Raw genomic sequence first — 57,671 nt, 5'->3', positions numbered from 1 at the left:
GTACAAGGCGTTCTACTGGCCCGCCAACTCCGTCTCGCACACCGTCGCACCGGTGCTGGCCTGCGCCGCCGTGATCCCGCTGCTGCGCGCCCGGACGCGGCGGGGGCGCGACTTCGCGCTCGTCGTCGCGTACCTGGCGGGGATCTTCATCGGCACCCTGTCGGAGGAGACGGCGATCGTCGCGTTCGTCGTGCTCGCCACCGTCCTTCTGATGAGCCGGTGGGCCCTTCCCGGGACCGGCCGGACCCGTACGCGCATCTGGTGCATCGTCGCCTTCGCCGGGGTTGCCGCGGGGACGGCCATCCTGTACCTGTCGCCCGGCGCGCGCAGCCGGCGTGCACGGTTCGGTGCCGACAGCACCTCCATGCTCGGCCCGGAGGCACTGACCGGGGCGCTGCGGGCGTTCGCACACGTCCTGGCGACGGTCTTCACGACCTGGCAGTACCTGGGAGCGGTCGCCGTCGGCGTGCTGCTGGGCCTGCTGGTGCGCGGTGGCGAGCAGGGAACGGACGTGCCGGACGGGTCCCTGCGCCGCAGGCCGCTTCTCCTGCTTCTCGCCGGATTCCTCGCCTTCCTGGTCTCCGGCTACCTCTGCGTCGTCATCGTCTACCCCGCCTTCGGGGCGAGCGCGGGCGGTGCGTCGCGCATCTGGGGCGACTTCCTCCTGCTGTTCCTGCTGCTCCTGGTCGGTGCCGGGGCCCTGCTGGGGCGGCGGCTGCGGGCCCGCCGGTGGGGGATCCGTACGGTGACGGCGGGTGTCGCCGCCGCCATGTGCGCCGCCGCCTGCGTCGGCCTCGCCGTCCCGCTGCTCCGGCTGGAACGGCAGATGGAGGTGCGTGCCCAGCGGTGGGACCGTCAGGACCGCGCCCTGCGGGAGGGGGCGGCGCGCGGCGCCCGGGTGCTCCCGTACACGCCGGTGTCGGTCAGCGGGATGCTGGAGCCCTTCGGCAATAAAGGCCGGCGGGCGTGGCCGGCGAAGTGCGTCGCCCAGTACTACCACCTGGAGAAGATCACGCACTCGACCCGGCTGCCCTGAGCGGCGGCCGGGTCCGGTCCGTCCGTCGTGCGGGACACCCGGCACACTGCGCATCCCTGACGGCACAATGGGTTCATGCCGATACCGAGCCGTGCCGCCCTCGTCGAACACCTCGTCCGTACGCGTATAGCCGGAGACGTCGCCACCCCGCGCGACAACAACCTCTCCCACTACCGCAAGCTCGCCAACGGCGACCGCCACTACTGGCTGGGGCTGGAGCTCGGGGACCGGTGGCGCGACGAGCAGGACGTGCTGGCGGTGATGGCCGAGCGCTGCGGGGTCAGCGACGACCCGGAGCACCGGTTCGGGCAGGACACCATCGACCCGGAGCTGACGGTCGACGCGCTGGAGCGGATGGCGGCGCGGCTGCGGAAGGCCGTGGCGGGGGCGGAGCGGGTGCTGTTCGCGACCGGGCACCCGGGCGGGCTCCTCGACGTGCACCGGCAGACCGCGGCCGCGCTGCGGTCCGCCGGATGCGAGATCGTGACGATTCCCTCGGGGCTGATCGCCGACGAGGGCATGGTGTTCCAGTTCGCGGACGTCGCGGTGCAGGAGCGCGGCGCGACGCTCTGGCACACGCACTCGCCCGCCCCGATGGCCGCGATCCTGGACGGCCTGGAGCGGGAGGGCCGCCCGCTGCCGGACCTGGTGGTCGCCGACCACGGCTGGGCGGGGTGCGCGGCGCAGCGCGGGCTGGACGCGGTGGGGTACGCGGACTGCAACGACCCGGCGCTCTTCCTCGGCGAGGCGGAGGGGACGCTCCAGGTCGCCGTCCCGCTGGACGACCATGTGCTGGACCCGCGGTTCTACGACCCGATGACGGAGTATCTGCTGGACGCGGCGGGGCTGGCACAGAGCTGACCGGGGCCGGTCCGGGACCGCGGCTCCCGGCCGTGCGGCCGGGTCAGACCGGACCGGTGCCGGTGCCGGGCCCGCCCGGCCGCTGTCTCAGGCCCGGGGTGGGGTCCAGGTACACCCGGCGGACCGATGGATAGCGCTCGCGCACCTGCTCCTCGGCCTCCTCGCACGCCCACTCGATCTGGTCGGCGGTCGAGGCGTCCCGGAAGTCGATCTTCGCGGCGATCAGGATCTCGGCCGGGCCCTGGATGAGCGTGGTGAGTTCCAGTACCTCGATGATGTGCGGGACGGAGAGCAGTTCCTCGCGGATGCCGGCGCGCATCTCCTTCGGCACCGGGCGGCCGATCAGCAGCTGCGCGTTGGAGCGGCCCAGCACCCAGGCGACGTACACCAGCAGCAGGCCGATCAGGATCGACGCGATGCCGTCCCAGACCCCGGAACCGGTCAGCTCGCCGCCGAGCAGTCCGCCCGCGGCGAGCAGCAGGCCCACCAGCGCCGCGGAGTCCTCCATCACCACGGCCTTGACCGCGGTGTCGGGGGTGTGACGGAAGTAGTGCCCGACCGGTGCCCGCAGTCGGGCGGCCTCGCCGCGGACCTGGCGGAGCCCGGTGCGCAGCGAGTAGCCCTCCAGCAGGAAGGCCACCGCGAGCACGATGTACGAGACCAGCGGATCGCCGAGTTCCTCGCCCGCCACGAGGGTGTGGATGCCGTCGTACACGGAGAAGACCGCGCCGCCGACGAACGTGGCGACGGAGGCGAGCATCGCCCAGATGTAGCGCTCGGGGCCGTAGCCCAGCGGGTGTTCCTCGTCCGCGGGCTTCTCGCTGCGCTTCAGCGCGGTGAGCAGCAGCAGTTCGGTGACCGTGTCGGCGACCGAGTGCGCCGCCTCGGAGAGCATCGCGCTCGACCCGCTGATCAGCCCGGCGACCACCTTCGCCACGGCGATGCCGAGATTGGCGGCCGCCGCGACGACGACCGTGAACGCGGACTCCCCACCGCCGGACTTCGCGTCACCCGCCGTCTCGTCCATGGTCTTGTCGCCCATGGTGGGGAGTATGTCCGAATCGGTGGACTGCGGCCTGTTCAGTGCCGGGGGACGCGGACCACGCCCTCCTGGATGACGGTGATCGCCAGCCGGCCGTCCTGGGTGTGGATCCGGGCCTGGCCGAGCCCGCGCCCGCCGGAGGCGGACGGCGACTCCTGGTCGTACAGCAGCCATTCGTCGGCCCGGAACGGCCGGTGGAACCACATCGCGTGGTCCAGGCTCGCGCCGACCACGTCGCCGACCGCCCAGCCACCGCGCCCATGGGCCAGGAGCACCGAGTCGAGCAGAGTCATGTCGGAGACGTACGTCGCCATGCAGACGTGGAGCAGCGGATCGTCCGCGAGCTTGCCGTTGGTGCGGAACCACACCTGGGAGCGGGGCTCGCGCGGTTCGCCGACGCTGCCGAAGGGAGGGGCGTCCACATACCGCAGGTCGACCGCGGCCCGTGCCTCGATCAGCCGGTCCACGACGCCCGGCCTGCTGAAGCGGTCCGCGTACCGGGGCAGCATCTGCGCCGCGGTGGGCAGCGTCTCCGGGTCCGGGGCGGGCGGCATGGCCGCCTGGTGCTCCAGGCCCTCCTCGTACGTCTGGAACGAGGCCGAGAGATGGAAGATCGGCTGGCCGTGCTGGACGGCGACGACCCGCCTGGTGGTGAACGAGCGGCCGTCGCGGATGCGGTCGACGCTGTAGACGATCGGTGCGCCCGGGTCGCCCATCCGCAGGAAGTAGGAGTGCAGGGAGTGGGCGGCCCGGTCGGCGGGGACGGTGCGGCCCGCGGCGACCAGGGCCTGGGCCGCGACCTGGCCGCCGAAGACGCGGGGCACGACCGCCGACCGGCTCGTACCCCGGAAGATGTCCCGCTCGATCTGCTCCAGGTCGAGCAGATCGAGCAGGGAGTCGAGTGCTGCGCTCATGGAACGAACGTAGCCGCTCTCACAGGCCCATGGACTTGGCGATGATCGACTTCATGACCTCGCTGGTGCCGCCGTAGATGCGGTTGACCCGGTTGTCCGCGTACAGGCGGGCGATCGGGTACTCGTTCATGTAGCCGTAGCCGCCGTGCAGCTGGAGGCAGCGGTCGATGACGCGGTGCGCGACCTCGGTGCAGAACAGCTTCGCGGAAGCGGCCTCGGCGGCGGTCAGCTCACCGGCGTCGTGGGCCTCGATGGCGCGGTCGCAGACGGCCTCGGCGGCGTCCACCTCGGCCTGGCAGGCGGCCAGTTCGAACTTGGTGTTCTGGAAGGACGCCACGGTCTTGCCGAAGACGGTGCGCTCGCTCACGTACTGCTGGGCGAACCGGACGGCGGCCTTGGCCTGGGCGTACGCGCCGACGGCGATGCCGAGGCGCTCCTGCGGCAGGTTCTGGCCGAGGTAGGAGAAGCCCTTGTTCTCCTCGCCGAGGAGGTCCTCGACCGGCACCTTGACGTCGACGAAGGCCAGCTCGGCGGTGTCGGAGGTGCGCAGGCCCAGCTTGTCGAGCTTGCGGCCGACCGAGTAGCCCTCGGCCTTGGTGTCGACGACGAGCAGGGAGATGCCGTGCCGGCGGTCGTCGGCCCTGGGCGCGTCGGTGCGGGCGCAGACGATGACCCGGTCGGCGTGGACGCCACCGGTGATGAACGTCTTGGCGCCGTTGAGGACGTAGTGGGTGCCGTCCTCGGAGAGCTTGGCGGTGGTCTTCATGCCGGCCAGGTCGGAACCGGTGCCCGGCTCGGTCATGGCGATGGCGTACATCGCCTTGCCGGTGACGAAGTCCGGCAGCCAGCGCTTCTTCTGCTCCTCGGTGGCGTACGCCTTGATGTACGGCAGGCAGAGCAGCACATGCACGCCGGAGCCGCCGAAGTTGACGGCCGCGCGGGCGCACTCCTCGGAGATGATCGCCTCGAACTTGAAGGACTCGACCCCGGCGCCGCCGAACTCCTCCGGCACCTCGATACCGAATATGCCCAGCTCGGCGAGCTTGTAGTAGAAGTCGCGAGGCACCTGGCCGGCCGCGAACCACTCGTCGTAGACGGGGGCGACCTCGGCCTCGATGAAGGCGCGGATGGTCTCCCGGAACGCCTCGTGGTCCTCGTTGAATACCGTACGGCGCACGGGGTGCCTCCTTGGTCAGCTTCGGTCGGGCTCCGGCCAGCCTGGCTAAGCGCTTGCTCAGATGTGTTTAGAAGTTACCCGGGGGTCACCGAGGCTGTCCAGGGTGATGCGCAGCACGCCCGCGCGGACACGGAGGAGCCCTCCCCGGCCGGGTCGGCCGGGGAGGGCTCCTCCGTGTGGTCCCGCCGCCTACTGGGGCTTGAAGGAGCGGATCTGGTAGTTCCCCTGGAGGTTGCCGCCGTTTCCGGCGGGGGTGGAGCCGACCCGGGCGTTGTAGTTGGTCTGGGTGTAGTACTGGACGCGGTGCCCGGTCGCGTTCCACACGGAGCGGACGTTCTGGCCGCGCTGGATGAAGGAGCAGTCGTCGGCGGTATTCGCCCGCTGCTTGTCCGACCACTGGCAGCGGGTGCCACCTCCGTTCCAGTCGCTGTAGATACAGAAATATCCGGGGCTGCAGCTGTAGGAAGCCCTGGCGCTCCCGACGGCGGCGTTCTCCGCCGCCGCGACCGCGACGGGGCCGGTGCCGAGCCCCAGGGCCAAGGCGATCGAGGTGACGGTGAGCGCGCTGATGCGATGCATGACGAAAACCCCTTCTCCTGATGGTGATCAGGGCTCCGTGCCCTGGTCAGCAGCAGCGTGGCACGGCTGCGACCTGCGCAGACAGGCGGGAACGGGGGCGCTCGAAGCCCGCTTCGAAGATCGCGGCACTCCTGTGCGCACCGGCGCGAACGCCTGCCCGGAACGATCGGTGGCGGGCGCCCCGCGTCCACCCGGGCCGCGCGTCGTAGGGTGGTCCCCTCCGGAGGTGGATCATGTTCGAGGGCGTACGCACCGTGATGGTGTTCGCGGAGGACCCCGAGGCCTCCGCGCGGTGGTACGGGGAGCTGCTCGGTGTCCCGGTGCGGGTCGACGCCGGTGACATGGGCGCGGTCTACGCCTGGGTGGAGACCGGCGGGGTCGAACTCGGCTTCCACCCCGCCGACGACGCGCGCAACCCGAGGGGCGGCAGCCCGGTCGTGTACTGGAGCGTGGCCGACGTGGCCGAGGTCCGGGACCGACTGCTGGTGGCCGGTTTCGCGCACCACCGCGGACCTCTGACGGTCGGGCCGGGTCGCCGCATCGCACAGCTCCGCGACCCGTTCGGGACGGTCATCGGCATCGAGGGCCCGTAGGACTCTCGCACGGGTGCGCCTCGCCGGGCGCCTCGCCCGGCCGCCTCGGCGGGGTGCTCGCGCAGGTCGCGCGGCGGTCGTGCGGGGGAACGGCGGTGATCGGCGAGCCGTGCGACGGCGCGGCCGACTGCGCTTGTGCCGCCGGGATCACGCCGTGCGCACACCCATCCATCATATGACTAATGGTCATTTTCCTTTCAGCTGGTGTTGATGCGGGAAATGAGCTGGATGAAGGGCCTGAGCAGGCCGACACAGGCGAGAAGGACGGTTCCGCTCCCGTCCGGCGCACCCGGTCCGACCGCGAGTTCCGCGGGGCACCACGCGCCACAGCACATGAATGCGCGGATCGCACAGAACGAACCAGGGCCTCACCCGACACCCGGGCCGGTCCGCGGTACCCACTCCGCGGGCCCCTCGGGCGATCCGTGAGCAGCCCCGCCGTGCCCGAAACACGACATACGGAGGTTCCATGCCGGTGGTGAAGCACCCCGAGGCCAGCTGGGTCCAGGTGAACCTGGCCCCGCAGCCGCCGTCATGGCAGCGCCTGTACGAATGGCTCGCGGGCACCGCACGCGACCTCCTCGGCGCACAGACCGCGCGCGCCTTCTTCTTCATGCACAAGCCGCCCGGCCTGCGCCTGCGCTTCCAGGCGTACGGAGCCGGCGGCACCGTACCGCTGCGGGCCGAACTCCTCGACCGGGTGGGGAAGTTCGGGGAGCTGGCCGGTCCGCCGGTGTGCACGGTGTACGAGCCGGAGTCCTATCTCTTCGGCGGCCCCTGCTCCATGCCCTGGGTGCACGAGGTGTTCACCGCGGACTCCCTGGCCTGGCTGGACCGCCACGCCCGGCGGCCCGGGGACACCGCAGGGCACCCCGCGGCCGACTGGCGGCTCTCCCTCTTCCTGCTCCGCGAGATGTTCGACGGCCTGCGCATCGTCGGCTGGGAACACCGCGGCGTCTGGGAAGCGGTGCGCGCGGACACCGGACGCGCCCTGCCCGAGGGCCTGCGCGACGCCGGGCTCCGCCGGGCGGCCGAGGGCATCCGCGCCCACTGGGAACAGCCCCGGGCACAGCTGCTCGCCGGTCTGCCCGAGCCGTGGCGCGCGGACCAGGAACGCAACGGCGAGGCGGTGCGCCGGGCCGCGGACCACTGGCGCACCGGTTACTTCGAGTCCGGTGACGCGGTGCGCGGCCCGCGCCGCGCCGCCGCCCACGCCGTCATCTTCCACTGGAACCGGGGGCGGTTCTCGTACGCCCGGCAGAGCCTGATCACCGAGGCGCTGCTCGACGACGGGGCGGAGGGCTGACATGACCGACGCCCGAATCGACTCCCGCCACGGCGCGGCCGGGGGCCGGCTCCTCGGCGGCACCGCCCTGGTGCGCGCGTCAGGGGTCCCCCTCTCGGTGTGGACGGCCGCAGGCGGATCCGGGCTGTTCGGCCGGATCGTGGCGCATGCCGACGCCCTGGAGCGGCAGTCCGCACGGGCCCGGCGCCTGGCCCAGCGGCTGGGGCGCGTCGTGCCCGACCAGCGGCTGACGGACGCCGAGCGCCGTGCCGTGCTGGCACTGCGGCGGCGGTTGCACTCCGGCTCGGCCCCCGGTCCGGCGGACTGCGCCTTCCTGGAAAAGCTGTCCGCCGTGCCCGGATGGCTCGCGCGGGAGGCCGGGGCGCTGTGCCGCACGGACCACTGGGCCCGCGTCACCCGTGTGGAGCTGGAGCGGGCGCTCGGGGACGAGCGGGAGCGGGTGGGGGCGCTGGCCTGGTCGCTGGTGTCGTCCGGCCCGGTCCTGCGGGCGTTCCTCGACAGCGCCGCACCCGGACTGGCGGAGGAGGTGACCACACGTCTGGCGGGCGGCGAGTCGTGGAGCGGCAAGCGGCTGCGCAAACGTTCCGCGTACCTGTGGCGGGCCGTGGGCAGGGCGGCGGCGAAGACCACGCCGCGGGGCTGGGTGGGGCAGGTGGCGCCGATCCCGGTCGGAAGCCCGCAACCGCGGCCCGGCCTCACCGAACCGGCCGTCGGCGACGACACCGAAGGCGTGCGGGGCGGACCCGGCGACCGGCTCCTGTCTCCCGGTGCCGAGCTGGCCGCGCTGGCCGCCGCCGCCGTGCAGAACGTTCACGCGGTGCGTACCGGGGCCGGTACGCCGGACCTGCGCGTCGCCGCCCCGGCAACCCTGCTCGCGCCCGCTCCGCTCCACCTCACCCGCGACGACGCCGGAGGTACGGGGGGAGCGGACGCGACGCTGTGCTGCTACACGATCGATCCGGACGATCCGGGACGGCTGCGGCAGGTCGCGGTACGGCGTACGGCGCTGCTGCACGTGCTGCTCACACTGTTCGACGAAGGGCCGTGCACGCTCGCGGAGCTGGAGGGGGCGCTGCCCGCCGCGGACCCGGCCGTGCTGCGCGGGTTCCTCACCCACCTGGTGGGCCTGGGCGTGCTCCAGCCCTGCGTCGCCCCGAGCAGCCTGCACAGTGTCTGGACCCCGGCCGACCGGGCGGCCGGAGCCGCCGGCCTGCCCCGGCCGTGGGCCGGTGCCGACGACCCCGAGCCGGCCGACTGGTTCCTCGACTCCTACCGCCGCCTGGACGCCCACGTACCCGACCGGACCGCCGCCCGCGTCCAGCGTGCGCTGCGGACCGCCCACCGGCTGGCCGGGCTGTGCCGCGCCGACCGCGACGGGGCCCTTGAGGCGCCACCGGCCGATTTCGGCATCGAGCAGCTGGACGAGCGTCCGCGTCCGGTCAGCGAGATCCTGACCCTCCTGCCGGCGCCGGACGAACCGCCGCCCCGCGCGGCTGAAGTACGCCGCTACCCGGGGTGGCACGCCGCCCACGGCCCGGACTCCGGATACGCCCGGCTCCTCGCCCACCTCGCCGCCCGCCGCGACCGGACGCAGGTCGACATCGACGACGACCTCCTGGACGCCCTCGGCGCGCCACCGGCCGAGGACGTGGTACCCCACTGGCCGATGGACTGCCTGCTGCGCCCGCTGCCCGGCCCCGGGCCGGCCGCGGTGCTGGAGACGGCCTCGCCCGCCGGAGTCATCGACGCACGGTTCGCCGAGGCGCTCCACAGCCTGTACGGGGGCTACGACACCGTCGACGCCTACCGCGACTTCCTTGCCGCCGTCGAGCGGCGAGCCGGTGTGCGGTTCGTCGAACTGCTGGTGCCACCGGTCACCGAGCGCGCGGCGAACGCCGTCCGGCGCCCCGCCACCACCCGTTGGTGGACAGGAGACCCCAACGCGTGCGCGTACTTCGGGCGCGGCGGACCGCAGCGGCGCTACCTGCCACTGGACCGCATCACCCTGCGGCGGGCGGGCCACCGGATCGTCGCCGAGGCGGACGGCGAGCGGGTGGTGCCCGTCCACCACGCCACCCGGCTCCCGATGCCGCCGTACGACCGGCTGGTGCGGCTGCTGCTGTCCGCCGGGCACCCCTGGGCGGGGACCGCCCTGCGTCTGGACGGTCTCGCCGCGGCCTTCCCCGCGTGCGGCGACGTCATCCGTCTGCCGCGGCTGACGGCGGGCACGGACCTGGTCGTCTCCCCGGCCACCTGGCGGGTGCCGCGGGCCCGCCTGTGGCGGCCCGGCGACGGGGACCTCGACCGGGTACGGCTGCTCGCCTCGCTCAGGCGCTCCGCCGGCATGCCGCGATTCGCCTTCGTACGGCCCGAGTTCGAGGCCAAGCCGGTGCCGGTCGACCTCGAAGCCCTGACGGCGCTCAACGTCATCGACCGGACGTGTGCCGCACTGACCGGTGACGAGCTGGTCTTCGAGGAGATGCTGCCCGGTCCGGTCGCGGGACCGCAGGGGCCGATGCTGGGCGACGCGCTCTACGGGGGCGCGCCGGTGGCCGCCGAGCTGATGCTCAGGATTCCTTTCGACCTGACGGCCGAGGAGCTGGCGGTGTCCGCGGCCGCCGCACTCACCCAAGACGTCCCCGGACCGCCCGCACCTGGTGCGGCGGTCTCCGGGGCGGCCAACACCCGAGAAGGAACAACCACGAAATAGGAGGAAACACCATGCCCACCATGGAACTCACCGACCTCGACAACCTCATCGCCGAGCTGGACGAGAGGATCACCGGCACCGAGCTGCCCGCAGTGACGGACAGCCTCGGCAACACCGCGGCGTGCTCCGGCGTCTGCACGGTCCTCATCTGCTCGGTCATCGGCGTCTGCTGACACCACCTCATCCGGACGTCATGGCGGCATGAGGTCATGCGTCCACCGCTGAGTTGAACGGAGCCACCCGGACCGTTCCGGGTGGCTCCCCGACGAGGAGACCCGATGCACGCAGACAGCCAGGCCCCGCCGCACCGCGCGGCTCTCGATATCGCCGTCCGACTCCTCGACGACTTCTCCGGAGCGCGGGACGCGACCCCCGACCCCGGCGTTCCGGTCCTGGCCTGTCTGGTCGCGGAAATGTGCGGCCCGCAGGCGAGGACACCCGGCCCGACGGGGACACCCGACCCCGCGGCGGTGGCGAGCGCCGGACGCGCGGTGGCGGCATGGGCGCGGACCATCGGCCGCGGGCCCAGCCGTTCCGGCCTGCTCGACGGCGGTCTGGCCGGAACCCTGGTCGGCCTGCGGCTCGGCGCCCGCATCCACCCCCCACTGCACCGCGCCGCCGACCGGCTGCGCGACCACCTGCTCGACAAGGCGCGGGCGCGCCCCTGGCGGACCGCGGATGTCGCTCTGCCCGACTACGACCTCATCTGCGGGCCGTCCGGCACGCTGCTGGCACTCTGCATCGGGACGCCGCAGCCGAGGCGTGGCCGGCTCACCCCTCTCACCGTCCACCTGGCGGAGCTGTGCGACAGCGGTGATCTGCGCCGGCTGCGCGTCGGCCAGTACTCCGGCCATCCGTATCTGGGCTGGCTGCAGGGCCGGGTGAACACCGGAATGGGCCACGGCGTGGCCGGGCTCGTGGCCGGGCTCACCGTCGCGGTCCGTAGCATCGGTCCGGAGCCGGAGCTGCTGGACGCCCTGCGCTGCGCCACCCGCTGGCTGGTGCGGCAGTCCTTCGACGACGCGCGGTCCATCCGGAGCTGGGACGGCGCCGGGCTCGACGGCCCGCCCGCCGCCGGGGCGCGGGCCCGTCAGGCGTGGTGCTACGGCAACCCGGGCGTCACCTGGGCCGTGTGGGACGCGGCGGATGCCCTGGGCGACCGGTCGACGGCCGACTGGGCGGCGATCGCGTTCACCACCCTCGCGGAGCGGTACGACGAGGACTTCCACCTGTTCGGCGACCCCCTGACCGATCAGCTCGGGCTGTGCCACGGCGCCGGGGGCGTGCTGGCCGTGGCGGACGCGTTCCACCGGCACGCCCATCTGCCGGCCGCCGCGGTGCTCCGCGACCGCCTGGCCGGACACCTGGGCCGACGGCTCCCCACCACCCTCGCCCCCGGTCAACCGCACACGTCCCTGCTCAACGGAACCGCGGGCGCGCTCAGCGCCCTGCTCACCGCCACCCACGACACCTCGCGCGACTGGCTGTTCTGCCTCGGCCTGCGCTGAGGCCCGTCCGGCGGATCACGGCCGGGGGCGCCGGGCGGGCAGGGGGCACCGGCCGTCCGGCGCGCCGCTCACCGCTGCCGCAGCGCGAACCACAGTTCCGTGCGCACGTCCATGTCGTCCAGGTCCGCGTCCAGCAGGGCCGCGCAGCGGGCGATGCGCTGGCGGACCGTGTTGCGGTGGATCCGCAGGGCCGTGGCCGTGCGGTCCCAGCTGCCGTGCAGGCTCAGCCAGCAGCGCAAGGTCTCGGCCAGCGGCTCGGTGAGCGGGGCCAGCAGGGCGCGGGCGTGCGCCTCGGCACGGTCGGCGGGGACCAGGGCGGCGAGACCGGCCGCGGCGTCGGTGAGGTGGTGGGCCAGCGGGGTACGGGTGGCGACGGCGCGGCCCAGGGCGCGGGAGGCCTGGCCGTCGGCGAGGTCGAGGGCGGTGATGGGGGCGGCGGCGGAGGCGCCGAGGGTCCAGCCCGGCTGCGGGGTGATCCGGACGGAGCCGGGGATCAGTACCCGTACGGCGTCGCCGCCCCGGCCCGCGTCGACCAGGGCCGAACCGAGGGCGGCGCCCAGCGCCCCGGTGGTCAGCGGGTCGACCGGGCCGTCGCCGCTGCGGCGCGCGTGCACCACCGTCCACAGCTCGGCGCCGCCGAGCAGCGGCGCGACGTCCTGCGGGTCCGCGCCCAGCAGCATCCGCACCAGGGCGGCGGACCGGCCGGCGGCGTCGGCGCCCTGGTGCGGGGCGGCCAGCAGGGAGAGCAGCACGACCGCGACCCCGGCGATGGTGTGGTCCCCGGCCTCGCGCCGGTCCGTCGCCAGCGCCAGGACCAGGCCCTGCCCGCCGCCCAGCGCGTACGCGGACAGATGGGTGTCCCGCAGTGTGTCGGTGGCCGACTTCGGGCCGGGGCGGGCCCCGGCGGCGACCACCCGGGTGAGCCTGGCCAGTGCCGCCGCCACGTCGGGGGCGGGGCGGCGGCCCGAGGCGTGCAGCTCCTCGCCGTCGGTGGCGAGCAGCGCCGCCCGGCCCTCCAGCTGAGCCGCCAGCTGGTGCAGCACCGCCGGGACCGGGTCCGGCCGGGCCGCCGCCGTGGCCAGGGCCTGCTGGGCGCGGGTCACCCGACGCAGCTCCCGGTGCCGGGCCTCGGCCATCAGCCGCCACACCGCGCGGGCGATCGCCGTGAACGGGGTCTCGGGCGGCACCTCCAGCAGCGGCAGGCCGTGCCGGTCGCACGCCTCGATCAGCTCCCGCGGCACCGTGTCGAACACCGGCGTCACCCCGAAACCGAGCGCCGCCGCCCCCGCCTCCACCAGCCGGGCCACATAGGTGTCCGGGTCCTTCAGCTGCACCCCGGCGCTCAGCAGCAGCTCACCGCCGAGCAGATACGGGTACGGGTCGGCCATCTCCGAGGTGTGCACCCACAGCAGATCCGCCTCGGCCGGACCCGCGATCCGGTGCAGCCCGAGCTCCTCGTGGGCGAGCAGTTCGCCGAGCGGGATCGGGGGAGTGGGCGGCGGGGTCGGCCCGCCCGTGGCTTCCGGCATGGATGATCCATCCATCAGAGACTTCAATGATGGATGAAACGTACTCTTCAGCGTCGCTTCTCGGCCACCTACCGTCTTCTTCACGTAAGACATGTGCACTTGTGACCGAAACGGAGGAAGCCCATGGCTGTCGACTACGCGGTGATCATCATTTATCTGGCCGGCATGCTCGCCATGGGCTGGTGGGGCATGCGCCGCGCCAAGTCCAAGAGCGAATTCCTGGTGGCGGGCCGCAGGCTCGGACCCGGCATGTACTCCGGCACGATGGCCGCCATCGTCCTCGGCGGTGCCTCCACCATCGGCGGCGTCGGCCTCGGCTACCAGTACGGACTCTCCGGCGCCTGGATGGTCTTCACCATCGGCCTCGGACTGCTCGCCCTGTCCGTTTTCTTCTCCGCGCGGATCGCCCGGCTGAAGGTCTACACCGTCTCCGAGATGCTCGACCTGCGCTACGGCGGCCGGGCCGGGCTCATCTCCGGCGTCGTGATGTGGGCGTACACGCTGATGCTCGCGGTCACCTCGACCATCGCGTACGCCACCATCTTCGACGTCCTCTTCGACCTGAACCGGACCATCGCGATCGTCCTCGGCGGCGCCATCGTCGTCGCGTACTCCACGCTCGGCGGCATGTGGTCGATCACCCTCACGGACATGGTGCAGTTCGTCGTCAAGACCATCGGTGTGCTGCTGCTCCTGCTGCCCATCGCGGTGATCAAGGCCGGCGGCTTCAGCGAGATGAAGGCGAAGCTGCCCACCGAGTACTTCGACCCGCTCGGCATCGGCGGCGAGACGATCTTCACGTACGTGCTGATCTACACCTTCGGCATGCTGATCGGCCAGGACATCTGGCAGCGGGTGTTCACCGCCCGCAGCGACAAGGTCGCCCGCATCGGCGGCACCGTCGCCGGTACCTACTGCCTCGTCTACGCCATCGCCGGCGCCGTCATCGGCACCGCCGCGAAGGTCATGTACCCGACGCTGCCCAGCGCCGACTCCGCGTTCGCGACCATCGTCAAGGACGAACTGCCCATCGGTGTGCGCGGACTGGTGCTGGCCGCCGCGCTGGCCGCCGTGATGTCCACCTCATCCGGTGCGCTGATCGCCTGTGCCACCGTCGCCAACAACGACATCTGGTCCCGGCTGCGGGGCGCGGTGTCCCGGGGCGGCGAGGCCGTCGAGGGCGAACACGACGAGGTGAAGGGCAACCGCGTCTTCATCCTCGTCATGGGCGTCGCCGTCATCCTGATCGCCATCGCGCTCAACAACGTCGTCGAGGCCCTGACCGTCGCGTACAACCTGCTCGTCGGCGGCCTGCTGGTGCCGATCCTCGGCGGTCTGCTGTGGCGCCGGGGCACCGCGGCGGGCGCGCTGGCCGCGGTGTCGGTCGGCGGCCTCGCGGTGATCGGCCTGATGGCGGGGTACGGAATCCTCGCCAACGAACCGGTCTACTACGGCCTGCTGGCCTCGCTCGCGGCGTATGTGATCGTGTCCCTGGCGACGAAGCCGACCGACGCGGCCGTCCTCGCGGCCTGGCGCGAGCGGCTCGCGGGGCGGGGCGCGGCGGCCGAGGAACCGGTGAGCGAAGCGGTCACCACCGCGTAGGGCCTGTCCGGCTCGGAGCGGTCACCACCGCGCAGGGCCTGCCCGGCCCCCCCACCACACCGAACAACGTATGAAACCCGAAGGAAAGGCACTTCACATGAGCAGCAACGAATCGCCGCGCGGTCCCGTCGACTCCTCCCGCGTCCCGCGGTACGCCGGACCCGCGACCTTCGCCCGGCTGCCCCGGCTCGACGAGGTCGGCACCGCCGATGTCGCCGTCGTCGGCGTGCCCTTCGACACCGGTGTCTCCTACCGCCCCGGCGCCCGCTTCGGCGGCAACGCGATCCGCGAGGCCTCGCGCCTGCTGCGCCCGTACAACCCGGCGCAGGACGCCTCGCCGTTCGCACTCGCACAGGTCGCCGACGCCGGTGACATCGCCGCGAACCCGTTCAACATCAACGAGGCCGTCGAGACGATCGAGGCCGCCGCCGACGACCTCCTCGCCACCGGCGCCCGCCTGATGACGCTCGGCGGCGACCACACCATCGCGCTGCCGCTGCTGCGCTCCGTCGCCAAGAAGCACGGCCCGGTCGCCCTGCTCCACTTCGACGCGCACCTCGACACCTGGGACACCTACTTCGGCGCCGAGTACACCCACGGCACCCCGTTCCGCCGCGCCGTCGAGGAGGGCATCCTCGACACCTCCGCGCTCTCCCACGTCGGCACCCGCGGCCCGCTCTACGGCAAGCAGGACCTGGACGACGACGCGAAGATGGGCTTCGGCATCGTCACCTCCGCCGACGTCATGCGGCGCGGCGTCGACGAGGTCGCCGACCAGCTGCGCCAGCGCATCGGTGACCGGCCGCTCTACATCTCCATCGACATCGACGTCCTGGACCCGGCCCACGCCCCCGGCACCGGCACCCCCGAGGCCGGCGGCCTGACCTCCCGCGAACTCCTCGAAATCGTCCGCGGCCTGTCCTCCTGCAACCTGGTCTCCGCCGACCTGGTCGAGGTCGCCCCCGCGTACGACCACGCCGAGATCACCTCCGTCGCCGCCTCCCACACGGCGTACGAGCTGACGACGGTCATGTCCCGCCAGATCGCAGAGGCCCGTACGAAGTGAGCCACGACCACCACGACGAGCGTCCGCGGCTCACCCCCGAGCAGATCGCGGCCGCTCTGAACCCCCCGGCCGGACGCAACGGCGGCGACCTCGTCGTCGAGACCCTCCAGGGCCTCGGCGCGACCACCGTCTTCGGCCTGCCCGGCCAGCACGCGCTCGGCATGTTCGACGCGCTGCGCCGCTCCTCGCTCACCTACATCGGCCTGCGCGTCGAGAACAACGCGGGCTTCGCCGCCGACGCGTACGGCCGCGTCACCGGCGAGGTCGCCCCGCTGCTGCTCTCCACCGGGCCGGGCGCCCTCACCTCGCTGGCCGCGCTCCAGGAGGCGGCGGCGGCCTCCGCACCCGTGCTGGCGATCTCCAGCCAGATCCCGACCGCGGGCCTGGGCGGCGGACGCCACGGCTATCTGCACGAACTGCGGGACCAGAAGGCGTCGTTCCGCGATGTCGTGAAGTCGGTCCACACCGTCCGTACCGCCTCCCAGGTCCCGTCGGCGATCGCCGCCGCCTGGGAGTCGGCGCTGACCGCCCCGCACGGCCCGGTCTGGGTCGAGATCCCGCAGGACGTGCTCCTGGCGGAGACCACCCTGCCGGTCGTCACGGCGATGGACGCCACCCCGCGCGAACTGCACGCCCGTCCCGAACTGACCGCCGTGGCGGCCGACCTGCTGTCGAAGGCCGAGCGTCCGGCGGTCATCGCGGGCGGCGGGGTCGTACGGTCCGACGCGTCCGGCAAGCTGCTGGCGCTCGCGGAGAAGCTGAACGCACCCGTCGTCACCACCTTCGGCGGCAAGGGCGCCTTCCCGTGGGAGCACCCGCTCTCGCTCCAGTCCTGGCTGGAGGACCGCTACACGACGGACTTCCTGGAGTCCGCCGACGTCCTGCTGGTCGTCGGCTCCGGACTCGGTGAACTCTCCTCGAACTACCACACGTTCGCCCCGCGCGGCCGGGTGATCCAGATCGAGGCCGACGCCGGGAAGCTGGAGTCCAACCACCCCGCGCTCGGCATCCACGCCGACGCCCGGGAGGCGCTCTCCGACCTCCTCGAAGCGGTCGGCCACCGGGAGGACCCGTCGGCGCCGGAGCGGGTCCGTGCCGTCCTCGAAGCGGTACGGGACAGGATCGCCGCCCAGGAACTCACCCTGGAGCAGCGGCTCATCGCCTCGGTCCGCGAGGCGCTGCCCGACACGTCCCCCAGCTTCTGGGACATGACGATCCTCGCCTACTGGGCCTGGTCCGCCTTCGACGCCCGCCACCCGAACACGATGCACTCGGCCCAGGGCGCGGGCGGCCTCGGCTACGGCTTCCCGGCCGCCCTCGGCGCCGCGGCGGCCGACCGCACACGGCCGGTCCTCGCGGTCTCCGGCGACGGCGGCGCGATGTACTCGATCGCGGAGCTGGCCACGGCCCGCCAGTACGACCTCCCGGTCACCTGGCTGATCGTCGACGACGGCGGCTACGGCATCCTGCGCGAATACATGACGGGCGCCTTCGGCGAGGCCACGGCGACGGAGCTCTCCCGCCCCGACTTCGTCGCCCTCGCCGAGTCCTTCGGCGTCCCGGCCCTCCGCACCACCCCCGAGACGCTCACCGCCGACCTGACGAAGTCCTTCGCCCGGCCGGGCCCCTCGGTGGTCGTGCTCCCGGCCCTGCTGAGGATGTTCGAGCCCACGCATCTGTAGCCGGCCGGCTCCACGGACAACCGGAACCCGCGTCCCCGCCCAGCGGTTCGTCTGCACCGCGCGGGCGGGGAGCGGGGTATCCGGCGCCCGGTGACGGCCGTGCCGGGCCCCGGGCGTCACAACCCCGTCACATGGCCCGTGCCTCGTACAACTTTTCGTACGCCAGGCAGTCATTCCATTCGGGCGTGCAGGGGGCGCGCCCGCACAGACAACTAAGGGATGGGGAAAGCCTCATGTCTGGATCCCACATATCGCGGCGTGCGCGCGGCGCGCTGTCCGTCGTGCTCGCCGCGGGCGTGCTCGCACCGGTGGCGCTCGGCGCCGCGCCCGCCGCCGCGGCGACGCCGACGGTGAGCTGCACGTCCGCGAAGGCGGGACTCGCCGCCAAGCTGTCGAAGGACATCACCGCCGCGCTCAAGGGCCGGAAGTCGACGACGGCCGTGGCGCTCTACGACCGCACGACCAAGACGAACTGTTCCCTGCGGGCGACCAGCAGGTACGACTCCGCCAGCGTCGTGAAGGCGACCGTGCTGGCGACGCTGCTCTGGGACAACAAGAAGCACAACCGCTATCTCACCCAGCGCGAGACCGGCCTCGCCACCGCCATGATCACCAAGTCCGACAACAACGCGACCACCAGCCTGTGGAAGCAGCTCGGGGTGACCAAGGTCAAGGCGTTCCTCAAGGCCGCGGGGATGACGCACACGGTGCCCGGATCCGGTGGCTACTGGGGGCTGACCCAGATCACCGCCCAGGACGAGCTGCGGCTGCTGACCCTGCTGACCCTGCTGACCGCCAAGAACTCCGTGCTGAGCGACAACGCGCGCTCCTACGAGCTGGGCCTGATGCGCAAGGTCGTCTCCTCGCAGCGCTGGGGCACACCCGCCGGAGCGCCGTCCGGGGTGACCGTCCAGGTCAAGAACGGCTGGCTGCCGCGCGCCACCCACGGCTGGCGGGTGCACAGCATCGGCGCCTTCACCGGCAAGGGGCACGACTACGCGATCACCGTGCTCACGCAGGACAACAAGACGATGAACGACGGCATCAACACCATTCAGGCCGTCGCCCGCGCCGTGCACAAGGACCTCAACCCGGCCGTCGCCGCGAAGACGACCTCCACCATCGCCCCGCCCGCCGCCCCGCAGGAAGCGGTGCCCGCGGTACCGGAGGCCCCGGCGGTGCGGATGCTCACCGCGACTACCCGGCCGTAGCCGGGCGGAGGACGGCGTACGCAGGTCGTAGGCAGGACGTCGCACCGGCCTACGACCAGGGGCCCGTCTTTTGTAACGGCGGGATGAAATCCGCTGCCCACCGCGTTGGTGCCTTCCGGTAGAGCAGGTCTGACGGGAGGCACCGGTGACGGACGCAGGGGACGTACAGAGCGTGACACAGGCCCCGGGATGGGCCCGGCGGCTGTGCGGCTACGCATGGCGCTACCGGCGCAATGTGCTGCTGGCGCTCGGCTCCTCGCTCGCGGGCATGGCGGTGATGGCCCTCGTCCCGCTGATCACCAAGGTGATCATCGACGATGTCGTCGTCGGCCACACCCGGTCCCTCGCCGTCTGGACCGGGCTCCTCATAGCCGCCGCCGCGCTGGTGTACGTGTCCACGTACATCCGCCGGTACTACGGCGGCCGACTCGCCCTCGACGTGCAGCACGACCTCCGTACCGAGATGTACGGAACGATCACCCGCCTCGACGGGAAGCGGCAGGACGAGCTGTCCACCGGGCAGGTCGTCGGGCGCGCCACCAGCGACCTCCAGCTGATCCAGGGACTCCTGTTCATGCTCCCGATGACGATCGGGAACGTACTGCTCTTCATCATCTCCCTGGTGATCATGGCGTGGCTCTCGCCGCTGCTCACCCTGGTCGCGATAGCCGTGGCCCCCGCCCTCTGGTTCATCGCCCGCCGCTCCCGCTCCCGGCTCTTCCCCGCCACCTGGTACGCCCAGGGGCAGGCCGCCGCCGTCGCCGGAGTCGTCGACGGGGCCGTCTCCGGGGTCCGGGTCGTCAAGGGGTTCGGGCAGGAGGAGCAGGAGACCGGCAAGCTCCGCGAGGTCGGGCGGAAGCTGTTCGCCGGGCGGCTGCGGACGATCCGGCTGAACTCCCGCTACACCCCCGCCCTCCAGGCCGTCCCCGCGCTCGGCCAGGTCGCGATGCTGGCCCTGGGCGGCTGGCTCGCCACCCGGGGCGAGATCACCCTCGGTACGTTCGTGGCGTTCTCCACCTACCTCGCCCAGCTCGTCGGCCCGGTCCGGATGCTCGCCATGGTCCTCACCGTCGGACAGCAGGCCAGGGCCGGCGTCGAGCGCGTACTGGAACTCATCGACACCGAGCCGACCATGAAGGACGGCACCAGGGAACTCCCGGCCGACGCCCCCGCGAGCGTCGAGTTCGACGACGTACGGTTCGGCTACACCCGTGACGAGGACCTCGGAGGCGGAGCCTCGGAGCGCCCCGTCCTGGACGGGTTCTCGCTGACCATCGAGCCCGGCGAGACCGTCGCCCTGGTCGGCGCGTCCGGCAGCGGGAAGTCCACCGTCTCACTGCTGCTGCCCCGCTTCTACGACGTGACGCACGGCGCCGTCCTGGTCGGCGGCCACGACGTCCGAGAGCTGACCCAAGAGTCGCTGCGCGCCGCCATCGGCCTCGTACCGGAGGACAGCTTCCTGTTCTCCGACACCATCCGCGCCAACATCGCCTACGGCTTCCCCGACGCCACCCGGGAGCAGATCGAGGAGGCCGCCCGCGCCGCCCAGGCCGACCGGTTCATCGCGGACCTTCCCGAGGGCTACGACACCAAGGTCGGCGAGCACGGACTCACCCTCTCCGGCGGCCAGCGCCAGCGCGTCGCGCTCGCCCGCGCCATCCTCACCGACCCCCGGCTGCTCCTCCTCGACGACGCCACCTCGGCCGTCGACGCCCGCGTCGAGCACGAGATCCACGAGGCGCTGCGCCAGGTGATGGCCGGGCGGACCACCCTGCTGATCGCCCACCGCCGCTCCACCCTCGGCCTCGCCGACCGGATCGCCGTCCTGGAGAACGGCCGGCTCGCCGACATCGGCACCCACGAGGAGCTGGAGCGCCGCTCCCCGCTCTACCGGCGGCTGCTCACCGACCCCGACGAGCTGGGCGGCACCTCGCCCGGACACCACCGGCTCACCCCCGCCGCCGACACGACCCCCGAGGACGAGCGCGCGCTCCAGGAGGAGCTGGACGCCGAGTTCGACGCCGAGCGCGGCATCAGCCCCCACCTGTGGGTCCGCAAGGAGGAGCCGCGCGACACCGGCGCGGCCGGCATGCCCGCCACCCCCGAGCTGCTCGCCCAGGTCGAGGCGCTGCCGCCCGCCACCGACACCCCCGGCATCGACGAGGCACGGGCCGTCGGCGCCGAGGACTCCTACGGGCTGCGCAGGCTGCTGCGCGGCTTCGGGCTGCCGCTGCTGGTGAGCCTGGCACTGGTCGCGGTCGACGCGGGCGCCGGTCTGCTGCTGCCGGTGCTGATCCGGCACGGCATCGACCAGGGCGTCTCCCAGCTGGCGCTCGGCGCCGTCTGGGCGGCCTCCGCGCTGGCCCTCGTGGTCGTCCTCGTGCAGTGGGCCGCCCAGATCGGCGAGACCCGGATGACGGGCCGCACCGGTGAACGGGTGCTGTACTCACTGCGGCTGAAGATCTTCGCGCAGCTCCAGCGGCTCGGCCTGGACTACTACGAGCGCGAGCTGACCGGCCGGATCATGACCCGGATGACGACGGACGTGGACGCGCTGTCGACGTTCCTGCAGACCGGACTGGTCACGGCCTTCGTCTCCGTCGTCACCTTCTTCGGCATCATGGTCGCCCTGCTGGTCCTCGACGTGCAGCTGGCCCTCGTCGTCTTCGCGACGCTGCCGGTGCTGGTCGTCGGGACGTTCTTCTTCCGCCGCAAGAGCGTGAAGGCGTACGAGCTGGCCCGTGAACGCATCAGCGTGGTCAACGCCGACCTCCAGGAGTCCGTCTCCGGGCTGCGGATCGTGCAGGCCTTCCGCCGCGAGGCCGACGGCGCCGGCCGGTTCGCGGAGCGCAGCGACCACTACCGCGAGGCCCGGGTCCGCGGCCAGTGGCTGATCTCGGTCTACTTCCCGTTCGTGCAGCTGCTGTCCTCGGTGGCCGCGGCCGCCGTCCTGATCGTCGGCGCGGGCCGGGTCGACAACGGCACGCTCACCACCGGTGCGCTGGTCGCCTACCTCCTCTACATCGACCTGTTCTTCGCCCCGGTGCAGCAGCTCTCCCAGGTCTTCGACGGCTACCAGCAGGCCACCGTCTCCCTCGGCCGCATCCAGGAGCTGCTGCGCGAGCCGACCTCCACCGACACCGCGGACGAACCGCTGGACGTGCTGTCGCTGCGCGGCGAGATCGCCTTCGAGGACGTGACCTTCGCGTACGGTTCCGGCGACGAAGCCGAGGAGGCCCTCACCGGCGTCGACCTGCGGATACCGGCCGGCCAGACGGTCGCGTTCGTCGGCGAGACCGGCGCGGGCAAGTCCACCCTCGTCAAGCTCGTCGCCCGGTTCTACGACCCGACGGGCGGCCGGGTCACGGCGGACGGCACCGATCTGCGCCGCCTGGACCTCACCTCGTACCGGCACCGGCTCGGGGTCGTGCCGCAGGAGGCGTACCTCTTCGCGGGCACGGTCCGCGACGCCATCGCCTACGGGCGGCCCGAGGCCACCGACGCCGAGGTGGAGGCGGCGGCGCGGGCGGTCGGCGCCCACGACATGATCGCCACCCTGGACGGCGGCTATCTGCACGAGGTCGCCGAGCGGGGCCGCAACCTCTCGGCCGGTCAGCGCCAGCTGATCGCGCTGGCCCGCGCCGAACTCGTCGACCCGGACGTCCTGCTGCTCGACGAGGCGACCGCCTCCCTGGACCTGGCCTCCGAGGCCCTGGTCAACCAGGCGACCGACCGGCTCACCGGCCGCCGAACCACCCTGGTCGTCGCCCACCGGCTGACCACGGCCGCCCGCGCCGACCGGGTCGTGGTGATGGACCACGGCCGGGTCGTGGAGGACGGCACGCACGACGAACTCCTGGCCAGGGACGGCCACTACGCCGTGCTGTGGCGCACCTTCATCGGGGAGGACGAGCCCGCCGGGGTGTGAGCGGCGGGCCCGCCCGCCGGGTCACCGGCCGATGCCGGAGATCTTCCCGGTCCGCAGGTCCGAACGCACGGTCAGGTACGAGTACGTGGGGTGCTTGCCGCCGCTCCAGGTGAGCCGCACCGTCGACCAGGTGTGGCCGGCGGCGCTGTCGTCCGGGGTGACCCGGAAGGCGATCGGGGTGTTCTGGGCACGGAGCACCCCGTCCGCGTGGTTGCGCCGCTCCCAGGTGTTCAGCTCGGAGCGCAGACGAGGGGTCAGATAGAAGGTCTTCAGGGCGGTGGCGAGCCGGCCGCCGTCCTCGGCGGAGACGGCGTCGATGTAGGCGCCGTAGAAGTGGGCGACCTGCTGGTGGGCGGAGGAGCCGAGGTCCTCGCGCGCCGACGCCGAGGCCGCCGGGGTCCGCGGTGCCTGCGGGGCCGCCGCGACCGCGGGGACCGCGGCGACGGCGGTGAGGAGAGCGGAGGCGAGCAGCGTCCGGCCGATGAGGCGTCGGCCGCGGGGGTCCTGTGCAGTGCGGAGTCGGGGCATGACAGTTCCTGCCTTTCGTGTGGCTCTGTCCAGTGGGAGTCATGCTGTGGCGATTCGGTTGCGCCGGGTGCGGAGCACGCCGAATGCAACCTCCGGATGGCCTCCTGCGTCGTACGCATGTATGCGTATGCGCCGAGCGAGGGTGTAAGTGTTCGACTGGTGATGGGGTTGCTGGTGAGCAGAGGGACGGAAAAGTCCGGAAAGGTCGAATCGGCCGATGAGGGGGGTCACGGAGGGGGAAGCGGAAGCGGCCGCCGGATGCTGATGTGCTCGGTCGTCCTGCCGCTGGTGGCCGCCCTCGGCCTGGTGCTCGGCGGCCCCGCGGCCGGCCACGCCGACGCCGCGACGGTCTGCGCCGGGCGCCCCGCGAAGACGGTTCCGTTCAAGACCGGCGAGCTGCGCGTCTACAAGAGCCGTTCCTACGCCTGCGCCGTAGCGGTCGCCAAGAAGCCGGGTCAGCGCCGGCCGATGTCCGTGACGATCCAGGCGCGCGGCGGCGGTCCCGTCGTCGACAGCGGCAAATACACCAAGCAGGCCGGTCCGGTGACGGTCCACGCGCTCAACCGGTGCGTCAGGGCCTCGGCCAGCATCTCGGGGAAGTCGGGCTCCACGGGCTGGATCCTCTGCTGACCCACGGGCCCGTGCACGCGGCTGCGCCGGGCCGGCCGGGTCTGGCGGCACAGGTGTCGTCCCGCTAGGTTCACGACGACTGTTGTGACTCCTGGGGAGGGCGTATGCGCAAGGCGTTCAGAGGGTTCCTGTCGCTCGCGGTGCTCATCGGCACAGTGGGTGCGACGGGCGCCTCGGCCGGGGCGGCCACCGCCGCGGACCCGGCCGCGTACCGGAGCACGGCCGCGGAGAGCGGCGTGAGCACGGACATCAAGGACCGCATCCTGGCCATTCCCGGGATGAGTCTCATCGAGGAGAAGCCCTACGCGGGCTACCGCTTCTTCGTCCTCAACTACACCCAGCCGGTCGACCACCGGCACCCGTCCAAGGGCACCTTCCAGCAGCGCATCACCCTGCTGCACAAGGACACGTCCCGCCCGACGGTCTTCTCCACCAGCGGATACAACGTCTCCACGAACCCCGGCCGCGCCGAGCCGACCCGGATCATCGACGGCAACCAGGTCTCCCTGGAGTACCGCTACTTCACCCCCTCCCGCCCCGCGCCCGCCGACTGGTCCAAGCTCGACATCCGGCAGGCCGCGAGCGACCAGCACCGCGTCTTCACCGCGCTGAAGCGGATCTACACCGGGAACTGGCTGACCACCGGCGTCTCCAAGGGCGGCATGACGGCCACCTACTACGAGCGCTACTACCCCCAGGACATGGACGGAGTCGTCGCGTACGTCGCTCCCAACGACGTGGTCGACAAGGAGGATTCGGCCTACGACCGGTTCTTCGAGAACGTGGGCACCAAGGAGTGCCGTGACCGGGTGAACGCCGTCCAGCGCGAGGCACTGGTCCGCCGTGAGCCGCTGGAGCAGAAGTACCGGGAGTACGCCGCCGACGGCGGCTACACCTTCGACACCACCGGCTCGCTCGACAAGGCGTACGAGGCCGTCGTCATGGACTACGTCTGGGCGTTCTGGCAGTACAGCCTGGTCTCCGACTGCGACACGATCCCGGCCGACGCCGCCTCCGCCACCGACCAGGCGATCTGGGACTCCGTCGACTCGGTCTCCGGCTTCTCCACCTACACCGACCAGGGCCTGGAGCGGTACACCCCGTACTACTACCAGGCGGGCACCCAGCTCGGTTCACCGAACATCCGGCAGCCGTGGCTCGGCGGACTCAGCCGGTACGGGTACCAGCCGCCGCGCACCTTCGTGCCGCGGTCCATCCCGATGAAGTTCCAGCCGTCGGTGATGCGCGACGTCGACACATGGGTGAGGCGCCACGCCGATCGGATGCTGTACGTGTACGGGCAGAACGACCCGTGGGGCGCGGAGCGCTTCCGGCCCGGCGCGGGGTCCCGCGACAGCTACGTGATGACCGTGCCCGGCGGCAACCACGGTGCGAGCGTGGCCGGGCTCGCCGAGGAGAACAAGGCGAAGGCCACCGCGGCGATCCTGCGCTGGGCGGGTGTCGCCCCGGCCGCCGTGCGGGACGACCCGGCGAAGGCGAAGCCGCTCGCGAAGTTCGACGCACGGCTCGACGAGCGGGACGTGAGGAACGAGCGCGGACTGCGCCCGTAACCGTTCCGTACACCGGGGGAGGGGCTGGGCGCCGGGCGCCCAGCCCCTTCGTGCTCCGCTGTCTAGTACGTCAGCCCGTAGCCGACCGGGTGCAGCACCCGGGCCGGATCGTCCGCGCGCTGCACCGGCACCGGCAGGGTGCCCCGCGGCTCGGCGCGGCCCGCGATCACCCGCGCGGCGGCCCGCAGTTCGACATCGGTCCAGGAGTACGTGGCCAGGTTCGCCGCGAACCCGGTCCCGGCCAGCTGGGCGATGTCGTACGGGTTGCGGATCGCCACCGTGACCACCGGGATGCCGGTGGCCGCCAGCGCGCTCACCAGGGTGCGCTGCGAGCTGGTCGCCGAGACGTTGTACGTCGCCACGACCACCGCGTCCTTGCCCTGCGCGGCCGCCACCGCCTCGTCGATCTTCGCCCTGGCGGGGGCGGTGCCGGTGGACAGCGCGGTCGCCGCGTACCCCAGTTCGGCGAAGGCGGTGGCCAGCGTGGTGGTCGGCGGTCCGGTGGTGCCGGACGGGGAGGCGGGATCGGCGCCGACCACGAGCAGGTTCCGGTGGGAGCGGCGGGAGAGCGGCAGCACCGCGCCGTCGTTGGCGAGCAGCGTGGTGGTGCGCTCGGCGATCCGGTCGGCGGCGGCGAGATGGGCCCGGGTGCCGACGGTGCGGTCCACCCCCGAGTGGCTGACGAACGGCTTGTCGAACAACCCGAGCTTCGTCTTCAGCCGCAGGATGCGCAGGATCGATTCATCAATCCGGGCCTCGCTGATCTCACCGCTCTTCACGGCCTCCAGGACGGCGTTCCAGGAGACGTCCAGGCTCGGCGGGTTGAGCAGCTGGTCGACGCCGGCCTTGAGGGCGAGGACCGGCACGCGGTCGTCGCCGTACTTCGTCCGCACCCCTTCCATGCCGAGCGAGTCGGTCACCACGACACCGTCGTAGCCGAGCTCCTCGCGCAGGATGCCGGTGAGGATCGGGTGGGACAGCGTCGCCGGGTCCCCGGCGGGATCCAGCGCGGGAACCACGATGTGCGCGGTCATGATCGAGTCGATGCCCGCGGCGATCGCGGCCCGGAACGGCGGCTCGTCCAGCTCGGCCCACTGTTCCCGGGTGTGGTTGATGACGGGCAGACCGGTGTGGCTGTCGGTGCTGGTGTCGCCGTGGCCCGGGAAGTGCTTGGCCGTCGAGGCGATGTTGCTGCTCTGGTACCCCTTCACCTGCGCGGCGACCATGCCGGCCACGGACTGCGGGTCGGAACCGAAGGAACGTACGCCGATCACCGGGTTGGCCGGGTTGACGTTCACGTCGGCGTCCGGGGCGTAGTTCTGGTTGATGCCGATCGCGGCCAGTTCGGCGCCCGCGATCTGTCCGGCCCGGCGGGCGTCGGAACGCGAACCGCCCGCGCCCAGCGCCATCGCGCCCGGCATCAGGGTGGCGGGCTCGCCGACCCGGCAGACGATGCCGTGCTCCTGGTCGGTGGAGACGAGGAGCGGCAGCGGGGTGGGACCGGCGAGGCCGGCGCGCTGGATGCCGTTGGAGAGGTCGGCGATCTGGTGCGGGTCGCGGGTGTTGTGCGCCCACGCGAAGTAGATGATCCCGCCGACGTGGTACTTGGCGATCATCTCGGCGGCCGTGCGGACCCCGATCTCGGCCAGGTTGGCGTCGATGTCGGCCTGGTCGGGGGCGGTGGCGGAGTGCCCGTACACCCGCATCACGAAGAGCTGCCCGACCTTCTCCTCCAGGGTCATCCCGGAGATGATCCGCTTGAGGCGTTTGGTGGAGGCGGCTGAATTCTGCTGTCCGCCGCTGTGTCCGCTGCTCGCGGACCGCTGGGCGGCGACCGCGCCGGGCGCGAGGCCCGCGCCCGTGACGGCGGCGACTGCCGTCGCGGCGGTGGCGGTGAGGAGGGTGCGTCTGGAGGTGCGGTGGTGCACGTGAGCTCCTTCGGCCGTACTCGGGGAAGAGGGGTGGTGAAAGAAACTTCCAAGGAGCACGGATATCCAGAAAATAACTTCCGGTCAAGAGTCCGGACCGTTTTGAGCACGTCCGGCGCGGCAGAGGCCGTCCCGGCGCCCGTCCCGACCCGCCTCAGTCCTGCCCCAGCCCCACCGCGGCGCCGTGCGCCCGCAGCGCGGAGACCGCCGCCGTGATCGCGGGCCGCCGGGCCGCCTCCGTGCGCCACAAGGCGTACAGCCGCCGCACCGGTACGGGATCGAGCGGCACCGCCACCACTCCCGCCGGCAGCTGCCCCCGGCCCAGGCGCGGGATCATCGCGACCCCGAGGCCGGCGGCCAGCAGCGCCAGCTGGGTGTGGTTCTCCTCCGCCTGGTGCCGGATGTCCGGCTCGTAGCCCGCCGCCCGCAGCGTCCGTACGAGCCAGTCGTGGCAGACCGTGCCCGGCGGCTGGCAGATCCACCGCTCGCCCGCCAGCTCCTCGCGCCGCACCGACTCCCGCCCGGCCAGGCGGTGCCCCTCGGGCACCAGCAGATCGCAGTGGTCGTCACCGATCACCGCCTGCGCCACGCCCTCGGGGGCGGGCAGCGGCGCGATGTCCCAGTCGTGCGCGACCGCCAGGTCGATCACGCCCTTGGCCACCAGATCGACCGAGAGGTGGGGATCGACCTCGGTCATCCGGACGTCCAGGGCCGGGTGGTCCCGGTCCAGCTCCGCCAGCACCCCGGGCAGCAGCCCGCGCGCCGCGGAGGCGAACGCGCCGATCGACAGCCGCCCGGTCGGCAGCCCCCTGCGCTCCTCCAGCGAGGTCTCGGCACGCTCCACGATCGCCAGCAACTGCTGGGCCGTCGACGCCAGATGGAGCGCCTCCTCGGTCAGCGCGACCCCGCGCCCGCGCCGTTCGAGCAGCGTCGTACGGGTCTCCCGCTCCAGCTTGGTGATCTGCTGCGAGACCGCCGAGGGGGTGTAGCCGAGTGCGGCGGCGGCCCCCGCGACGGAACCGTGGACGGAGACGGCGTGCAGGGCGCGCAGCCGGGCCAGATCGAGCACCGGACCTCCTGTGCCATTCATGGGTGATTCGTTAGCGACGCTCAATTCCACCATGAAGGAATCCGCGCTGGTGCTACATGGTCGGCGCGGGTGATCCTCGCTCCATGCGTCCCCTCCACATCGCCCTGGCCGCCCTGGTGGCCGCCGTCTGGGGTGTCAACTTCGTCGTCATCGAGGTCGGCCTCGGGCACTTCCCGCCGCTGCTCTTCTCCGCCCTGCGCTTCCTGGTCGCGGCACTGCCCGCGGTGTTCCTCGTCGGCCGGCCCAAGGTCGCGTGGAAGTGGATCGTGGGCGTCGGGCTGGTCCTCGGAGTGGCGAAGTTCGGCCTGCTCTTCATCGGCATGGACCGCGGCATGCCCGCAGGCCTCTCGTCCCTCGTGCTCCAGGTCCAGGCGGTCTTCACGGCCCTCTTCGCCGCCGTCGCCCTCGGCGAACGCCCGGGAAGGACACGGGTGCTGGGGATGGGGGTGGCCCTCGCGGGCATCGGGGTCGCGGCGGCCGACGAGGGCGCGGGCGGCCCCGTGCTCGCCTTCGTCCTGGTGATCGCGGCGGCGGCCTGCTGGGGCGTGTCCAACGTACTGACCCGCAAGGCCGCCCCGCCCGACTCGCTCAACTTCATGGTGTGGGTCTCGACCGTGCCCGTCCTCCCGCTGCTCGGCCTCTCCCTCCTCTTCGAGGGCTGGGACCGCGACAAGGAGGCGCTGGCCGCGCTGGACTGGAGCGGCGCCGGGATCATCGTCTACGTCGCCTGGATCACCACCGTCTTCGGCTTCGGAGCCTGGGGCTTCCTGCTGCGCCACCACCCGGCCTCCTCGGTGGCCCCGTTCACCCTGCTCGTCCCGGTCTTCGGGATGTCCTCGGCCGCGCTGCTGCTGGGCGAGTCGGTGAGCCCGCTGCGGTGGTGCGCGGCGGCCCTGCTGGTCGGGGGAGTGGCGCTGACGTCCCTGGCGGGGGCGCGCCGGCCGCGCATCCCGGCACCGGAGACGCCGGAGCCGGCACGGGCCGCCTGAACCGGCCGCGTGCCGCCTACTGCTTGGGCGCGCCCACCCGCAGCAGGTACTCCCGCCCGGCGTCCAGCAGCCCCGGCAGCTCCGGCGCCCCCGGGTGCCAGCGCTTCTCGTACTCCCAGCAGACCCAGCTGTCCGGGTCCAGCGTGTCCAGGCAGGCCGCCAGCGGCAGCACCCCGGCCCCCAGCGCCAACGGCTCGGTGTCCTCCGCCGACGCGATGTCCTTCACCTGTACGTAGCCCAGGTGCGGGGCCAGCACCGCATGGCTGGCGGCCGGCTCCTCGCCCGCCAGCCAGGTGTGCATGACGTCCCACAGCGCGCCGATCCGCCCGTGCCCGACCGTCCCGACGACGCGGGCCACATCGACGCCGGCCCGGTGCGAGTCGTGGGTTTCCAGCAGGATGCGAACGTCCCGGTCGGCGGCGTGCTCGGCGGCGGCGGCCAGCCGCCGGGCGGCGTTCGCGTCGGCCACGGCGGGGTCCTGGCCGCCGCCGCCCGGGAAGACCCGGACGTTCTGCGCGCCCAGGTCGTGCGCCAGGTCCACCAGCCCGGCCAGCTCCTCCAGCACGGGCGCGTCCTCGCCCTCGGCGGCGGCCCGGACATACCCGGCGACGGTCAGGATCTCGATGCCGCCCTTCCCGAACTCCTCGACGACGGCGGCCCGTTCGGCCGGGGTCAGGCCCGGGTGCACCGGCTCCTCGGGGTGGGCGCGCAGCTCCACCCCCTGATAGCCGTGTCCGGCGGCGAGCCGGACGACATCGGCGACCGGCATCCCGGGGACTCCGAGGGTCGAGAAAGCGAGCTTCACGTGCGTGGTCCTTCCGTCGTCGTCCGGCCGCCCTGCCGGCCCGGCCTCAGCAGGGCTCCCGGAGCAGCTGCTCCAGACTATCCAGCAGCCTCAGCGCGTCCGCCCGCTGCCGGGGCCCCAGCCGCCCGCCCGGCTCCGGACCACCCGCGCGGGCCTGGGCGTGCGCCGCCATCCGCAGGGCCGCGGCGGCCTGCCGGGCGAACATGGCGAGCAGGTCCAGTTCCCGGATGTCCGTGCGGGCGCGGGGCGAGGGGTCGAGCACCTCCAGCACACCGAGCACCCGGCCGTCGCTGATCAGCGGGGCCGCCATCAGGGCACTGGGCACGAACTCGGTGGACTCGGCGAGCGCACGGTCGAACGAGGTGTCCGTGCTGAGGTCGTCCACCACCATCGGCTCACCGGACGTCGCCACCCAGCCCGCGATCCCGCGGCCGGCCGGGAACCGACGGCCCACCAGGAACTCCTCGCCCCGGCCGGAGACCGCCTGGAAGACCAGCTCGTCCGTCTCCTCGTCCAGCAGGAAGACCGAGCTGGCCGCCGCGCCGAAGATCGCGCGGGCCACGTCGACGACGGACTGGAGGAGCTCGCGCCGGTGCGGGTCCGCCGACGGCACCGTGCCCGCGGCGGACACTGATTCAGTTCTCGGAGTCATCACAGACCTCTCCTGCCGGGGTGGGAAGCCGCGGACCGAACCGCACGTTGGCCGCGGAGAGATAGAGGGCGTTCTTGAGCTGGAAGGCCGTCATCCTGGGATGGGCCGAGAGCAGTCGCGCGCACAGCCCGCTGATGTACGGGGTCGCGAAGCTGTTCCCGGTGGTACGGATCGAGGTGCCGCCCAGCCAGGGCACCGTCACGTTCTGGCCGGGGGCGAAGAACTCCACCGGCGGGTCGGGGTTGTAGAGGTGCAGGTCCGGGTCCTCCTCCTGGTGGCTGCCCACGGAGATCACCGAGGCGAACCGCCACGGGTAGCTCTCCACCGGGGAGTTGTGCGCCGAGGCGACGACTACCGTGCGGTTGAAGTAGGCGTGGTCGGCCAGCGCGTGCAGCTCCTCGGCGAACCGTGCGCGGGTGGTGGACAACGACAGGTTCACCACGTCGAACCCCTGCTCCACCGCCCAGCGCAGCCCGGCCAGCAGCACGTCCCCGGTGCCGGAGAACCGCTCGCCCAGCACCCGCACGCTGTGCAGTTCGCACTCCGGGGCGGTCCGCCGGATGATGCCCGCGCAGGCGGTGCCGTGTCCGCAGGAGTCCCCGGTGCCGGTCGGCCGCACCTCGGTCCCGCCCGTCTCCGGGTCCTTGACCACCACCCATGACCCCGCGACCGGGCCGACGCCCGGATGGTCGCGCTCGACGCCCGAGTCCACCACGCAGACCCGCACGCCCCGCCCGGTGCCCGGTACCGCCCCGGCGCGGTGCCCGGGGCCCGGGTCCGCGAGGACCGTCACGTCGTCGGGTCCGCGTCCGCGCAGACTCCAGGTCAGTCCCGGCCCTGGTGCCGTGTCCGTGGTCGTCATCCCTCAGCTCATCTCCGTCGTGGCCGCCGCCGCTCCCGCGGCGAGCCGCGCGGCCCACCGCTCGCCCGGCAGATGTCCCTTCTCCGCGAACCCCTCCCGGGCCTCCCGCGCCGCCGCCGCCGCGCCCGCCGCGTCGCCCAGCAGCGCCAGCGTCCGCGCCCGGTCCAGTGCCGCGGTGGCCCGCACCAGCGGGGAGTCGGTCAGCAGGGAGTCGCGTACGGCACGGTCCGCGTGGCGCAGGGCCGCCTCCGCGTCCCCGGCCCCCGCCGCCAGCCGGGCCCGCAGCCCCGCCAGGTCCACCCGGTCCGCGTGCGGCAGCGAGCGCGACGCGTCGACCCCGTCGAGCCACCGGCCGGCACCGTCCGGCCGGCCGTCGTCGAGCAGCAGCCGCGCCGCCTCCAGCGCGATGGCCGGGCGCATGGACCGGGCCCCGCCGCGCTCCGCCGCACGGTCCGCCCCGACGAGCAGCTCCAGGGCCGGTCCGGTGCGCCCCAGCAGCGCCTCGACCGTCGCCCGGAACACCGGCAGGAAGACCGCCGCCTCCGCGTACCCCAGCTCCTCGGCCAGCCGTTCCGCCTCGGCCAGGCACTCCCCGGCCCGGTCCGCCCGGCCGTGCAGCGCGTGGAGCACGGCCAGCGGACAGTTCAGCGTGGTCCGTACGGCGGGGCGGCCGGCGCCGTGCGCGGCGAGCAGGTCACGGCAGCGGGTCACCGCGACCGGCACCGGCTCCGGGCCGCGCCACAGCGAGATCCCGATCGCCCCGAGCGCCGCCGCCCGTTCCGGCTCGGCCTCGGCCCGCACCGCGTGGTCCAGGGCCAGGGTCAGGTCGCGGTCGGCCTCCTCGTGCCGGCCCGCCAGCTGCAGGCGCTGCGCGAGCCGCAGCCGGGCCCGCGCCTGCCCGACCCAGTCCCCGGCGGACTCGAAGAGCGGCAGCACCGACCGGGCCGTGGCCGACACGCTCGCCGAGGCCGGGTCCAGCACCGCCAGCGCGAGCCGGGCGTGCGCGGCCTCCACCGGTGCCGTCCCGATGACCAGCACCTGCCGCAGCAGCCGCTCGCCCTCCTCGGAACGGCCGAGCGCGAGACGCACCTCGCCGAGCCGCCGCAACACCGGCGCCGCGGCCGGATCACCGGCCGGGTGCAGATCCGCGGCGCGCTCCAACAGGCCCTGGGCCCAGTGCAGATCGGAACGGGCCAGGGCCTGCGCACCGGCCGCGCCGAGCGCGGCGGCGGCCCGGACCCGCAGCGCGGCGGCCCGGTCGTCGGCCAGGCCGAGCTCGGTGCGGTACCGGTACGCCCGTTCCAGGTGTCCGCCCACCGCCGCCTCGCCCGCCGCCGTCACACTGGGCAGCTCGGAGGCCCAGGCGTGCCGCTCGGCCTTGGCCCGTTTCGACAGGGAGGCGTACGCCACCTCCTGGACCAGACCGCTGCTGAACCGGTGCCGTCCGGCGCCCGGTTCGCCGCCGGGCGCGGTCTCGACCAGCCGGCGCCCGCACAGCCGGGCCAGCGCGCGGGCGACCCGGCCGCGGTCGTCGTCCGGTGCGGACGCGCCGGTGCGGGCGGCCGGGGCGGTCCGGGCCGCGCCCTCCGTCTCGCGTGCCGCCCGGGTCAGCCGGACGAGCTCCCGGGCGGTGAAGTCCCGGCCGACGACCGCGGCCAGGTCCAGGGTGGTGCGTTCGGCCCGCTCCAGCGCGCCGATCCGGGCACCGAGCAACGCCTGGAGGGTCGGCGGCAGAGCCGCGCCCCGCACGGGCTGCGCACCCCCCGGCGCCGGGCCCGCGGGGACGAGGAGCTGCTCCAGGTAGAGCGGGTTGCCCTCGGCCCGGTCGTACAGATCACGGTCGTACGCGTCGGGGGCGGACGGGGCGGTGCATTCCGGGGCGGTTCCCGTGCCAGTCCTGGTCAGTTCGCGGGCCAGCAGGGCGGCCTCCTCGCGCGGCAGTCCGGTGAGCGGCAGGATCCGCGCCCCACCCGCGTCCGGGGCGGCGTCCGGGGGCCCGTCCGGGCGGCCCGGACACACGATGAGTCCGCCCGCCCGGCCCAGCGGCCCGGCCAGCCGGTTCACCGCCCGCACCAGCAGCGGCTCGGCCCAGTGCCAGTCGTCGAGGACCAGCAGGACCGGCCGCCGCCCCGCGGTCCGGGACAGCACGGTGATCAGCGCGGCGCACATGTCCTCGAACGGGGCGTTGGGCGTGCCGTCGTGCAGCAGACCGCCGCGCAGCAGCGCCCGCGCGTCCGCCACGGATGCCCCGTCCCGGCCTGACGCCCCGTCCAGTGCCTCCCGGGCGACGGGCGAGCCGAGCACCTCCCGTACCGCGTCGGCCAGCGGCGCCAGGGTGCCGTGGTCTCCGTAGCTGCGGCAGCGCCCGGTGCCGACGGCCGGCCGCCCGGGTCCGCCCAGTCCGGTCAGCCACTCGCGCGCCAGCCGGGTCTTGCCGGTACCCGCGTCACCGACGAGGCGGACCAGCCCCGGGCCGGCCCCGCGCACGGTGCGCTCCAGCGCCTCGTCCAGCGCCGCCAGTTCCGTGGCGCGGCCGATGAACGGTACGTCGAAACGGCGCAGCAGCTCCGGGTCGTCGGCGCCGAGCGCGATCAGCCGGTACGCGTGCACGCTGTCGGTCTTGCCCTTGAGCCGCAGCGGACCCGTCTCCTGCACGACCACCGTCGGGCCTGCGGCCTCCAGGGTCTGCGGGCCGATCAGGATCTCGCCGGCCGCCGCGTTCTGCTCCAGCCGGGCCGCCACGTTCACCGTCTCGCCAGAGATCAGTGCCTGCCGGGTGCTGGCGTCGGAACTCGCCACCACCTGGCCGGTGTTGACACCGATGCGGATGTCGAGCCGGATGCCCAGGGTGGTTTCGAGCTCGGTGTTCAGCTCCGCCAGCGCCTCGCGCATGCCGAGCGCCGCGGCGAGCGCCCGCCGCGCGTCGTCCTCACGCATCACCGGCACCCCGAACACCGCCATCACGGCATCACCGATGAACTTCTCCGGGGTGCCGCCGTGCGCCTCGATCCGCTCGCTCATCACGGCGAAGTAGCGCAGTGTCACGGTGCGCAGGGTCTCCGGGTCCAGCAGTCCGGACAGCGCCGTGGAGCCCACCAGATCGCAGAAGACCGCGGTGACCAGCTTGCGTTCGTCCTCCGGCGCCGCGGCGACGGGGGACGGGCACGGGGTGCCGCAGGACGGGCAGAACCGTGCGGCGGCGGGCAGTTCGTGCCGGCACGAGGTGCAGTTCATCAGGGCTTCCTCTCTGCTTGGCCCGGCCGGAGCGGCGGGCCGGGTCACGGGAACCGGCCCGCCGCGCGGTGGCGGGTCCCGACGGGGCGCGACCCGGGCGGCACCCGGGGCGGTCGTCCTCAGAAGAGGGCGCCGCCCGCGATCTCGCCGTGCGCCTGCACCTCGGGCCCCACGGCGTCGAGCCGGCTCTTGATGTCGAGCAGCACGGCGAGTTCCTCCGGTGCGAGGTCGTCGAGCACCTGGCGCTGTTCATCGGTGAGCAGATCGACGGCGAAGCCGGCGCCGTACAGCACGGCGAGCCGGTCCGGTGGTTCGGTCATGTCTGGCCTTCCCTCGGGTCGGACCGCCCGGCTCCCCGCACCGGCGGCGCCGGTCCGGTGCGCCCGAGCCGGACGAACAACTGGGTGAGCGCGTCCGTGGTGTGCAGGGCGCTGACGGCGACGGCCGTCTCCTGGGCCCGCGACAGCGGCAACCGGTCGAGCAGCGCGTGCAGTTCGCCGGCGTGACCGTCGTCGAGCCGCGCGTGCTCGTGCACGGTGCGGAAGGCCGGGGCGGGCAGCCCGGTCGCGCGGGCCAGCCGGGGCGCGAGACCGGCTGCCGGGGCGTGCCCCTCCAGCACCGCGATGTAGCCGAGCAGCGCCACCGGGTGGTGGTGCTCGATCCAGTAGTACTGGGCCCCCGCCAGGGAGGCGACGAGCGGGGAGGGGACCGGGTCGAGCGCGGCCCGGGGCCCGCTGCCCGCCGCCGTCAGGTCCTCCAGCAGCCAGGTGTCGTGCCCCGCCTCCTCCCGGATGTGCTCGTCCAGGTACGCGGCCAGCGGCGCCCCGAGCGGATCACCGCGACGGGCCAGCAGCCCGGCCCGTTCGGCGGCACGCTCCATCAGCGGCACGGAGGCCCGGATGACCGTGTGCATCGCGCACAGGTACGCCCGGTAGCGGGGCAGCAGCCCCTCGGGCCGCCACAGCGCGGCCGACGAGGCGCGCAACGCCGGTTCGGCGAAGGCGAGTTTGGCCCGCAGCCGCTCGGAGGCCCTTGGCCCGTGCCCGCCGCCGTGTGCCCCCGGGACGCGCACGGCGGCGTCCCGGGCGGGCCGCCCGGCGGCCGGTGCCGGGCACGGCGCCGCGGTCGTTTCCCCGGTACGTCCCGGTGCCCCCGCGGCCGGGTTCACGACCCGGTGCCTTCCGTCGCCGGACGCGGGTTCCCGCCGCCCGGGGCCGCCACCAGACCGGCGTACGCGGCGCAGCCGTGGCGCCGTACCAGCGCCACCGGCCCCTGCTCGTGCTGCCGGCGGGCGGCGGTCAGATCGAGCAGCGCGCCGGCGGCTCCCGAGGCCAGCTCCTCGGCCGCCGCGACCACCTCCGGCAGCGCGCCCAGCCGTCGGCAGTCCCCGCAGTAGGAACCGGCCGGTGTGCCGGGTGACCAGCGCTGCCGCAGATGGGCCGGGCCGACCGTGCGGACGAGACGCAGCAGCGGCGAACCGAGCGTCCGCGCCCGTACCGCGGACCAGTCGTCCACCGCCACATGGCCGAGCCGCAGATGCGGCGGTACGGGGCGGCGGTCCACGGTGTCCTGGTTGCAGCAGGCCACGACCGTGCCGTCGAAGACGACCACCGGCCAGGCGGCCATCGCGCACGGCAGCGCGCCCCCGCCGTCCGGCACGGTCCGGGCCGGGCGCGCCCAGGACGCCGCCCGGCCGAACGGCCGCACCTCGTTGACCAGGGACGGCACCGTACCGCCGAAGGTCCGGCCGATGTCCGCGGTGACGTCCGCGAGATAGCCGTCGTCCTCCCCGGTCCCGGTGAGATGGAAGCTGACCGCCACCCCCAGCTCGCGGATCTCGCGCACCGCGCGGAACACCGCGGCCCGGGGCACCTCCCGCTCGTGCGGCAGGTCGAGGCTGGCGGAGAAGTGGTCGAGCCCGCGCACCGCACGCCGCACCGGTTCCGGGAGTCCGCCGGACCGGGCGAAGAACATGCCGCTGAGCAGCGCGGTCCGGGTTCCGGCGGCCCGCGCGGAGCGGGCGAGCGAGGCCACCAGGCCCGGCCGGAGCAGGGGTTCGCCCCCGGTCAGCATCATCACCTCGGGCCGGTCGGCGGCGGTGAACGAGGAGACGAACCGCTCCAGCGCGTCCGCCTCCGGCTCCTCCCGCACCTGTGGTCCGGAGCCGGTGGAGCAGTGGGTGCAGCGCAGCGGACAGCGGCGGGTGAGGGTGACCAGCACTCCACCGGCCGGGTCCGGCCGCAGTCCGATGAGTTCGGCGAGTTCCATCCGGCCGTCTCCTTCGGGCGTAGGGGCGCGGCGCGCGGCCGCGTGCGCGGACACAGCGTCCCGCCGGGCGGTTCGCCGGCGGTCCGGAACCGGTTCGGGGCCGGTATGGCCGCAGGCCGGACGGCGTCCGCCGGCCCGCCCCGGGCCCCGCCGGCCGCCCGCCCGCCCCCGCCCATCCCCGGTGAACTGCCGTGATACCGCCGCCATACCGCCGTCGAGCCGTTCGCCAGGCCGGGGCTCCTAGCTTTCTGGTCAGCGGCAGGCACCCGCCGGCCGCTACCGGAAGAACCGGGGCACGCCCCGGAACGACCGGGGACCGCAGAGTCATACGAGTGGATGGAGACCACCATGGCCGAGAACACCAAGCCCGCCGGCGACGACAACGAGACCCCCGAGGTCGAGGCGCACAGCTCCGTTCTGGACCTGCAGGAGACCGCGGGCGTCCACGAGCGCGAGGTCGACGGCAGCTGCGTCAGCACCGTGAGCCTCATCCTGTCGGAGCAGTAAGGGCTGATCACCGGGCCGCGGCGCCACCCGGGGGAGGAACCTTCCCCAGTGGCGCCCCGGCCGGCCGAAACGGGGCGGCTCCGTGACACGGAGACCGCCCCGCCTCGATTCTCCGGGCCGGGCCCCCGCGTTCACCGGGCCCCACCCCCCTGCCGGGCCGTCGCCCTCGCCGGGCCACCGGCCGGGCCCTGTCCCCGCATCACCGACCGGGAGCCGACGATGGCCGCCTCGCTACGAAACAACCGGGACTTCCGACTGCTCTGGATGAGCGGCCTGTTCGCCGTTCTCGGCACCCAGATGACCGCACTGGCCCTGCCGCTCCTCGTGCTCCGCGAGACCGGATCGGCCGTGCAGGCCGGCGCGATCGGCACGGTGTCCGTCACCGCGGTCCTGATCACCATGCTCCCCGGCGGCGTGATGGCCGACCGGGTGGAGCGCCGCAGACTCATGCGCCTGTGCGACCTGGGCAGTTTCTGTGTCGTCGGCGCCCTCGTCGTGGCGGTGTGGACCGGACACGTGCCGCTGGTCCTGGTACTGCTGGTCGCGGGCGCGGGCGCCGTCATCGGCAGCCTCTACGGGCCCGCCGCGTTCGGGCTGATGAGGAGCGTCGTGCCCGCCGAGGACATGGGGACCGCCACCGCCCGCCTCCAGGCCCGTACCGCCACCGCGCGGCTGGTGGGGCCGATGGTCGGGGGCGCCCTGTTCGGTCTGCACCCGGTCCTGCCGTTTCTCGCCGAGGCCATCGGGCTGCTGCTGTCCACGGTCTGCGTGGCCCTGGTACGCACCCGGTCCAGGTCCGAGAGCGAGGCCGGATCGGCTTTCAGCAAGGCCGAGTTGACCGCCGGGCTCTCGTTCCTGTGGCGGCTGCCCTATCTGCGGACCGTGCTCCTGGTCTTCGGGCTCGGCATGAACTTCGCCTTCGGCGCCCTGACGTTCACCGCGCTGACCGTCTTCTCGGGTGGCGGAAGGTCCGGGCTCGGCGGCGGCACCGTCGTCACCTTCATCTCGGTCGGGGCCCTCAGCGGCGCGCTCCTCGCACCCCGGCTGCGCCCCGAACGCCACACCTGGGCGCTGATCGCCGCCACCTGCTGGTTCTGCGTGGTGAGCGCCCTCGCGATGGCCTGGGTCCGGGTCCCGTTGTTCGCCGGGCTGCTCTGCGCCGCCTGCATGTGTCTGTCCACCGTGGCCAGCATCGGCTTCCTCTCGACCCTGCTGGCCGTCACCCCCGGCGACCGGGTGGGCAGGGTGCAGAGCGCCGCCGGGTTCCTCTCCTCCCTGGTCCAGCCGTTCGGGCCGCTGGCCGGGGGCGCGCTCCTCACCGCCTTCGGCAGCCGGACGACGTTCGGGGCGATCGCCGGGGTCCTCGCGGTGTCCGCCGCCGTCGTCACGTTCGCCCCGTCCGCCCGGCCGGGCGCGGCGCCGCCCGGACCCGACGCACCGGCCGCCCCGTCCGACCCGGAGCCGGCGGAGGCCGCGGACGCACGCCCCGTACCGGACGCACCGCCCGCACCGGCCACGGCCGAGACCCCCGCGGACCGCACCGGGGCCGGCAGCCCCCGCCCCTGACCACGAGCCACCCGGAGGTATGCCGTGCCCGGCATCCAGGAGACCCAGCTGTACTGCCTCGCCGACCGCCGCTACTACGAGACCCCGGACCGGCTGCCCGACGAGGACACCCGCTACCCGCTCGACCGCGCCGAACCGCCCGCCGGCTGGCGGCGCGGCACCGGCGGCCTGTGGAGCGCGCTGCACCCCGAATCCGCCCGGCTCCCCGAACAGGGCTGGAAGATCCACGTCTCCACCGTCCCGGAGGAGGCCGGGCGCACCCTCGCCGACACCGCCCGGATCTGCCTGGAACAGGGCGTGGCCTTCAAGTTCCTGCGCAGCGCCCGTGCCCTGCGGCTGATGTCGGCGAAGTACATGAACCGGTCCGGCGCGGGGAAGTTCATCACCCTCTACCCCGAGGACGAGCCCGCGCTCCTGAAACTGCTCGACGCCCTGGGCGAGGCCCTGGAGGGGCGCAGCGGACCGTACATCCTCAGCGACCTGCGGATCGGGAACGCTCCCGTGCACGTCCGCTACGGCGCGTTCGTCGAACTCTGGTGCCGGGACGCCGACGGGGAACGGGTCCGCGCGATGCGCCACCCGTCCGGCGGACTCGTCCCCGACACCCGGGGCGTGGTCTTCCGGATACCGGAGTGGGTCACCGTCCCCGAACCGTTGCGCCCCCATCTGGCCGCCCGTGCCGCCGCCCGCGACGACGGCTTCCCCTACGTGGTCACCGAGGCGCTCCAGTTCTCCAACGCGGGCGGCATCTACCTGGCCGAGCACCGCACCACCAAGCAGCGGGTGGTGCTGCGCGAGGCCCGGCCGTACTGCGGACTCGACCCCGCCGGGGACGACGCCGTCACCCGGCTGCACCGTGAGCACCGGGCCCTGACCCGGCTCGCCGGACTCGACTGCGTGCCCGAGGTGTACGGCGTCCGCACGGTCTGGGAACACCACTTCCTGATCGAGGAGTACATCGAGGGCACCACCCTGTTCGACGAGATCGTGGAGCGCTTCCCGCTGGTGCGCGGCGAACGCACCCCCGCCGAACTCGACGCCTACTCCCGCTGGGCGCAGTCCGTCACGGACGGGATCGCCCGCGCCCTCGACCGCATCCACGCCCGCGGACTGCGGTTCGCGGACGTGCACCCCGCCAACGTCATCATCCGCCCCGACGGCCGTGTGGTCCTGATCGATTTCGAGTACGCCACCGGCCTCGACGACCAGGACACCCCCCTGGCGGGTGCCCCGGGCCTCCAGGCCCCGTACGGCACCAAGGGCGTCGAGGCGGACGACTACGCGCTCTGGGCGATCTGGCTGCACATCCTGATGCCGCTGATGGAGGTCACCGACCACGACCGGGGCAAGGCCCTCACCATCGAACGCTGGGCCCGCACCCGGTACGGTCTGGGCCCCGACGCGGGCCCGCCCCGCCCCGCCGCGCTCTCCCGCGGACTGCCGGCGGACAGCGGCGAGGCGACGGTGGACGCGCTGCTGCGCGGCCCGGAACCGGACTGGCCCGGCATCCGCGAAGGGCTCCTCGCGGGCATCCACGCCGGGGCCGCGCCGGACCGCACCGACCGGCTCTTCCCCGGCGACCCGGCGGGCTTCACCACCGGAGGCGTCTGCGCCGCGCACGGTGCCGCCGGGGTGCTGTACGCCCTGCACCGCGTCGGCGCCCCGGTCCCCGGCGAGTACGTCGACTGGCTGGCGCGTACGGCACTGCGCCGCGACCCGGACGCCCCCGGCGGGCTCTTCGACGGGCTGCCCGGTGTCGCGCTGGTCCTGGCCAGGCTCGGCCGGCGAGAGGAGGGCCGCGAACTCCTCGACCGGGCTCTGCGGGCCCCCGCCTCCTCGTCGGCCGACCTGTTCACCGGTACGGCGGGAACGGCGCTGGCGGCCCTGCGGTTCGCCACCGGCGGCGCCGGCGCACCCGACGGGGAACTCCTGGACCGTGCCCTGCGGACCGCCTGGGAACTCGACTCGCTGGTCCGCGACGGGGCCACCGCCGACGGCCCGTCCGCCCCGCACTCGGCGGGTCTGCTGAGCGGGCTCTGCGGGGCCGCGCTGCTCCACCTCGAACTGCACGCGCACACCGGCGAGGAGTGGCTGCTCGACGCCGCCGGGGCGGCGCTCGCCCGGGAGGCCGGCCACTGCGTGACCATGCCGGGCGGCAGCGTGCAGGTGAAGGACGGGAAGCGCCATCTGCTCTACCTGGACCAGGGCAGCGGCGGCGTGGCCCTGGTCGCGCAGCGCTACCTGGCTCACCGGGAGGACCCGGCGCTCGCCGCGCTGCTGCCCGGCATCGGGCAGGGATGCGTCCTGGAGTTCATCCGCGAACCGGGGCTCTTCAGGGGCCGCAGCGGACTGGTGGCCACCGCCCACCAGCTCTCCGGCGGCACGCCGGGACCCGCGGTGCTGGACTCGGTGCGGAACCTCTCCTGGCATCTGGTCGCCGAACAGGACCGCCTGCTGGTGCCGGGCGCCCGGCTGCGCCGGTTCTCCGCCGATCTCGCGACCGGCGCGGCCGGGGTGCTGCTCGGCCTGCACACCGTGCTCGCCGCACCGGACGAACGGCCCGACCTGCTGGACGTGCTGACGCTGGGATGACGGGAGGCCGCCGCCCGCGGCCCGTCCGGCGGGCTACGGGCGGTGGGCCCCGGCCGGCTCCGGGGCGGGCTCCGGGGCGGGCTCCGGGGCGGGCTCCGGGGCGGCGCAGCGCTCGCGGGCGTACAGGCCCGTCAGGCGCGGCAGTTCGTACAGCACGCAGTGCGCGGTGACCTCGCCGCTGGGGGAGGACACCGCCCCGGCGTCTATGAGCGACTCCACCGTCCGCAGCGCCTGCCGCTCACCGCAGCCGAGCGCCGCCATCGCATCCGGCAGGGTGAACGGGCCTTCCCCGACCGCGCGGGCCAGCAGGGTCAGCGCCTGCCCGCTCCCGGGCGACAGGTCCTGCCAGCCGGAGGCCAGCCGGGCGCGCACCGAGATGTCACCGGCCACCAGCTCGTCCAGCGCCCCGGCCGGATCGGCCAGCCGTTCCGCGTACTCGGCCAGCGGCAGATGGCGCAGCACCGCCAGCCGCATCCCGCTCACCCGCACCGCCAGCGGAAGCAGCCCGCAGGCGTCGGCCATGCGCAGCGCGGCGGCCCGGTCCAGCCCCACCCGCCCCGGCCCGATCAGCCGGCCCAGCAGCGCCAGCGCCTCGGCCGGGGCCAGCGGCGGCAGCGCGATCCGGTGCACCGGCGCCAGTCCGGCCAGCTGGCCGCGCGCGGTCAGGACGAACGAGCTGTCCCCGGTTCCCGGCAGCAGGGCCCGCACGGCCGCCTCGTCCGGTACGTCGTCGAGCACGACCAGCGCGCGGTGCGCGGCCAGCCAGTGCCGCCAGTGCTCGGTGTCCGTCATCGGTTCCGCCGGATCCGGACCGCCGGTCAGCCGGGCCAGCTCGCCGACGAGCGCCGCGGCGGGGCGCACCGCCCCCTGTCCGTCGCGGACCCGGATGCGGATCCGGCCGTCCGGGAACCGGTCCGCCAGCAGATGGGCCGCCCGCACCGCGAGTGCCGTCTTCCCGGTACCGGCGGCTCCGGTGACCGCCACGACCCGGCCGCTCTCCGTGCCCAGAACGTCCAGCAGCTCGCGCAGTTGCTCGCCCCGGCCGGTGAAATCGGGTACCTCGGTGGGCAGTACCGCCCGCAGCGCGGGGGCCCGGCGCGCCGGAGCGGTGTTCCCCGGCCGGGCCGCGGTGTCCCGGCCGGTCAGCATCGCGCGGTGCCGGGCGGCGATGGCCGCCCCCGGTTCCAGCCCCAACTCCCGTGCCAGCAGCTGGCGGTAGTCGTCGTACACCGCGAGCGCCTCGGCCCGGCGGCCGGTCCGGTGCAGTGCGTCCATCCACGCCGCCCGGATGCGTTCGCGTGACGGATGCCGTTCGGCGAGGTCCCGCAGTCCGTCCACCACGGCGGGCGCCCGCCCCAGCGCGATCTCCGTCTCGGCCCAGTCCTCGTGCACGGTCAGGCACCGCGCCTCCAGCCGCTCCGCCTCCGCGGCCACCTCCGGCGAGTCGCGCAGATCGTGCAGCGGCGGCCCCTGCCACAGGTCCAGCGCCCGGCGCAGCAGACCGGCGGCGGCGCGCGGATCGCCGTCGTCGGCGGCCCGGCGGCCGGCCGCGGCCAGTGACCGGAAGCGCAGCGAGTCCAGCTCGTCCTCGCCGACCCGCAGCAGATAGCCGCCGCAGGAGTGCACCAGCCGCTCCCCGCCACCGCCGTCCGGGCCCTCGGGACACCGTGCGCCGAGCAGCGTACGCGCGGAACTGATGTACACCTGGAGGTTCTTGCGCGCCGTGCGCGGCGGCGCGTCCGGCCACACCGCGTCGGTGAGCACGTCCACCGGGACCGGTGTGCCCGGCCGGCTGAGCAGCATGGCCAGGACCAGCCGCTGCTTGCGCGGCCCGAGGAGCAGTGGCCGTCCGTCCAGCTGCCCGGTGAGCGGGCCGAGGACCGAGAGGTTCAGCGCACCGGGCGACGGGGAGCGGGTGGGGGGTCGGGTCATGGACGGGCCTCCGAAGAACCGGGGGACGGGAGTGGCGGGCTGCCGGTCGCACCCCTGGATCGTCCGCCGGAGGCAGCGGCCCCCACATCGGTGCCGGACCCGCATGTTCCGTACCGGGACCCGACCAAATCCGCCGAGCGCCCCCATGTTGGGCCCGGGTACCCGTCATCCGTACCCGGCGGAGACGGCGCAGGGACGGGGGAGACGGCGCAGGGACGGGGGAGACGGCGCGGGGCCGGGGGAGCCCCGTCGGGCCCGGCACCCGGCCGTCGCACTCGGCCCCGTGTCAAAGCGCTCGCCCCGCGTCCAGGCGATCCCCCCGAGTCAGCCGCCCGCGTCCAAGGGCTAGTCGCGTTCGGCCGCGCACTCGGCGGAGAACTCGCAGAGCGCCGCGCGGTCCGCGCGCCCCGTCTTGCTCAGCAGGCTCGCCATGTGCTTCTCCACCGTGCGCGGCGAGATGGACAGCCGCCGGGCGATCTGCTGGTTGCCCGGCCGCTCCGCCAGCAGCACGAAGACCTCGTACTCGCGCGGTGTCACCCCGCTCGTCCGCAGCGGGGCCGGGATGCGGTCCCAGCCGCCCCGGTGCTGCCCGACGCTGGCCCCCGCCTGCCGCAGCGCGGCCCGGCACGCGGCGGCGACCGGCTGGATGCCCGCCCCGTAGAAGTACTCCTCCGACGCCCGCAGCCAGCCCACGGGCTCGCCCCACCCCTCGGCGAGGGCCGCGTCGGCGACCAGCCGCAGCCCCAGATGGCGGGCGAGCGGAAAGGCGGCGGCGTCGCCGAGGGCCGCCCCGACCGCCCGGGCGGCCCGGTCCGCGTCGCCTGCCCGGCCGTGCAGTACGCCGTCGGCCAGGCGCAGGAACAGCTGGTTCCAGGCCAGGTCCGCGCCGGGGCTCTCCAGGATCGCTTCCAGCTCCGCCCGGCCGCCCCGTCCGTCCAGTGTCCGCAGCAGCGGACGCAGACCGTAACGCCCGCTCAGGTAGAAGAAACTGGGGTGTTCGAGCTCCCAGGCCAGCGAGGCGTCCAGGTCGGCCAGCGCGCCCGCGCGGTCCTCCTCCAGCAGCGCCGCGAACGCCCGGCAGAGCCCCAGTTGCAGCGGGACGAGCAAGGACTCCTCGCCGCCCGCCCGGCGGAACCGGGCCATGGCCCGGTCCAGGTCCCGTCTTCGGCCCCGGTGCGCGGCGAGCGTCGCCGAGGCCAGCAGCAGATAGCGGTGCGCCCCCAGGTTGCGGACCCGGGCGCTGGCGGCCACCGACCGCTCGATGATCTCGTGCGCCCCGTCCCACTCGCCCCGCATCACCGCGTTCATGGCGAGCAGCCCGTCCACGGTCTGGGTCGGCACCAGCGCGCCCAGGGACTGGGCGGCGGTCCGGGCCGTCTCCAGCCGGGCCGGGTCACCGGTGCGCATGAACGTGTTGGCGCCGAGCCGGACCAGCGCCTCCACCCGCCACACCGGCAGGGCGTGCTGCTCGGAGACCGCGAGCATCCGTTCCAGGCACGCGTCGGCCTCGTCGAAGCCGCGCTCCCGCGAGAGCAGCGCCAGCAACTGCCAGGCCTGGCAGGCGACCACCGGAAGACTGCGTTCCTCCGCGATGGCGGCCGCCCGGCGCGCGGCGTCCTGCGCGCGCTCCTGCTGCCCGTGGTCCGCATGACCGGGCAGCAGGGCCAGATGGCCGTCCACCACGTCGAGCGCCGCCTCCAGTTCGGGGCCGACGGCCGTGCCGAGCATGCCCCGCGCGGTCCGGATCTGCCCGGCCGCCTCGTCCACCCGCTCCGCCATCACGGCCGCCCAGGCGATCCGGATATGGGTCTCGCCGCGCTGTTCGGAGGCGTCGGAGCGCGGCGGCACCGGAGGGAGTTCCGCGGTCAGCGCCAGGGCCGTGTCGAGCTCACCGGCCTCGGCGTGGGCGACGGCGAGCGACTCCGTGATGCCCCGCAGATCGCTCTCGTGGGCGAGCGAGCGGGCCCGTTCCAGCAGGATGACGGCGGAACCGGACGCGCCCGCGGCCAGCATCCGGCGGCCGACGCCGGCGAACTGGCGGGCGGCGCCGTGCCGATCGCCTCCGGCCAGTTGCAGCGTCGCCATCAACTGGCGCTGTTCGTCACCGAGTTCGTGCTCGATGGCGGCGAGGGAGAGCGCCGCGCGGCGGGCCGTCGCGGCGCGCTCCGCCGGTGCCAGCGAGGCCACCAGGGCCTCGGCGGTCAGCGCGTGCCGGAAGGTGTAGCGGTCGGGGTCCGCCCCGTCGGGGGCGATGATGTTCGCCTCCACGGCGGAGCGCAGATGGCTGAAGAGCGTGCGGTCGTCGAAGCCGGTGACGGTCTGGAGCACGGTGACCGAGAAGCGGCTGCCCAGCGTGGCCGCGCACAGCAGCAGCTCACGCACCGGTTCGTCGAACCGGTCCAGCCGCCGCGACCAACTGCGCACCACCCCGGTCGGCACCGACGCGTCCGGGTTGGCGTGCTCCTCCCACCGGTCGCCGGCCCGGCGCAGCTGGCCGGAGTCGAGCAGATCGGCGAGCAGCACCTCGACCAGGTACGGGTTGCCGCCCGCGCGGACGGCCAGCCGTTCGTGGGTGGCCCGCGGCACCTCGTCCGGGGCGGCCTCCAGACAGGAGGCGGTCATCTCCCGTACGTCCGCATCACCGAGCGGTGCCAGCTCGCGCACGGTGGCGACCTGCCGCCGTTCCGCCGAGCGCACCAGGTCGAGTGCGGCACCGGGCTCCGGGCGCAACGTCCCCAGCAGCAGCACCGGCAGGTCGGCCACGTTGTCGACGACGTACTCCACCACCGCGATCGTCTCGGTGTCGGAGTCGTGCAGGTCCTCCAGCAGGATCACGCAGCCGTGCTCCTGGCCGAGCACCGACAGCAGCCGCAGCAGCGCCTCGGCCAGCTCGACCACCGTCTCCGGATAGCCGGGGGCGGAACCCTGGCGCCACTCCGGCACCAGCCGGGCCAGTGCCGGACGGTACGGGTCCAGCTCCGGGTCGCTGGGCGTCCCGGCCGCCCGGAACCGTGAGGACAGCGCCTCGATCAGCGGGCGGAACGGCACCACGAGCCCGGTCGACGTGGCCCTGCCGCGCAGCACCGGCATGCCTCGCCCGTACGCCCGGTAGGCGCACTCACCGGCCAGCCGTGATTTGCCGATGCCCGCGTCCCCGACGAAGAAGACCGCACGCCCCGAACGCCGCGAGGCGGTGTCCAGGGCGTTGCTCAGCAGGCCGGTCTCAGCGACACGCCCGACAATCACCGACGAAGTGGCACGCATGGACGCAGGCTACTTGAGCCACTACCCACCGGTCATGGCGTCAAATCCCTTGATACGGGACGGAATTGACTCAGACCCAGGTCATGGTGGTCCACGGCAGGTCCGAGGTGTCGGGGTTGCCGTCCACGGCGCCGAGGATTCTGCTGCGCAAGCCGAGTCTGCCGCCCGCACCCAGGGCGATCCGGCCGACGGGGTGCTCGTCGGCGACGTCGTCGAACTCGCGGGCGCAGAAGGCGGAAGCTTCGGTGGTCTGCATGGTCTGCCTCTTCTCGTGGGAGGTGGTCGTTGTGCGAGCGGTGCGTTGGGACGGGTACGACGCGGTGGTACGTGAGTGGTGCGGCGGTACGGAGCTGTGGTGCGGGTGGTACGTGAGTGGTGCGGCGGTACGGAGCTGTGGTGCGGGTGGTACGTGAGTGGTGCGGCGGTACGGGGCTGTGGTGCGGGGCAGGAACGGGCTCAGTTGGGCGCGACCGGCACGGTGGGACCGGCGAGCAGCAGCACCGAGGGCACCCGGTCGGGGAACCCGGCCCGCAGCAGCCCGTGCCCGATGCCCGCGAGCCCGGTCAGCAGCCCCGGATGCGGTACCTGGCCGGGTGTTCCGCAGCGCGGCTTCGCCCGGTCGGCCGCCGCGAGCAGTGCTCCGGCCCGCTCCAGCCACCGGGCGCGGGCACTCGACGGCTCGCCCCGGCGCAGCAGTTCGAGGACACCGAGCTCGCCGTGGCACAGGCTGTCGTCCGGCGGCGGTTCGGCCCCCGCGATGTCCGCCGCCGCCTCGCGCGCCCAGGCGGACAGCAGCGGGTCGGCCTGCGCCGCCGGGCTGTCCAGCACGGCCAGCGCCACGCCCGTCCGGCCCCGGCACCAGGAGATGTCGCAGTCCACGGCGTCGGTCGCGGCCCGCAGCGCGGCGAGCCCCGAGGCACGGTACGGCTCACCGCCGCCCGCCTCGGCGAAGCGCAGCAGTGCCCAGCCGATCCCGGCGGAGCCGTCGGCGAACCCCGGTGCGCCCGGCAGCGGTGCCGCGCGCAGCAGCCGGGCGGAGCGTTCCGCCGCCCGCCACACGTCGGCCCGTCCCGTGGCCCGGTACCCGGCGAGCAGGGCGGCCAGCCCGCCGGCCGTGCCTCCGCGCACCCCGTACTCGCTCTCGGCGACGGCCGCCGCACCGGTCAACCGCAGTGCCGGTACCACCAGTCGGCCGAGGCGCGGATCGTCCAGCGTGTCCGCGACCTGGGCCAGTGCGTACGCGATCCCGCCGAGCCCGGCGAACGCACCCGAGCCCACCGGGCCCAGATCGTCCGGGCGCGCGTGCAGAGTGTCCAGCAGCCCGGCCAGCGGCGCCAGCGCGTCCCGGGCGGCCGTGGCGTACCGGTCCGCCCCGGTGAGCGCGGCGAGCTGGGCGAGGAAGCACGCCGTACCGGTGTATCCGCCCGCCAGGTCGGCGGCCATCGGCCCCAGCCGCCAGTAGCGTTCGTCGAGCAGCTCCAGGCCGATCCAGTTCAGCCGGGTGGGCCCGGAGTAGGCCTGGGACACCAGCTCGTCGCCGACCGACCGGGCCGCCGCGAGCAGTTGCTCCGGCTCCGGCGCGGTCGCGGCCGTACGGATCCGGCGCGGGCCGGGCCGGGACTCGTGGGCGGGCTCGCGCGAGGTGGTCACCATCGCGGCGCGGATGATGCGTTCCTGGTCCTGCCGGTCCACCGTGTCCATGGCCGCCAGCTTCGCCCGGACCAGGGACAGCCCCGTCCGGGCGAGCGTGCCGGACAGCAGCCGGCCGGTCCCGCTCCACAGACCGGTGCGGTCGGGCAGGGCGGTGAACAGGGGCACGTCGCCCGACCAGAGCTGGGCGATCTCCTCGTCGAGGAGGCCGGGCAGCGCGGCGGACCCCAGGGTGTCGGTGCCCAGCAGCGCGAGCACCTCGTGCCGTTCGGCGGCGTCCTTCATCAGGTCCGGGTGCGTGGACTCGTCCAGGAGCGAGGCGTAGATCCAGGTGGGCCGCGCCACCACCCGCACCTCGTCGTGCGCGAACCGGTCCAGCAGCCCTCCGGTGCACAGGAGTTCGGCGCGGGCCTCCTTGATCGCGGTGTATCCGGCGCGGAAGCCGGCGCACAGCGCGCGGGTGAAGGCGGACGGGTCGGCGGGCGTTCCGGTCAGCCGGGGCCGGTTCGCCGAACCGCCGATCCGGGCCGTCCGGCGCACCAGCCGCATCCGGTCGGTCCCCGCGTCGGCCCAGTCGACGCTGCGCACCGGGGAGTCGGCCGCCTGCCCGCCGCCGATCCCGGACATGTCGAGCGCGCTCTCGTCCCCGACGAGCAGCTGCGGCAGCAGCCCCACCCGGTGCACCGAGTCGTGCAGGGCGCGGGCCGCCGGATCGTCCGAATCCGCGGCGGGCAGCGGCGGGTGGAACAGCGTCTCGACGTCGACGAGTACCGGGTACTCGCCGTCCGCGATCAGGTTCTCGTGGTGCAGGTCGGTGCCGTCCAGCGTGTGCAGCAGGGCCAGCAGCGCGCCCTGGCGCCGGTAGAAGGCCTCGACCTGACGGGCCGAGCGGCAGGGCCGTTCGGCGACGAACTCCACCCAGCCGTACGGGCCCCGGTCCAGCAGGGCGAGCGTACGGAGTCCAGGGGTGCCGGGCTGCGTGTTGAACCACTGGACCAGTTCGTTGAAGTGCCGGTGCGCGGCGAGCGGACGCGGCTTGTAGACCAGCCGGGCACCGTCCTCGAACCGGAGCAGCATCACGGTCCGCCCGCCGCGGTGGCCGTCCCCGGCACCGGGCTCGACCGCCATCAGCCGGCCGTTCCCGGCCTCTTCGCCCCGGGAGGCGCGGACACCCGGCAGCGCCGGCCGGTCGGCGGCGAACCGGACCAGCATCTCGGCCAGCGCGGCGGCGGCGTCGAGCGCGGCACGTGCCAGGATCCGGGCCAGCACGGGGTACGTGGCGCACAGCGCGGTCAGTCCGGACCGGGCGCCGGTCCTGCGCAGGAAGTCGGCGAACCGGTCCTCGGGACCGCGCCCGGCCAGCCGCCCGGCCTGCCGCGCCGTGTGCAGCTCCAGGACCAGGGTCCGGGCGGCGAGCCGCGCGAGCCGCCGGGACAGATGGCGCTCGAAGTCCGCGCGTACGGCGTCCAGATCGACGCACCGGTTCAGCAGCGGCGGCAGACCGTCCCGCATCCGTTGTGCCGCGCAGGCGGTGAACGGGGCGAGGAGGCGTTCGAATCCGCGCAGCCCCGGCAGGTGCTCCCGGCCGTCGAGCACCGCCCGCTCGGGTGCGGCGGACAGCGCGTCCTGGACGAACACCGCCCAGTCCGGGGCGAGTTCGGGTGACGCGTCACCGGTCAGCGCCGGCCGCCACCACGAGCCGTCGGCCCAGGAGGTCCCGTACGCCGTCGGCCGCTCGGCCTCCAGCAGGCCGACCGTATCGGCGGAGGAACCCGCTGCCGCGGCCGGACGTGACGCGGAAGGGACGTCCAGCCGTTCGCCGCCGCCCGCATGGATCTCCGTCATCGCACCTCCTCGGTCCGGCGCCGGCACCACCGGTCCGCCGCACCCCATACTTCCGGCGACGCCCGCGCGGGGCATGGGGGCAACGCCCCCATCTTTCTGCCCGCGGCCCGAACGGGCCCCGGAACGGTCCCGCCGCGCCCCCCGGCCGGAGACCGGAGGCCGGAACCGGGGGCCCGGAGCGGCCGCACCCGGGCCCCCGCGACACCCGCGCCTACCGCCCCCGCGGCGGTGCCGTCGACCCCCGCACCATCAGCTCCGCCGCGATCGTCGCGATCCCCCCGGGCGGCGGTGTCTCCTTGCCCATCGCCAGACGGCCCGCCCGCGCGCCCGCCTCGAAGAGCGGCAGCCGTACGGTCGTCAGCGCCGGGACCGCGTCCACGGAGAACGGCAGATCGTCGAAGCCCGCCACCGAGATGTCCTCGGGGATGCGCAGACCGCGGTCCCGGATCGCCGCGCTCGCGCCCAGCGCCACCGTGTCGTTGGCGGCGACGACCGCCGTCACCTCCGGTTCGCGGCGCAGGAGTTCGAGCGTGGCGTCGTAGCCGGAGCGGCGGTCGTAGGGCCCGTGCACGGTGAGGCGTTCCTCGTCGCCGACGAGCCCCGCCGCCCGCATCGCCTCGCGGTGGCCCTCCAGCCGGTGGCGGGTCGTCGTCCGCTCCAGCGGGCCCGCGACATAGCCGATCCGCCGGTGGCCGAGCGAGAGCAGGTGCTCGGTGAGGCGGCGCCCGCCGCCCCGGTTGTCGAAGGCGAGCGCGGCCACGACCGCCTCGCCGTCCGGCAGCGGGGGCCGCCCGCACAGCACCACCCGGGTGCCCGCGTCCGCGAGCTTGGCCAGCTTGGCGGAGACCGCGGCCTGGTGCGCCGGGTCCTCCACGGCGCCGCCGGTCAGCACGACGGCCGCGGCGCGCTGGCGCTGGAGCAGGGTGAGATAGGTGAGTTCGCGCTCGGGGGAGCCGCCGGTGTTGCAGACGACGGCCAGCTTCTCGCCGCCCGCCCGGCCCGAGCCGTCCCCGGGCCCGCCGATCTCCGTCTGTGCCGCGCCCGCCATGATCCCGAAGAACGGGTCCGCGATGTCGTTGACCAGGATGCCGACCAGGTCGGACGTGGCCGCCGCGAGCGAACTCGCCGGCCCGTTGAGCACATAGTCCAGGTCGTCCACCGCACGCAGCACCCGCTCGCGGGTGGACGCGGCCACCGGGTAGTTGCCGTTCAGCACGCGGGAGACGGTGGCCGGCGACACCCGGGCGCGAGCCGCCACATCCGCCAGGGTGACTGTCATCGCTTTCCTCCGAGGGTTTTGGGCCGGGCCCTCTTGTCCGGGCCGCTGTCGGCAGGCTAGCGTCATCCCGGATAGAAAGCGCTTGCTACGGCTGTATGGAGGAAGTTTCGTGACACGCAGGACAGTGCGCATCGCCATGAACGGCGTCACGGGTCGCATGGGGTACCGGCAGCACCTGGTGCGCTCGATCCTCGCGATCCGCGAGCAGGGCGGCCTCGACCTCGGCGACGGGGACGTGCTGTGGCCCGAGCCGGTGCTGGTCGGCCGCCGCGCCCACGCCCTGGAGGAGCTGGCCGCGAAGCACGGCCTGACCGAATGGTCGACCGACCTCGACGCGGTCCTCGCCGACGACACCATCGACATCTACTTCGACGCCCAGGTCACCTCGGCCCGCGTCGAGGCGATCAAGAAGGCCATCGCGGCGGGCAAGCACATCTACACCGAGAAGCCCACCGCCACGGACGTCGAGGGCGCCCTGGAGCTGGCCCGCATCGCCCGCGACGCGGGCATCAAGCACGGCGTCGTCCAGGACAAGATCTTCCTGCCGGGCCTGCTGAAGCTGAAGCGCCTCATCGACGGCGGCTTCTTCGGCGAGATCCTCTCCGTGCGCGGCGAGTTCGGCTACTGGGTCTTCGAGGGCGACTGGCAGGAGGCCCAGCGCCCGTCGTGGAACTACCGCGCGGAGGACGGCGGCGGCATCGTCGTCGACATGTTCCCGCACTGGGAGTACGTGCTCCACGAGCTGTTCGGCCCGGTCTCCACCGTCCAGGCGCACGTCCAGACGCACATCCCGCAGCGCTGGGACGAGCAGGGCAAGCCGTACGCCGCCACCGCCGACGACTCCGCGTACGGCATCTTCCAGCTGGCGAGCGGCGCGGTCGCGCAGATCAACTCCTCCTGGACGGTCCGTGTCAACCGCGACGAGCTCGTCGAGTTCCAGGTCGACGGAACCCACGGCTCCGCCGTCGCGGGCCTGCGCAACTGCCGCGTCCAGCACCGCTCGGCCACCCCCAAGCCGGTCTGGAACCCCGACCTCCCGGTCACCGAGCCGTTCCGCGACCAGTGGCAGGAAGTCCCCGACAACGCGGTCTTCGACAACGGCTTCAAGGCCCAGTGGGAGCTCTTCCTGCGTCACATCGTCCTCGACGAGCCCTACACCTGGGACCTGATGGCCGGTGCCCGCGGAGTGCAGCTCGCCGAGCTGGGCCTGAAGTCCCACGCCGAGGGCCGCCGCCTCGACGTCCCGGAGCTGTCGCTGTGAAGACGCATCCCGAGCACGGCACACCGGAGCTGATCTGAGTGACCATCCACCTCCCGCAGGGTCCGTACGAACCCCGCACCACCCCGCTCGACCTGGCCCCCGGCACCGGCCCGCTCGCCTCGCGCACGGTCTTCTCCGCCGCCCATGTCGTCGCCGACCCGTACGCCGACATCAGCCCCGACTCGCCGGCCGCCGTCGACTGGGACGCCACCCTCGCCTTCCGCCGCCACCTCTGGTCGCACGGCCTGGGCGTCGCCGAGGCGATGGACACCGCCCAGCGCGGCATGGGCCTGGACTGGGCCGGAGCGGCCGAACTGATCCGCCGCTCCGCCGCCGAGGCGAAGGCGGTCGGAGGCCGCATCGCCTGCGGCGTCGGCACCGACCAGCTCACCGGCCCCGCCACCCTCGCCGAGGTGCGCTCCGCGTACGAGGAGCAGCTCGCCCTCGTCGAGGAGAGCGGCGCCCAGGCCATCCTGATGGCCTCCCGCGCGCTCGCCGCGGCGGCGAAGGGGCCCGAGGACTACCTGGAGACCTACGCCCATCTGCTGCGCCAGGCATCGGAACCGGTCGTCCTGCACTGGCTGGGCCCGATGTTCGACCCCGCGCTGGACGGCTACTGGGGCTCCTCGGACCTCGACGCCGCCACCGACACCTTCCTGAAGGTCATCGCCGAACACCCGGACAAGGTCGACGGCATCAAGATCTCGCTCCTGGACGCCGAGCGCGAGATCGACGTCCGCCGCCGCCTCCCGGGCGGGGTGCGCTGCTACACCGGCGACGACTTCAACTACCCCGAGCTGATCGCGGGCGACGACCGGGGCTTCAGCCACGCCCTGCTCGGCATCTTCGACCCGCTGGGCCCGCTGGCCGCCCACGCGGTACGGGTCCTCGACACGGGTGACACCCAGGGCTTCCGCGACCTCCTCGACCCCACGGTCGAACTGTCCCGGCACCTCTTCCAGGGGCCCACCCGCTTCTACAAGACGGGTGTGGTGTTCCTGGCCTGGCTGGCCGGCCACCAGGACCACTTCACCATGGTCGGCGGCCTGCAGTCCGCGCGCTCGCTGCCGCACCTGGCGAAGGCGTACGAACTCGCCGACCGCCTGGGCCTGTTCCCGGACCCGGAACTGGCCGAGTCCCGCATGCGTACCCTCCTCGCGGTCAACGGAGGCACCCGATGAGCGACGGCCGTCTCTCCGTCAACCAGGAGACCATCAAGCAGTGGTCGCTGCCCGAACTGGCCGAGGGCTGCGTCAAGGCGGGCATCGACAAGGTCGGCCTGTGGCGGGCCCCCGTCCAGTCGTACGGCATCGAGCGCACCGCCCGGCTCATGTCCGACTCCGGCCTCTCCGTCACCAGCCTCTGCCGCGGCGGCTTCCTCACCGCCCCGGACCCGGCGGAACGGGCCCGCGCCCTGGACGACAACCGCGCCGCGATCGACGAGGCGGCGGCCCTGTCCACCGACACCCTGGTCCTGGTCTCCGGCGGCCTCCCCGAGGGCGGCAAGGACCTGTACGGCGCCCGTGAACGCATCGCGGACGCGCTGGGCCTACTGGCTCCCTACGCGGCCGAACGCGGCGTACGCCTCGCCATCGAACCGCTGCACCCGATGTTCGCCTCGGACCGCTGCGTGGTCTCCACGCTCTCCCAGGCCCTGGACATCGCGGAACGCTTCCCCGCCGACCAGGTCGGGGTGGTCGTCGACACGTACCACATCTGGTGGGACGACCAGGCGCCCGCACAGATCGCCCGCGCGGGCGCGGGCGGCCGCATCCACTCCTTCCAGCTGGCCGACTGGATCACCCCGCTCCCGGCCGGCGTCCTGGTCGGCCGCGGCCAGCTCGGCGACGGATCGGTGGACTTCCGCGCCTTCCGCACCCTGGTCGAGGCCACCGGCTTCGACGGCCCGGTCGAGGTGGAGATCTTCAACGAGGACCTCTGGGCCCGCGACGGCGCGGAAGTCCTCGCGGAGGTCGCGGCGCGGTACGCCGAGCACGCCTGCTGACGAGCCGCTTTGCCCCCAAGGCAAAGAGATCGTCAAGGCGTGCAACCGTTCGGCACCCAGCCGAGTCGTATGTGGAGTCGGGTGCTTCCGGGGAGGGATCTGGGGGGATCGGGAAGCCCTGACGGTGGGGGAAAGCGAGGGGGGTCCGGTCAGTCGACCGGGCCCCGTTTCGCCATTCCGGGGGCTCCACTCCCGGGAGGGAGCCCCCGGCCACGACGTGTCAGGAGCCCGAGGCACCCCGGACGGTCGCCTGGACGAGCTCCGCCGCCTCGATGTCACCGATCTGCACGTGGACGGCGTCGGTCCCCTTCTCGTCGGCGAGCCGGAGCCGGTCTGTCGGCTCCCAGCGCAGCTCCGGCGTGAACACCTCGTCATGCTGTTCCGCCTTGAACAGACGCCGGCGCAGGACGGGCCCCGAACGGTCGGCCGCCACGTGGTAGGTGATCCGGCCCTCGGCGTCCAGGGCGTCCAGCGTGCGCCCGTCGAACGTGAGGAAGGGCAGGTCCGCGAGGTGGTTCTGAAGCTTGCGGGGCCTGATGGACACGCCGGTCAGGTCGAGGAGCCCGGCCCCGTCCTGAAGGAACTCGCCCCCCCGCTCGTAGAAGAGGACCAGCGGCTCGTAGAGGTCGGGCAGGTCGGGCAGCGCGATGTCGCCCCGCGCGTGGAGTGCCGCGAACCGTACTGCGGCCCCGCAGGTCTTCCGGGCGCCGTACGCGACCTTCTTGAGGCACGCGTCGAGCTCCGCGGCAAGCTCCGGCGGGAGCTGGAAGTCCTTGTCGACGTACTGCGTGACGTCGAAGAAGGGCCATTCGGCCTCGGCGCCGTACGCCTGGGCCCACAGCGCGGCCCGTCTGAGGTACTCATGCATCAGCAGACGGCGGGACTGCGCGTGCTCGAAGGCGTGATCCCAGTCGCCGGACCAGTCGGCCGCACGCAGCCTCTCCAGCAGGGCGAGCGTCGATCCATCGGTCATTACAGGTCCAGTCCCTTCGAACGGAGCTCCTGGAAGGCAGCCTCCATCACCTCGTCGATGTTCGAGAGGTCGGTCGCCAGCTCGATCTTCGGCGCATCGAGCCCCAGCCCCTCCCACTGGGCGAACCCGCCCCTGCGCTCACTCACCGTGAGCTCGTGGGCCCCCGCGTCCGCCCAACTGTCGGGCCAGGCACGGTAGTGGCCGTCGGCGACACCGTTCACCATGTCGACCTCCCACGACTGCGGGCGGTCGAACACGTAGGGGAGCCCTGCCTCCATGAGGTGACTTTCCATGTACTCATGCGCCACGAGGCGCTGGAGTTTGAGCGCCTCGTGCGGCTCCAGGCTACGCTGCCCGGCCGTCTGCCAGAGATCGCCGATGTCGTCGCGCGGGGTGAAGAGCCCTTCCCTGGCCACGCCCTTCTCCGCGACGACCACGTGCTCGGTGCGGAACAGGTGCGTCTTGACCCGCTGCAACACGGACGGGTCGATGCCGGTGTTCCCGGAGATCGCCGGAATGTCCACCGAGTCGGGGGTGGCCCGGATCTCGTCGTAGACCCGTCCCGCGTGCGGGGTGGGCTCGTCGATGTAGCGCGCGCCGTCCGGCCGGACCGTGGACAACGGTTCCGACGGCGGGTGGTCGAGGCTGTTGACGTGCTCCTCGGGCGCACCGGGTCCGTCGCCGTGGCCGCCGGAGTCGTCAGGGGTGTGGTCGCCGCCGCTGCCGGGTCCGTCGCCGCCGTCACCGTGCCCGCCTGGGCCGTCGTCGTGCCCGCCAGGACCGTCGTTGTGGTTGCCGGGTCCGTCGGTGTGGCCGCCGTGTCCGCTGCCGCCGGGCGGGTCCTGGTGTCCGCCGCCGCTGCCGTGTCCGCCGTCGTCGGGGTGGGCGCTGGGACCGTCGTTGTGGCCGACGGGGTGGGTGCTGGGCGGTTCATGGCTGGCGGAGGGGCCGCGACCGAGGTCGTCGGCGTTTCCGCCGGGGAGGTGGTCTCCGGCGTGGCCGCCGGGGAGGTTGTCGGCGGGGTTGTGGGTGGTGGGCAGGTCGTCGGTGAGGCGGCCGGTGTCGCCGAGGTCGCTGCCGACGTGGAGGACGTTGTCGCCCGCGTTCGCGCCGACGTGGGCGACGTTGTCCGCGGTGTGGGCGCCGGCGCCGACCAGGGCCGGTTCCCTGTCCGGGGTGTGCGGGGTGGTGGGGTCCGCGGTGTCGGTGTGCAGGGTGTTGGGGTCCGTGCCGTCGGTGTGCGGGACGGTGGGGGAGCCCTCCTTGGGCGCGTCCTCGATCTTCTGGACGATGTCGCCGTGTTCGTCGAGGAGGTTGCCGTCGTGGTCGAAGTACTGGACGGGGACGTCGGTGTGGGTGGGGAGCTTGGTGGTGTTCTCGGGCAGGAGGGGGGCGTCGTCGGGGAACTTGACGTTGCCGTCGGGGAGTTTGACCCCGCCCTCGGGGATCGCTGCGCCCTCGGGGAGGTGCACGGTGCCGTCGGGGAGCTTGAAGGA

General features: G+C 73.7%; 42 protein-coding genes and 1 pseudogene (1 of these 43 running past the window's edge). 21 read left to right on the top strand and 22 right to left on the bottom strand.

Annotated features, from left to right (window positions below):
- Positions 1-1,036: the 3' portion of a DUF6056 family protein gene (locus tag AB0D53_RS19310; protein WP_362447817.1), read on the top strand. The gene continues 479 nt to the left of window position 1, outside the view; only the last 1,036 of its 1,515 coding nucleotides appear in the window; its start codon lies off the left edge, out of view; it ends in the stop codon at positions 1,034-1,036.
- 75 nt (positions 1,037-1,111) lie between these two features.
- Positions 1,112-1,897 (top strand): phosphatase, encoded by a 786-nt coding sequence (locus AB0D53_RS19305; protein WP_362447814.1) that lies wholly within the window; start codon positions 1,112-1,114, stop codon positions 1,895-1,897.
- A gap of 43 nt (positions 1,898-1,940) precedes the next feature.
- On the opposite strand, the gene AB0D53_RS19300 is transcribed toward AB0D53_RS19305, so the two are convergent.
- The 4 genes from AB0D53_RS19300 to AB0D53_RS19285 form a co-directional block, all read right to left on the bottom strand.
- Positions 1,941-2,939, bottom strand: coding sequence for a cation diffusion facilitator family transporter (locus tag AB0D53_RS19300; RefSeq protein WP_362447811.1), 999 nt, complete (start codon positions 2,937-2,939; stop codon positions 1,941-1,943).
- 38 nt (positions 2,940-2,977) lie between these two features.
- Positions 2,978-3,853 carry an acyl-CoA thioesterase II gene (locus AB0D53_RS19295; protein WP_362447808.1) on the bottom strand — a complete coding sequence of 292 codons (876 nt, stop codon included), beginning with the start codon at positions 3,851-3,853 and terminating at the stop codon, positions 2,978-2,980.
- A gap of 19 nt (positions 3,854-3,872) precedes the next feature.
- Positions 3,873-5,030 (bottom strand): acyl-CoA dehydrogenase family protein, encoded by a 1,158-nt coding sequence (locus AB0D53_RS19290; RefSeq protein ID WP_362447805.1) that lies wholly within the window; start codon positions 5,028-5,030, stop codon positions 3,873-3,875.
- Between the two features lie 189 nt (positions 5,031-5,219).
- On the bottom strand, positions 5,220-5,609 hold the full coding sequence (locus tag AB0D53_RS19285; protein WP_362447802.1) for a peptidase inhibitor family I36 protein: 390 nt from the start codon (positions 5,607-5,609) through the stop codon (positions 5,220-5,222).
- A gap of 233 nt (positions 5,610-5,842) precedes the next feature.
- On the opposite strand from AB0D53_RS19285, the gene AB0D53_RS19280 reads away from it, so the two are divergent.
- The 5 genes from AB0D53_RS19280 (at position 5,843) to AB0D53_RS19260 (ending at position 11,726) form a co-directional block, all read left to right on the top strand.
- Positions 5,843-6,202, top strand: coding sequence for a VOC family protein (locus AB0D53_RS19280; protein ID WP_362447799.1), 360 nt, complete (start codon positions 5,843-5,845; stop codon positions 6,200-6,202).
- A gap of 469 nt (positions 6,203-6,671) precedes the next feature.
- Positions 6,672-7,508: a thiopeptide-type bacteriocin biosynthesis protein gene (locus AB0D53_RS19275; RefSeq protein ID WP_362447795.1), complete on the top strand. Its 837-nt coding sequence runs from the start codon at positions 6,672-6,674 to the stop codon at positions 7,506-7,508.
- A 1-nt stretch (position 7,509) separates the two neighbouring features.
- The gene (locus AB0D53_RS19270; protein WP_362447792.1) at positions 7,510-10,218 is read left to right on the top strand and encodes a lantibiotic dehydratase; all 2,709 of its coding nucleotides are present in this window, start codon (positions 7,510-7,512) and stop codon (positions 10,216-10,218) included.
- Between the two features lie 11 nt (positions 10,219-10,229).
- Complete coding sequence (locus tag AB0D53_RS19265) at positions 10,230-10,391, top strand: hypothetical protein (protein WP_362447789.1); 162 nt, start codon at positions 10,230-10,232, stop codon at positions 10,389-10,391.
- Between the two features lie 105 nt (positions 10,392-10,496).
- Entirely contained in the window at positions 10,497-11,726 is a 1,230-nt protein-coding gene (locus AB0D53_RS19260) for a lanthionine synthetase LanC family protein (protein ID WP_362447786.1), read from the top strand.
- A gap of 68 nt (positions 11,727-11,794) precedes the next feature.
- Here the strand turns inward: AB0D53_RS19260 and AB0D53_RS19255 are convergent, their stop codons facing one another.
- Complete coding sequence (locus AB0D53_RS19255) at positions 11,795-13,255, bottom strand: PucR family transcriptional regulator (protein WP_362447782.1); 1,461 nt, start codon at positions 13,253-13,255, stop codon at positions 11,795-11,797.
- A 123-nt stretch (positions 13,256-13,378) separates the two neighbouring features.
- Between AB0D53_RS19255 and AB0D53_RS19250 the strand changes: the two genes are divergently transcribed.
- From AB0D53_RS19250 to AB0D53_RS19230, 5 genes are all read left to right on the top strand, one after another.
- Entirely contained in the window at positions 13,379-14,857 is a 1,479-nt protein-coding gene (locus tag AB0D53_RS19250; RefSeq protein WP_362447779.1) for a sodium:solute symporter, read from the top strand.
- Positions 14,858-14,954: 97 nt separating this feature from the next.
- Entirely contained in the window at positions 14,955-15,923 is a 969-nt protein-coding gene (speB, locus tag AB0D53_RS19245) for an agmatinase (protein WP_329814162.1), read from the top strand.
- On the top strand, positions 15,920-17,605 hold the full coding sequence (locus tag AB0D53_RS19240; protein ID WP_362447775.1) for a thiamine pyrophosphate-binding protein: 1,686 nt from the start codon (positions 15,920-15,922) through the stop codon (positions 17,603-17,605). The genes speB and AB0D53_RS19240 overlap by 4 nt, the downstream gene beginning before the upstream one ends.
- Before the next feature lie 233 nt (positions 17,606-17,838).
- Positions 17,839-18,816, top strand: a complete 978-nt coding sequence (locus tag AB0D53_RS19235; RefSeq protein ID WP_362447772.1) for a serine hydrolase — start codon at positions 17,839-17,841, stop codon at positions 18,814-18,816.
- A gap of 145 nt (positions 18,817-18,961) precedes the next feature.
- A complete protein-coding gene (locus tag AB0D53_RS19230; protein ID WP_362447769.1) occupies positions 18,962-22,744 on the top strand; it encodes an ABC transporter ATP-binding protein in 3,783 nt (1,260 codons plus the stop codon).
- A 21-nt stretch (positions 22,745-22,765) separates the two neighbouring features.
- Here the strand turns inward: AB0D53_RS19230 and AB0D53_RS19225 are convergent, their stop codons facing one another.
- On the bottom strand, positions 22,766-23,272 hold the full coding sequence (locus tag AB0D53_RS19225; RefSeq protein ID WP_362447766.1) for a hypothetical protein: 507 nt from the start codon (positions 23,270-23,272) through the stop codon (positions 22,766-22,768).
- A 258-nt stretch (positions 23,273-23,530) separates the two neighbouring features.
- On the opposite strand from AB0D53_RS19225, the gene AB0D53_RS19220 reads away from it, so the two are divergent.
- The gene (locus AB0D53_RS19220; RefSeq protein ID WP_362447763.1) at positions 23,531-23,902 is read left to right on the top strand and encodes a hypothetical protein; all 372 of its coding nucleotides are present in this window, start codon (positions 23,531-23,533) and stop codon (positions 23,900-23,902) included.
- 104 nt (positions 23,903-24,006) lie between these two features.
- A complete protein-coding gene (locus AB0D53_RS19215; RefSeq protein ID WP_362447759.1) occupies positions 24,007-25,473 on the top strand; it encodes a S28 family serine protease in 1,467 nt (488 codons plus the stop codon).
- 62 nt (positions 25,474-25,535) lie between these two features.
- Here the strand turns inward: AB0D53_RS19215 and AB0D53_RS19210 are convergent, their stop codons facing one another.
- Together AB0D53_RS19210 and AB0D53_RS19205 are read right to left on the bottom strand one after the other, a co-directional pair.
- Positions 25,536-27,401 carry a glycoside hydrolase family 3 protein gene (locus tag AB0D53_RS19210; protein ID WP_362447756.1) on the bottom strand — a complete coding sequence of 622 codons (1,866 nt, stop codon included), beginning with the start codon at positions 27,399-27,401 and terminating at the stop codon, positions 25,536-25,538.
- A 154-nt stretch (positions 27,402-27,555) separates the two neighbouring features.
- Complete coding sequence (locus tag AB0D53_RS19205; RefSeq protein WP_362448239.1) at positions 27,556-28,470, bottom strand: LysR family transcriptional regulator; 915 nt, start codon at positions 28,468-28,470, stop codon at positions 27,556-27,558.
- A gap of 104 nt (positions 28,471-28,574) precedes the next feature.
- On the opposite strand from AB0D53_RS19205, the gene AB0D53_RS19200 reads away from it, so the two are divergent.
- A complete protein-coding gene (locus AB0D53_RS19200) occupies positions 28,575-29,480 on the top strand; it encodes an EamA family transporter (RefSeq protein WP_362447753.1) in 906 nt (301 codons plus the stop codon).
- A 16-nt stretch (positions 29,481-29,496) separates the two neighbouring features.
- On the opposite strand, the gene AB0D53_RS19195 is transcribed toward AB0D53_RS19200, so the two are convergent.
- The 7 genes from AB0D53_RS19195 to AB0D53_RS19165 all read right to left on the bottom strand — a co-directional run bounded on the left by AB0D53_RS19195 (position 29,497) and on the right by AB0D53_RS19165 (position 37,301).
- The gene (locus tag AB0D53_RS19195; protein WP_362447750.1) at positions 29,497-30,285 is read right to left on the bottom strand and encodes a sugar phosphate isomerase/epimerase family protein; all 789 of its coding nucleotides are present in this window, start codon (positions 30,283-30,285) and stop codon (positions 29,497-29,499) included.
- A gap of 46 nt (positions 30,286-30,331) precedes the next feature.
- Complete coding sequence (locus AB0D53_RS19190; protein ID WP_362447747.1) at positions 30,332-30,937, bottom strand: GAF domain-containing protein; 606 nt, start codon at positions 30,935-30,937, stop codon at positions 30,332-30,334.
- Positions 30,921-31,799 carry a S8 family serine peptidase gene (locus AB0D53_RS19185; protein WP_362447744.1) on the bottom strand — a complete coding sequence of 293 codons (879 nt, stop codon included), beginning with the start codon at positions 31,797-31,799 and terminating at the stop codon, positions 30,921-30,923. Before AB0D53_RS19185 ends, AB0D53_RS19190 begins: the two co-directional genes overlap by 17 nt.
- Before the next feature lie 3 nt (positions 31,800-31,802).
- Positions 31,803-35,033, bottom strand: a complete 3,231-nt coding sequence (locus AB0D53_RS19180; protein WP_362447741.1) for an adenylate/guanylate cyclase domain-containing protein — start codon at positions 35,031-35,033, stop codon at positions 31,803-31,805.
- Between the two features lie 119 nt (positions 35,034-35,152).
- The gene (locus tag AB0D53_RS19175) at positions 35,153-35,353 is read right to left on the bottom strand and encodes an aroma-sacti cluster domain-containing protein (protein WP_329814177.1); all 201 of its coding nucleotides are present in this window, start codon (positions 35,351-35,353) and stop codon (positions 35,153-35,155) included.
- Complete coding sequence (locus AB0D53_RS19170; RefSeq protein WP_362448236.1) at positions 35,350-36,051, bottom strand: iron-containing redox enzyme family protein; 702 nt, start codon at positions 36,049-36,051, stop codon at positions 35,350-35,352. The genes AB0D53_RS19175 and AB0D53_RS19170 overlap by 4 nt, the downstream gene beginning before the upstream one ends.
- Before the next feature lie 146 nt (positions 36,052-36,197).
- On the bottom strand, positions 36,198-37,301 hold the full coding sequence (locus tag AB0D53_RS19165; RefSeq protein WP_362447737.1) for a radical SAM protein: 1,104 nt from the start codon (positions 37,299-37,301) through the stop codon (positions 36,198-36,200).
- Positions 37,302-37,649: 348 nt separating this feature from the next.
- Between AB0D53_RS19165 and AB0D53_RS19160 the strand changes: the two genes are divergently transcribed.
- From AB0D53_RS19160 to lanKC, 3 genes are all read left to right on the top strand, one after another.
- On the top strand, positions 37,650-37,808 hold the full coding sequence (locus AB0D53_RS19160; protein ID WP_362447734.1) for a hypothetical protein: 159 nt from the start codon (positions 37,650-37,652) through the stop codon (positions 37,806-37,808).
- A 219-nt stretch (positions 37,809-38,027) separates the two neighbouring features.
- Positions 38,028-39,374: an MFS transporter gene (locus AB0D53_RS19155; protein WP_362447731.1), complete on the top strand. Its 1,347-nt coding sequence runs from the start codon at positions 38,028-38,030 to the stop codon at positions 39,372-39,374.
- A gap of 24 nt (positions 39,375-39,398) precedes the next feature.
- A complete protein-coding gene (gene lanKC, locus AB0D53_RS19150) occupies positions 39,399-41,966 on the top strand; it encodes a class III lanthionine synthetase LanKC (RefSeq protein WP_362447728.1) in 2,568 nt (855 codons plus the stop codon).
- 33 nt (positions 41,967-41,999) lie between these two features.
- Here lanKC and AB0D53_RS19145 read toward each other — a convergent pair whose 3' ends face one another.
- From AB0D53_RS19145 to AB0D53_RS19125, 5 genes are all read right to left on the bottom strand, one after another.
- Positions 42,000-43,898: a transcriptional regulator gene (locus AB0D53_RS19145; RefSeq protein ID WP_362447725.1), complete on the bottom strand. Its 1,899-nt coding sequence runs from the start codon at positions 43,896-43,898 to the stop codon at positions 42,000-42,002.
- A gap of 345 nt (positions 43,899-44,243) precedes the next feature.
- A complete protein-coding gene (locus tag AB0D53_RS19140; protein ID WP_362447722.1) occupies positions 44,244-47,162 on the bottom strand; it encodes an AAA family ATPase in 2,919 nt (972 codons plus the stop codon).
- A 70-nt stretch (positions 47,163-47,232) separates the two neighbouring features.
- The gene (locus AB0D53_RS19135; RefSeq protein WP_362447719.1) at positions 47,233-47,418 is read right to left on the bottom strand and encodes a hypothetical protein; all 186 of its coding nucleotides are present in this window, start codon (positions 47,416-47,418) and stop codon (positions 47,233-47,235) included.
- Positions 47,419-47,618: 200 nt separating this feature from the next.
- Entirely contained in the window at positions 47,619-50,657 is a 3,039-nt protein-coding gene (locus tag AB0D53_RS19130; protein WP_362447716.1) for a type 2 lanthipeptide synthetase LanM family protein, read from the bottom strand.
- A gap of 211 nt (positions 50,658-50,868) precedes the next feature.
- Positions 50,869-51,936, bottom strand: coding sequence for a LacI family DNA-binding transcriptional regulator (locus AB0D53_RS19125; protein WP_329814187.1), 1,068 nt, complete (start codon positions 51,934-51,936; stop codon positions 50,869-50,871).
- Between the two features lie 109 nt (positions 51,937-52,045).
- On the opposite strand from AB0D53_RS19125, the gene AB0D53_RS19120 reads away from it, so the two are divergent.
- The 3 genes from AB0D53_RS19120 to AB0D53_RS19110 are packed head-to-tail and all read left to right on the top strand — an operon-like array spanning position 52,046 to position 55,202.
- Positions 52,046-53,197: a Gfo/Idh/MocA family oxidoreductase gene (locus AB0D53_RS19120; RefSeq protein WP_362447712.1), complete on the top strand. Its 1,152-nt coding sequence runs from the start codon at positions 52,046-52,048 to the stop codon at positions 53,195-53,197.
- Between the two features lie 38 nt (positions 53,198-53,235).
- Positions 53,236-54,378, top strand: coding sequence for a dihydrodipicolinate synthase family protein (locus tag AB0D53_RS19115; protein ID WP_362447709.1), 1,143 nt, complete (start codon positions 53,236-53,238; stop codon positions 54,376-54,378).
- On the top strand, positions 54,375-55,202 hold the full coding sequence (locus AB0D53_RS19110; RefSeq protein ID WP_362447706.1) for a sugar phosphate isomerase/epimerase family protein: 828 nt from the start codon (positions 54,375-54,377) through the stop codon (positions 55,200-55,202). Before AB0D53_RS19115 ends, AB0D53_RS19110 begins: the two co-directional genes overlap by 4 nt.
- A gap of 220 nt (positions 55,203-55,422) precedes the next feature.
- On the opposite strand, the gene AB0D53_RS19105 is transcribed toward AB0D53_RS19110, so the two are convergent.
- Both AB0D53_RS19105 and AB0D53_RS19100 read right to left on the bottom strand, forming a co-directional pair.
- Positions 55,423-56,175, bottom strand: a complete 753-nt coding sequence (locus AB0D53_RS19105; RefSeq protein ID WP_362447703.1) for a hypothetical protein — start codon at positions 56,173-56,175, stop codon at positions 55,423-55,425.
- Positions 56,175-57,671 (bottom strand): annotated as a pseudogene (locus AB0D53_RS19100) (hypothetical protein); the annotation flags it as partial. The pseudogene AB0D53_RS19100 and the gene AB0D53_RS19105, both read right to left, overlap by 1 nt.

Source organism: Streptomyces sp. NPDC048295, from assembly GCF_040652135.1.
Taxonomy (GTDB): domain Bacteria; phylum Actinomycetota; class Actinomycetes; order Streptomycetales; family Streptomycetaceae; genus Streptomyces.
Note: the sequence above shows the minus strand (reverse complement) of the source record. Positions and strands in the feature narration are given on the sequence as shown.

Bases quoted from the DNA above. Each gene is read 5' to 3' on its own strand.
- AB0D53_RS19305 (WP_362447814.1), top strand. From the start codon at position 1,112: ATGCCGATACCGAGCCGTGCCGCCCTCGTCGAACACCTCGTCCGTACG.
- AB0D53_RS19300 (WP_362447811.1), bottom strand. From the start codon at position 2,939: ATGGGCGACAAGACCATGGACGAGACGGCGGGTGACGCGAAGTCCGGC.
- AB0D53_RS19295 (WP_362447808.1), bottom strand. From the start codon at position 3,853: ATGAGCGCAGCACTCGACTCCCTGCTCGATCTGCTCGACCTGGAGCAG.
- AB0D53_RS19285 (WP_362447802.1), bottom strand. From the start codon at position 5,609: ATGCATCGCATCAGCGCGCTCACCGTCACCTCGATCGCCTTGGCCCTG.
- AB0D53_RS19280 (WP_362447799.1), top strand. From the start codon at position 5,843: ATGTTCGAGGGCGTACGCACCGTGATGGTGTTCGCGGAGGACCCCGAG.
- AB0D53_RS19275 (WP_362447795.1), top strand. From the start codon at position 6,672: ATGCCGGTGGTGAAGCACCCCGAGGCCAGCTGGGTCCAGGTGAACCTG.
- AB0D53_RS19270 (WP_362447792.1), top strand. From the start codon at position 7,510: ATGACCGACGCCCGAATCGACTCCCGCCACGGCGCGGCCGGGGGCCGG.
- AB0D53_RS19265 (WP_362447789.1), top strand. From the start codon at position 10,230: ATGCCCACCATGGAACTCACCGACCTCGACAACCTCATCGCCGAGCTG.
- AB0D53_RS19260 (WP_362447786.1), top strand. From the start codon at position 10,497: ATGCACGCAGACAGCCAGGCCCCGCCGCACCGCGCGGCTCTCGATATC.
- AB0D53_RS19255 (WP_362447782.1), bottom strand. From the start codon at position 13,255: ATGCCGGAAGCCACGGGCGGGCCGACCCCGCCGCCCACTCCCCCGATC.
- AB0D53_RS19250 (WP_362447779.1), top strand. From the start codon at position 13,379: ATGGCTGTCGACTACGCGGTGATCATCATTTATCTGGCCGGCATGCTC.
- speB (WP_329814162.1), top strand. From the start codon at position 14,955: ATGAGCAGCAACGAATCGCCGCGCGGTCCCGTCGACTCCTCCCGCGTC.
- AB0D53_RS19235 (WP_362447772.1), top strand. From the start codon at position 17,839: ATGTCTGGATCCCACATATCGCGGCGTGCGCGCGGCGCGCTGTCCGTC.
- AB0D53_RS19225 (WP_362447766.1), bottom strand. From the start codon at position 23,272: ATGCCCCGACTCCGCACTGCACAGGACCCCCGCGGCCGACGCCTCATC.
- AB0D53_RS19220 (WP_362447763.1), top strand. From the start codon at position 23,531: ATGCTGATGTGCTCGGTCGTCCTGCCGCTGGTGGCCGCCCTCGGCCTG.
- AB0D53_RS19215 (WP_362447759.1), top strand. From the start codon at position 24,007: ATGCGCAAGGCGTTCAGAGGGTTCCTGTCGCTCGCGGTGCTCATCGGC.
- AB0D53_RS19200 (WP_362447753.1), top strand. From the start codon at position 28,575: ATGCGTCCCCTCCACATCGCCCTGGCCGCCCTGGTGGCCGCCGTCTGG.
- AB0D53_RS19190 (WP_362447747.1), bottom strand. From the start codon at position 30,937: ATGACTCCGAGAACTGAATCAGTGTCCGCCGCGGGCACGGTGCCGTCG.
- AB0D53_RS19185 (WP_362447744.1), bottom strand. From the start codon at position 31,799: ATGACGACCACGGACACGGCACCAGGGCCGGGACTGACCTGGAGTCTG.
- AB0D53_RS19180 (WP_362447741.1), bottom strand. From the start codon at position 35,033: ATGAACTGCACCTCGTGCCGGCACGAACTGCCCGCCGCCGCACGGTTC.
- AB0D53_RS19175 (WP_329814177.1), bottom strand. From the start codon at position 35,353: ATGACCGAACCACCGGACCGGCTCGCCGTGCTGTACGGCGCCGGCTTC.
- AB0D53_RS19165 (WP_362447737.1), bottom strand. From the start codon at position 37,301: ATGGAACTCGCCGAACTCATCGGACTGCGGCCGGACCCGGCCGGTGGA.
- AB0D53_RS19160 (WP_362447734.1), top strand. From the start codon at position 37,650: ATGGCCGAGAACACCAAGCCCGCCGGCGACGACAACGAGACCCCCGAG.
- AB0D53_RS19155 (WP_362447731.1), top strand. From the start codon at position 38,028: ATGGCCGCCTCGCTACGAAACAACCGGGACTTCCGACTGCTCTGGATG.
- AB0D53_RS19145 (WP_362447725.1), bottom strand. From the start codon at position 43,898: ATGACCCGACCCCCCACCCGCTCCCCGTCGCCCGGTGCGCTGAACCTC.
- AB0D53_RS19140 (WP_362447722.1), bottom strand. From the start codon at position 47,162: ATGCGTGCCACTTCGTCGGTGATTGTCGGGCGTGTCGCTGAGACCGGC.
- AB0D53_RS19135 (WP_362447719.1), bottom strand. From the start codon at position 47,418: ATGCAGACCACCGAAGCTTCCGCCTTCTGCGCCCGCGAGTTCGACGAC.
- AB0D53_RS19130 (WP_362447716.1), bottom strand. From the start codon at position 50,657: ATGACGGAGATCCATGCGGGCGGCGGCGAACGGCTGGACGTCCCTTCC.
- AB0D53_RS19125 (WP_329814187.1), bottom strand. From the start codon at position 51,936: ATGACAGTCACCCTGGCGGATGTGGCGGCTCGCGCCCGGGTGTCGCCG.
- AB0D53_RS19110 (WP_362447706.1), top strand. From the start codon at position 54,375: ATGAGCGACGGCCGTCTCTCCGTCAACCAGGAGACCATCAAGCAGTGG.
- AB0D53_RS19105 (WP_362447703.1), bottom strand. From the start codon at position 56,175: ATGACCGATGGATCGACGCTCGCCCTGCTGGAGAGGCTGCGTGCGGCC.